This window comes from Brevibacillus sp. IT-7CA2 (assembly GCF_949767855.1).
Lineage (GTDB): Bacteria > Bacillota > Bacilli > Brevibacillales > Brevibacillaceae > Brevibacillus.
Genome location: NZ_CATKQT010000050.1, coordinates 1 through 57,671, shown reverse-complemented (window position 1 = coordinate 57,671; position 57,671 = coordinate 1). Strand labels below are relative to the sequence as shown.

At 40.8% G+C, this 57,671-nt stretch carries 56 protein-coding genes (1 of these 56 running past the window's edge); 49 read left to right on the top strand and 7 right to left on the bottom strand.

The annotated features are described in order from the left end of the window. From ACM6JA_RS23100 to ACM6JA_RS22980, 25 genes are all read left to right on the top strand, one after another. A protein-coding gene (locus ACM6JA_RS23100) for a transcription termination/antitermination NusG family protein (protein WP_414854236.1) crosses the window boundary here: on the top strand, nucleotides 1–449 show its 3' portion. It extends 385 nt beyond the left edge of the window; the window shows 449 of its 834 coding nt (coding positions 386–834); its start codon lies beyond the left edge, outside the window; its stop codon occupies nucleotides 447–449. A gap of 317 nt (nucleotides 450–766) precedes the next feature. After that, complete coding sequence (locus tag ACM6JA_RS23095; protein ID WP_414854235.1) at nucleotides 767–970, top strand: hypothetical protein; 204 nt, start codon at nucleotides 767–769, stop codon at nucleotides 968–970. Between the two features lie 926 nt (nucleotides 971–1,896). Then, nucleotides 1,897–2,670: a ParA family protein gene (locus tag ACM6JA_RS23090; RefSeq protein WP_414854234.1), complete on the top strand. Its 774-nt coding sequence runs from the start codon at nucleotides 1,897–1,899 to the stop codon at nucleotides 2,668–2,670. After that, the gene (locus ACM6JA_RS23085) at nucleotides 2,657–3,253 is read left to right on the top strand and encodes a hypothetical protein (protein ID WP_414854233.1); all 597 of its coding nucleotides are present in this window, start codon (nucleotides 2,657–2,659) and stop codon (nucleotides 3,251–3,253) included. The genes ACM6JA_RS23090 and ACM6JA_RS23085 overlap by 14 nt, the downstream gene beginning before the upstream one ends. Before the next feature lie 1,085 nt (nucleotides 3,254–4,338). Continuing rightward, complete coding sequence (locus tag ACM6JA_RS23080; protein WP_414854232.1) at nucleotides 4,339–5,670, top strand: hypothetical protein; 1,332 nt, start codon at nucleotides 4,339–4,341, stop codon at nucleotides 5,668–5,670. A gap of 469 nt (nucleotides 5,671–6,139) precedes the next feature. Then, nucleotides 6,140–7,348, top strand: a complete 1,209-nt coding sequence (locus ACM6JA_RS23075) for a replication initiator protein A (protein ID WP_414854231.1) — start codon at nucleotides 6,140–6,142, stop codon at nucleotides 7,346–7,348. A 213-nt stretch (nucleotides 7,349–7,561) separates the two neighbouring features. Further along, nucleotides 7,562–7,996: a hypothetical protein gene (locus ACM6JA_RS23070; protein ID WP_414854230.1), complete on the top strand. Its 435-nt coding sequence runs from the start codon at nucleotides 7,562–7,564 to the stop codon at nucleotides 7,994–7,996. A 102-nt stretch (nucleotides 7,997–8,098) separates the two neighbouring features. After that, nucleotides 8,099–8,383: a hypothetical protein gene (locus ACM6JA_RS23065; RefSeq protein WP_414854229.1), complete on the top strand. Its 285-nt coding sequence runs from the start codon at nucleotides 8,099–8,101 to the stop codon at nucleotides 8,381–8,383. A gap of 84 nt (nucleotides 8,384–8,467) precedes the next feature. Further along, the gene (locus ACM6JA_RS23060; RefSeq protein WP_414854228.1) at nucleotides 8,468–8,749 is read left to right on the top strand and encodes a hypothetical protein; all 282 of its coding nucleotides are present in this window, start codon (nucleotides 8,468–8,470) and stop codon (nucleotides 8,747–8,749) included. A gap of 73 nt (nucleotides 8,750–8,822) precedes the next feature. Further along, on the top strand, nucleotides 8,823–9,041 hold the full coding sequence (locus ACM6JA_RS23055) for a hypothetical protein (protein WP_414854227.1): 219 nt from the start codon (nucleotides 8,823–8,825) through the stop codon (nucleotides 9,039–9,041). 184 nt (nucleotides 9,042–9,225) lie between these two features. After that, the gene (locus tag ACM6JA_RS23050) at nucleotides 9,226–9,849 is read left to right on the top strand and encodes a metal-dependent hydrolase (protein ID WP_414854226.1); all 624 of its coding nucleotides are present in this window, start codon (nucleotides 9,226–9,228) and stop codon (nucleotides 9,847–9,849) included. Nucleotides 9,850–9,949: 100 nt separating this feature from the next. Then, nucleotides 9,950–10,321: a hypothetical protein gene (locus tag ACM6JA_RS23045; RefSeq protein WP_414854225.1), complete on the top strand. Its 372-nt coding sequence runs from the start codon at nucleotides 9,950–9,952 to the stop codon at nucleotides 10,319–10,321. 290 nt (nucleotides 10,322–10,611) lie between these two features. Then, entirely contained in the window at nucleotides 10,612–11,565 is a 954-nt protein-coding gene (locus ACM6JA_RS23040) for a hypothetical protein (RefSeq protein WP_414854224.1), read from the top strand. After that, nucleotides 11,528–13,396, top strand: coding sequence for a VirB4 family type IV secretion system protein (locus tag ACM6JA_RS23035; RefSeq protein WP_414854223.1), 1,869 nt, complete (start codon nucleotides 11,528–11,530; stop codon nucleotides 13,394–13,396). Before ACM6JA_RS23040 ends, ACM6JA_RS23035 begins: the two co-directional genes overlap by 38 nt. Next, a complete protein-coding gene (locus ACM6JA_RS23030; RefSeq protein ID WP_414854222.1) occupies nucleotides 13,393–15,498 on the top strand; it encodes a hypothetical protein in 2,106 nt (701 codons plus the stop codon). Before ACM6JA_RS23035 ends, ACM6JA_RS23030 begins: the two co-directional genes overlap by 4 nt. Before the next feature lie 15 nt (nucleotides 15,499–15,513). Further along, entirely contained in the window at nucleotides 15,514–16,776 is a 1,263-nt protein-coding gene (locus ACM6JA_RS23025; protein ID WP_414854221.1) for a M23 family metallopeptidase, read from the top strand. 15 nt (nucleotides 16,777–16,791) lie between these two features. Continuing rightward, complete coding sequence (locus tag ACM6JA_RS23020; RefSeq protein ID WP_414854220.1) at nucleotides 16,792–17,196, top strand: hypothetical protein; 405 nt, start codon at nucleotides 16,792–16,794, stop codon at nucleotides 17,194–17,196. Nucleotides 17,197–17,342: 146 nt separating this feature from the next. Next, a complete protein-coding gene (locus tag ACM6JA_RS23015) occupies nucleotides 17,343–18,533 on the top strand; it encodes a hypothetical protein (protein ID WP_414854219.1) in 1,191 nt (396 codons plus the stop codon). Next, nucleotides 18,530–19,177: a hypothetical protein gene (locus tag ACM6JA_RS23010; protein WP_414854218.1), complete on the top strand. Its 648-nt coding sequence runs from the start codon at nucleotides 18,530–18,532 to the stop codon at nucleotides 19,175–19,177. Before ACM6JA_RS23015 ends, ACM6JA_RS23010 begins: the two co-directional genes overlap by 4 nt. Beyond that, the gene (locus tag ACM6JA_RS23005; RefSeq protein WP_414854217.1) at nucleotides 19,171–20,502 is read left to right on the top strand and encodes an AAA family ATPase; all 1,332 of its coding nucleotides are present in this window, start codon (nucleotides 19,171–19,173) and stop codon (nucleotides 20,500–20,502) included. The genes ACM6JA_RS23010 and ACM6JA_RS23005 overlap by 7 nt, the downstream gene beginning before the upstream one ends. Nucleotides 20,503–20,564: 62 nt before the next feature. Further along, complete coding sequence (locus ACM6JA_RS23000) at nucleotides 20,565–21,455, top strand: S-layer homology domain-containing protein (RefSeq protein ID WP_414854216.1); 891 nt, start codon at nucleotides 20,565–20,567, stop codon at nucleotides 21,453–21,455. 2 nt (nucleotides 21,456–21,457) lie between these two features. Continuing rightward, nucleotides 21,458–26,845: a fibronectin type III domain-containing protein gene (locus ACM6JA_RS22995; protein WP_414854215.1), complete on the top strand. Its 5,388-nt coding sequence runs from the start codon at nucleotides 21,458–21,460 to the stop codon at nucleotides 26,843–26,845. 380 nt (nucleotides 26,846–27,225) lie between these two features. Beyond that, entirely contained in the window at nucleotides 27,226–27,978 is a 753-nt protein-coding gene (locus ACM6JA_RS22990) for a hypothetical protein (RefSeq protein ID WP_414854214.1), read from the top strand. A 38-nt stretch (nucleotides 27,979–28,016) separates the two neighbouring features. After that, nucleotides 28,017–29,222 carry a helix-turn-helix domain-containing protein gene (locus tag ACM6JA_RS22985; RefSeq protein ID WP_414854213.1) on the top strand — a complete coding sequence of 402 codons (1,206 nt, stop codon included), beginning with the start codon at nucleotides 28,017–28,019 and terminating at the stop codon, nucleotides 29,220–29,222. A 1,001-nt stretch (nucleotides 29,223–30,223) separates the two neighbouring features. Further along, nucleotides 30,224–30,403, top strand: a complete 180-nt coding sequence (locus ACM6JA_RS22980) for a hypothetical protein (RefSeq protein WP_087347720.1) — start codon at nucleotides 30,224–30,226, stop codon at nucleotides 30,401–30,403. An 18-nt stretch (nucleotides 30,404–30,421) separates the two neighbouring features. Here ACM6JA_RS22980 and ACM6JA_RS22975 read toward each other — a convergent pair whose 3' ends face one another. The 4 genes from ACM6JA_RS22975 to ACM6JA_RS22960 form a co-directional block, all read right to left on the bottom strand. Then, on the bottom strand, nucleotides 30,422–31,027 hold the full coding sequence (locus ACM6JA_RS22975) for a hypothetical protein (RefSeq protein WP_414854212.1): 606 nt from the start codon (nucleotides 31,025–31,027) through the stop codon (nucleotides 30,422–30,424). Between the two features lie 19 nt (nucleotides 31,028–31,046). Then, on the bottom strand, nucleotides 31,047–31,559 hold the full coding sequence (locus ACM6JA_RS22970; RefSeq protein WP_414854211.1) for a hypothetical protein: 513 nt from the start codon (nucleotides 31,557–31,559) through the stop codon (nucleotides 31,047–31,049). 460 nt (nucleotides 31,560–32,019) lie between these two features. Next, nucleotides 32,020–32,199, bottom strand: coding sequence for a hypothetical protein (locus ACM6JA_RS22965; protein ID WP_221869200.1), 180 nt, complete (start codon nucleotides 32,197–32,199; stop codon nucleotides 32,020–32,022). Nucleotides 32,200–32,215: 16 nt separating this feature from the next. Further along, complete coding sequence (locus ACM6JA_RS22960; RefSeq protein WP_414854210.1) at nucleotides 32,216–33,469, bottom strand: helix-turn-helix domain-containing protein; 1,254 nt, start codon at nucleotides 33,467–33,469, stop codon at nucleotides 32,216–32,218. Between the two features lie 721 nt (nucleotides 33,470–34,190). Between ACM6JA_RS22960 and ACM6JA_RS22955 the strand changes: the two genes are divergently transcribed. Further along, nucleotides 34,191–34,817: a hypothetical protein gene (locus ACM6JA_RS22955; protein ID WP_414854208.1), complete on the top strand. Its 627-nt coding sequence runs from the start codon at nucleotides 34,191–34,193 to the stop codon at nucleotides 34,815–34,817. A 490-nt stretch (nucleotides 34,818–35,307) separates the two neighbouring features. Here ACM6JA_RS22955 and ACM6JA_RS22950 read toward each other — a convergent pair whose 3' ends face one another. From ACM6JA_RS22950 to ACM6JA_RS22940, 3 genes are all read right to left on the bottom strand, one after another. Beyond that, nucleotides 35,308–35,580 carry an HU family DNA-binding protein gene (locus tag ACM6JA_RS22950; protein ID WP_414854207.1) on the bottom strand — a complete coding sequence of 91 codons (273 nt, stop codon included), beginning with the start codon at nucleotides 35,578–35,580 and terminating at the stop codon, nucleotides 35,308–35,310. A 116-nt stretch (nucleotides 35,581–35,696) separates the two neighbouring features. Beyond that, nucleotides 35,697–35,840 (bottom strand): hypothetical protein, encoded by a 144-nt coding sequence (locus tag ACM6JA_RS22945; RefSeq protein WP_414854206.1) that lies wholly within the window; start codon nucleotides 35,838–35,840, stop codon nucleotides 35,697–35,699. Nucleotides 35,841–35,910: 70 nt separating this feature from the next. After that, nucleotides 35,911–36,489 (bottom strand): hypothetical protein, encoded by a 579-nt coding sequence (locus ACM6JA_RS22940; RefSeq protein WP_414854205.1) that lies wholly within the window; start codon nucleotides 36,487–36,489, stop codon nucleotides 35,911–35,913. Between the two features lie 258 nt (nucleotides 36,490–36,747). Here ACM6JA_RS22940 and ACM6JA_RS22935 point away from each other — a divergent pair, with 258 nt between their 5' ends. The 23 genes from ACM6JA_RS22935 to ACM6JA_RS22825 form a co-directional block, all read left to right on the top strand. Then, complete coding sequence (locus ACM6JA_RS22935; protein WP_414854204.1) at nucleotides 36,748–37,728, top strand: copper amine oxidase N-terminal domain-containing protein; 981 nt, start codon at nucleotides 36,748–36,750, stop codon at nucleotides 37,726–37,728. Next, the gene (locus ACM6JA_RS22930) at nucleotides 37,725–39,149 is read left to right on the top strand and encodes a hypothetical protein (protein WP_414854203.1); all 1,425 of its coding nucleotides are present in this window, start codon (nucleotides 37,725–37,727) and stop codon (nucleotides 39,147–39,149) included. The genes ACM6JA_RS22935 and ACM6JA_RS22930 overlap by 4 nt, the downstream gene beginning before the upstream one ends. 61 nt (nucleotides 39,150–39,210) lie before the next feature. Continuing rightward, nucleotides 39,211–41,427: a hypothetical protein gene (locus ACM6JA_RS22925; RefSeq protein WP_414854202.1), complete on the top strand. Its 2,217-nt coding sequence runs from the start codon at nucleotides 39,211–39,213 to the stop codon at nucleotides 41,425–41,427. A 60-nt stretch (nucleotides 41,428–41,487) separates the two neighbouring features. Continuing rightward, nucleotides 41,488–41,916, top strand: a complete 429-nt coding sequence (locus tag ACM6JA_RS22920; RefSeq protein ID WP_414854201.1) for a hypothetical protein — start codon at nucleotides 41,488–41,490, stop codon at nucleotides 41,914–41,916. A gap of 19 nt (nucleotides 41,917–41,935) precedes the next feature. Next, a complete protein-coding gene (gene cpaB, locus ACM6JA_RS22915; RefSeq protein WP_414854200.1) occupies nucleotides 41,936–42,760 on the top strand; it encodes a Flp pilus assembly protein CpaB in 825 nt (274 codons plus the stop codon). A 14-nt stretch (nucleotides 42,761–42,774) separates the two neighbouring features. Next, nucleotides 42,775–43,950: a hypothetical protein gene (locus ACM6JA_RS22910; protein WP_414854199.1), complete on the top strand. Its 1,176-nt coding sequence runs from the start codon at nucleotides 42,775–42,777 to the stop codon at nucleotides 43,948–43,950. 12 nt (nucleotides 43,951–43,962) lie between these two features. Beyond that, nucleotides 43,963–45,366 carry an ATPase, T2SS/T4P/T4SS family gene (locus ACM6JA_RS22905; protein ID WP_414854198.1) on the top strand — a complete coding sequence of 468 codons (1,404 nt, stop codon included), beginning with the start codon at nucleotides 43,963–43,965 and terminating at the stop codon, nucleotides 45,364–45,366. 9 nt (nucleotides 45,367–45,375) lie between these two features. Then, nucleotides 45,376–46,236 (top strand): type II secretion system F family protein, encoded by an 861-nt coding sequence (locus ACM6JA_RS22900; protein ID WP_414854197.1) that lies wholly within the window; start codon nucleotides 45,376–45,378, stop codon nucleotides 46,234–46,236. A 1-nt stretch (nucleotide 46,237) separates the two neighbouring features. After that, a complete protein-coding gene (locus ACM6JA_RS22895; protein WP_414854196.1) occupies nucleotides 46,238–47,116 on the top strand; it encodes a hypothetical protein in 879 nt (292 codons plus the stop codon). Nucleotides 47,117–47,211: 95 nt separating this feature from the next. Then, the gene (locus ACM6JA_RS22890) at nucleotides 47,212–47,418 is read left to right on the top strand and encodes a hypothetical protein (protein ID WP_414854195.1); all 207 of its coding nucleotides are present in this window, start codon (nucleotides 47,212–47,214) and stop codon (nucleotides 47,416–47,418) included. A gap of 75 nt (nucleotides 47,419–47,493) precedes the next feature. After that, complete coding sequence (locus ACM6JA_RS22885; protein WP_414854194.1) at nucleotides 47,494–47,712, top strand: hypothetical protein; 219 nt, start codon at nucleotides 47,494–47,496, stop codon at nucleotides 47,710–47,712. Further along, complete coding sequence (locus ACM6JA_RS22880; protein WP_414854193.1) at nucleotides 47,709–48,113, top strand: hypothetical protein; 405 nt, start codon at nucleotides 47,709–47,711, stop codon at nucleotides 48,111–48,113. Before ACM6JA_RS22885 ends, ACM6JA_RS22880 begins: the two co-directional genes overlap by 4 nt. 10 nt (nucleotides 48,114–48,123) lie before the next feature. After that, a complete protein-coding gene (locus ACM6JA_RS22875) occupies nucleotides 48,124–48,516 on the top strand; it encodes a prepilin peptidase (protein WP_414854192.1) in 393 nt (130 codons plus the stop codon). A gap of 67 nt (nucleotides 48,517–48,583) precedes the next feature. Further along, the gene (locus ACM6JA_RS22870; RefSeq protein WP_414854191.1) at nucleotides 48,584–49,705 is read left to right on the top strand and encodes a hypothetical protein; all 1,122 of its coding nucleotides are present in this window, start codon (nucleotides 48,584–48,586) and stop codon (nucleotides 49,703–49,705) included. Between the two features lie 183 nt (nucleotides 49,706–49,888). Next, nucleotides 49,889–50,080 (top strand): hypothetical protein, encoded by a 192-nt coding sequence (locus ACM6JA_RS22865; protein WP_414854190.1) that lies wholly within the window; start codon nucleotides 49,889–49,891, stop codon nucleotides 50,078–50,080. A 366-nt stretch (nucleotides 50,081–50,446) separates the two neighbouring features. Beyond that, a complete protein-coding gene (locus tag ACM6JA_RS22860; protein ID WP_414854189.1) occupies nucleotides 50,447–51,046 on the top strand; it encodes a hypothetical protein in 600 nt (199 codons plus the stop codon). 355 nt (nucleotides 51,047–51,401) lie between these two features. Then, nucleotides 51,402–52,400, top strand: coding sequence for a replication-relaxation family protein (locus ACM6JA_RS22855; RefSeq protein WP_414854188.1), 999 nt, complete (start codon nucleotides 51,402–51,404; stop codon nucleotides 52,398–52,400). 197 nt (nucleotides 52,401–52,597) lie between these two features. After that, nucleotides 52,598–53,185: an EAL domain-containing protein gene (locus ACM6JA_RS22850; RefSeq protein ID WP_414854187.1), complete on the top strand. Its 588-nt coding sequence runs from the start codon at nucleotides 52,598–52,600 to the stop codon at nucleotides 53,183–53,185. 119 nt (nucleotides 53,186–53,304) lie between these two features. After that, complete coding sequence (locus ACM6JA_RS22845; RefSeq protein WP_414854186.1) at nucleotides 53,305–53,823, top strand: hypothetical protein; 519 nt, start codon at nucleotides 53,305–53,307, stop codon at nucleotides 53,821–53,823. A 212-nt stretch (nucleotides 53,824–54,035) separates the two neighbouring features. Then, nucleotides 54,036–56,132 carry a DNA topoisomerase 3 gene (locus ACM6JA_RS22840; protein WP_414854185.1) on the top strand — a complete coding sequence of 699 codons (2,097 nt, stop codon included), beginning with the start codon at nucleotides 54,036–54,038 and terminating at the stop codon, nucleotides 56,130–56,132. A 63-nt stretch (nucleotides 56,133–56,195) separates the two neighbouring features. Continuing rightward, entirely contained in the window at nucleotides 56,196–56,672 is a 477-nt protein-coding gene (locus ACM6JA_RS22835) for a macro domain-containing protein (protein ID WP_414854184.1), read from the top strand. Nucleotides 56,673–56,694: 22 nt separating this feature from the next. After that, nucleotides 56,695–57,132 carry a hypothetical protein gene (locus tag ACM6JA_RS22830; protein WP_414854183.1) on the top strand — a complete coding sequence of 146 codons (438 nt, stop codon included), beginning with the start codon at nucleotides 56,695–56,697 and terminating at the stop codon, nucleotides 57,130–57,132. After that, nucleotides 57,110–57,671, top strand: a 562-nt coding sequence (locus ACM6JA_RS22825; protein WP_414854182.1) for a type IV secretory system conjugative DNA transfer family protein, incomplete at its 3' end; no start/stop codon positions are given. The genes ACM6JA_RS22830 and ACM6JA_RS22825, both read left to right, overlap by 23 nt.

Genomic DNA, 57,671 nt, shown 5'->3' with positions numbered 1-57,671 from the left:
ATTCATTGGATCATGCTAACGCATTGCACTTGGCCAATACAAGTAATAATCCGAAAGATAAGCGCTATTGGTTGCAACAGTTAAGCCGTGTGGGTTTATTAGAACGTTTGAACCTATTGAAATCAAAGGCGAATTCCTTCCTGCAAGGTATTTCCTCTACAAATACACCCTTAGAGCATCCACAAAAACAGCTCTTGTCCTTTATAAAACATAGTGGGGGCTGGAGAAAGGGCAAGACCCCTACTTTCAGATTCTCGGGACAGTTGTTTGTTGAAACAAGGAAGGTAATTGATCCCAACACAACGTTATCAAATTCACTTTTGACAACCGGTGTATTTATTGTGCCTCACATTATATCGTACCTGGAAAAACATATGAATTTACTTCTCTCGCCACAGACTCAGTCTAATACTTTGTTTTCATCGTTCAATAGATGGCGGCATAATTAATACGACTAGGTTCCCCCGGGTTCCTAAGATATGCACCTGAAAAGGAGGCTCAACCTATCATCGGGTTGTGACTGGTACCCTACGGGCCGGGCGTCGAATGTACGAGTCGATGGTGTACTGGGAGACGGCGAGAACCAGCGATCAACCGGAGGTAGTGCGGAAATTCGCTCAGATATGGCGAGCGACTGAGAAGATCGTGGATTCCCGGACGCTTCAGGTAACCGGTCACACCCTGCCAAGCGCGGTTTTTGCAAAACTAAGCAGATTGGGCGTTAGACCTATGGTACACGGAATAATGATTTCTGGAGGTACTGAAAATGAATGAAACTCAAGGCATGAGAGTTCAAGTGCACGATTGTTTTTTGGATATAACAGGAACTAAACCGAACGAAGAACAAATCACAATTATTGTCGAAGAAGTTCCAACTGACATTAAAGGCTTAGCTCTTCAATGGGGATGGTTTGATACAGAAGTTAGAGAGAAAATATACCTGTGGTTGGAGTCTAAATATTCGAAGTAAAAATTAGACTGAGATAATAAAGACTGAACGTCAGCTCCGGCAGCTGTGGTCGGCGCAGCAGTCTAATACTATCAAAACCTGACGATTTTCCGTGACAAAAATCCGCGGCAATCTGCAACATTAGTCTAATATTATATTTTCTTCGTACACAGAGCACCAAGCGCTTCACTACAGGTATTTTCTCGACGTGAAGCCCCCTACTCTCATATATATGTCCGAACCGTTTTTAAAGCTTGCATCACGATCCATAAGAGCTGGGGTGGTCAAGCCCTATTGTGATTATCTCAATGTCCACTAGCCCTACGTGTTCAACAAACCGTGTTTCTCGTCCGTAATGACAAGGATATAAACATGGCATTTCGAAACAATCGGATCGCCGTTAGAAACAACCTCTATAAGCTCCAAAATTATTGATTCTTTGTACAAAAAAACCGGAAGTACAGGACTATTTATTCGCCATTGTAAATGACAAAAAACCGTTCCGTTTAGTTCGGTTTTTTTATTTTAATAATGATATTGTCATTAGATTTATTTACGATAAAGAAAAGGTTTATGTCTTTATTCTCAACAATATCATCTTAATTATAATCCTTAATATTTTCATGGACATTTACATAACTATAAACATTAATACTATCAATAAAAAGATTGATATTGTTATCAGATACGTTATTATATTTAATCATGATAACTTTTTCAAAAATATATTTGTAATCATTTTTAAAAAAGTTATCATATATATTCTCTTTATCATATATATACTTATTTACATAACCATTATTATTAATATTGTCGTTGTCGTAAATAAGATTATTAATATTCATGTAAGGTTTTTTTATTGTTATATTAGGGTTTCTCGTGTTTATAGGAGGAGTTCCCGATCTTTTGTAGAATAATAATTAGTGAAGAAAAAGGAGGTAGAATATATGGCAACTGTCATATGTTTTGGTATTCAAAAAGGTGGCTGTTCAAAAACAACAACAGCGGGAATCGTTTCCCACATGTTTTCTAGAGGCTATAAAGTACTCGCGGTAGATATGGACTGTCAAGGAAACTTGACTGAGCTACTTACTGATAAAACTGCAAATGAATTCAGTGATCAAACAATTCTTGAAGCTCTACGTGATACTAATGCAGAACCGTATATCTATAAAATCAATGAGAACCTTGATATCCTTCCAGCTAACAATTTACTCGCAATTTTGCCCAGAACATTATTTGAGATGTTTGGGTTAAAGAGCCAGGCTATTTACCTACAGCTGAAGGAGATTTTGCAACCCCTTCAGGATAAATATGATTACATAATAATTGATACTCCACCGTCTTTGTCTGAGCATACAATGAATGCTCTTGTAGCAAGTGACTACGTGGTAGTTATGTATGAATCCTCAGCTTGGTGCTACTCAGCTGTCCCGAATTTCTTGGATTCAGTGGAAGTAGCGAAACAATTAAACCCTAGGCTCAATATCGTTGGTATTCTGCGGACATTAAATGATGTTAGACGTTATGATTCAAAGGCTTTTAACGATCTTATTGCGGAAGAATATCCTGAACTAGTTTTCGAGACCATTTTAAAACGCAAAGCAGCGACTGGTAGACTTTCGTATTACGGTTTTAAAAATAATCCTACAGAGATCAATGAAGCTTTAGATCAATTTGAAGATTTCTTTAAGGAGATGAACGCTCGTGTCAGCAAGTAAAGCCGACCGGATGAAAAATCAAATAAAAAATAGAAGGACAGCTGCTGAAATTTTTGTGTTTGGAGATGAAAAAAATACTGAGGATTTGGTTGGGAACAACACAGCCAAACCCCTTGATAATGTTGATCAAAAACCTGACATCAATGTTAATAATGATGTTAGTAAAAATGTAAATAATGATGTTAATGATAATAATGATATCTCTGATAATGAGAAAAAAGACGATATCATTAATGATAATGAAACTGTTATTGTTAATACTAATACTAATGAAATTGATGATAATTTTAATGGCAACATTGATAGTGAAGTTAATAATGAAGCTGTTAATACTAATGATATTGATCGGAATACCCAGCCAGATGTTGTTGGTACAGGGAATACGCTTGATCTAATCGCTCAAATATATAATGATAAAAAAGGCAATAAGAAGACCCTGAAAGGATTTTATTTAGAACCTGACGTGATATCAGCACTGGACAAAGTAAAGAAGAAATTCGGTAAAGGATTTCAATCAGATTATGTTAATCAGGTATTACGACAGGAACTCCAGAAAGCTGGCTTCATAAAGAATAAAAAATAGCGTCTCCTTATGGGGACGCTTTTCTTATTATAGATACAAAACAAAAACCACTTCAAATGAAGTGGCTCTTGTAACGATCAGATATTATTAAATTTGAAATATTATACTAGAACGTGACTAAAATGAAAACTATTTTATGGTAAAAATAAAGCTTGGCAAATGTTTATTTATGGTGTTAATTTAGAAACAACGATCAGGGTCAAGGTAGGAAATTGCTTGCTCACTCTTGCGAAAGTAGGCTTTCTGCAAATCGGCGTCTTAGTTATACACCTGTTCGCTAAACAAGGTGTTTTTTATTTTTAGCATCGAATAGTAAAAATCATATAAAAAAATAAGCTACCACAAAGGGTAGCGATCGTTAACCAATGGCTTCAGCTCTGTTCAACCGATGGACCAACATCGTTTTGAACAAAACACTTCCAACAAGACAATATGCTGGCTATGCAACTCTACTTTCCAAAATAAGAAAGTCAGGAGTCGTCTTTCTTATGAACTGAAAGTCATATGGCTTTGCTAATTCCAGTATAAGGCATAGAAGGCCTCGATAACAAGAAAATCAGTTCATTTTCAGGTAAAAATGCTTCATACATGCCAGAATGTCCATAATTCATGCTCTATTGAACATTAGTTTACGAGAGATAGACTTAAGAGAACTAGAATGAGGATCAAAAAATTTTTTTCATAGATAAACGTATTCGCTAGTACGAGGGGTTGGTTTTATCTCTAAAAAAAAACGTATTCGTTAGTACGAGGGTAAAGTTCTTACCAAGATTTTCATTCGTATTCGTTAGTACGAGGGTAAATATTGACTTTATAATTTCCTGTTTTCCGTATTAAGCAGTAGACCTTGCCTTAATGCCATAAAACACTAAAATTCGTCAAAGATGAAAAACGTATTCGCTAGTACGAGGGGTTTGAAAAACGAAACCTTAAAAAACGTATTCGTTAGTACGAGGATCAATTATAAGTGAAAAACAGAAACATATTCGCTAGTACGAGGGTTTTGTATTCGTTAGTACGAATTGAGCACTTTTACCAAGAGTAGTATGGTAGAGGGAAAGTTCCGGGAAAGGAGTGAGAAGTAGTTGATTACACAGCAAATGATATCCAAACTTAGAGAAATGAATGCAACGCAAATCAATCTTAATCTCTATTTCTCGCTCCATATCGACTGGAACAGACAAGTTCGTGGGAGCATACAGGAGTGGGCAGCAGCCATTAAATCAGATGTTAGGTGGGTTCAGAAAGTCATCCGTAAAGGAATTGCCTCTGGCCACTTTTCTCGTCATGCCCAAGATCCTGATGCATTAATCTTTAATTTAACAACTTCCGCGGTAGAGTTTAATAAGTTTACTACGAAATATTGCAAACACTATAAATTCCTCTATTGCGATGCTTTCAGGAAGTTACCAGTGAACGCGATGCGTATTGTATTAATCGCAGCCTATGAAGCTTCCATTCAAAGCAATAACAAAAATAAACCTGCCAATACAGTTCGTATCCATAAAGATGAACTACTATCACTTCTTCCAGTCGATGAAGTGAAGTTTCGTCATGCCTTGACTGAACTGAGCAAGGCCGACGAGCTGCCGATACATTTCGAGGAGATTAAACAAAAAGATACCAAAGGAAAAGAGCACACCTTTATTGAGTTTACTTTTACTGAGGATCAGATCGCACAAGTATTAGAAAATCACACAGAAAAATCTCTACTACAGTGGTCTATCTTCGAGCATCAAATGGATCGCGCTATCACAGATAAACATTACGAGGCAATACTTAGCGTTGCAAAGTATCTCTTTAATGTACTAGGACCTTCCTATCGTGACCTTGCCCGGCAAATCTACCAGGAATCACTTGATGTATTGCTTACACAAGTAAGAACTATGGACAAAATGGAACCGGATCAGTTATCTGCATACTATCGAGGAATTGTTCTAAACTTCTTACAAGAGCCACTTCAGCATCTCATGGTTGAAACCGTAACTCGGTTAGCTGAAAGAGAATCTATTGCCAATACGTTGATCGCAACACACCAGCAATTATCCGAAAAACGTGTGAATGTAAACAGTTGGATTGGCTACGAACCCAATCTTTTTAACAAAACCGAGATCACACAATTACGGGAACAATATGCTTTCCTCCAGGAATGTACTAAAAAGTGGATGAAGGCAAAAATCCAAAGCGAAATAAATAAATCCTCAAGACAATCAGATGAACACAGTAGTGTTGCGACTGAAATTGCCAACGATTTAGTAAAATCACTGAAGGCCAAGACCGACAGTGTAATTGATACAAGAACGGTAGTGTCACCACGATTATTGGTAAGAAACATTGAACATACAATAATCAAATTACAAGAAAACTACGTCGTGCTGCTGGATCAAGTAATTCGTGATCTGTCACCAGCGGCGTAACCCCTATTTTCGCATTGGCCAAAAGGTCAGTGCTATTTGTGTTGGTTCCTTTAGATTTTCCCAAAAGTATAGCGGAAATTTCCCGGTAATTACTCAAAACTATATGGAAAAATGCACCTTTTCCTCCACATAGATGCCACTCTGGCTTCCTTTTTTTTACTCTTTGATGTTGTGAATAGATATTTTGTAATAGTGAATAGATATTTAGTAACTGTTAATTGAATAATATGGATTGTTACTAGATACATTTCAAATGTGAATAACGCCAATCAGTTGTGAAATGCTGATTGGCGTTACAAAAGTTTTTTTGGAAATCGGCAAACCCTTGATACATCTAAGCTCTCAAGCTACTGCGTTATATGGTATTATTATTATTGTCTTATTTAAAAGGATTTAGATTATAGACTTAGTTAAAAGGATTTAGGAAAGAAATAGAAGATCCTTACTAAGGATTCGGAGGTGACACCTAATGTCTTCTTCTACATCAACCAAAAAAGGGAAACTACAGAATAAGCTGAATGAGTTCTCCAAAGAACTAATCACTCTTGATAAAACATTACCCAACAATGTAGCTGAAATGCGTCAGTTAGTATTTGAAAGAGCTTCAGAAGCTTTACAAGCTCATAAACTATATGAGCTCATTAAATATGAAGCTGATCTGGGGAAAAAGAAAGATAATCCTAATATTGACCTGGAATCCTTAACCATAATAGATTACTCCATCAAAATTCTACGTCTCGCTCAAGAGAAAAGAACGGAGAGTTACAAGACACATGATGTACAAGTAAGTAAAAATGTGATCGACCATGGTGCTGTTTTATTCGTAAGTGGAAGTAGCAGCAGAACAAAAAAATCATCAACAAATAAGAACCAGGGGATTGTTCTTGAAAAGTCAGATAACGGTAAGAAAATCCTCACTTACGAAAATTCATCTGGTAGATTGGTCACCCTATTTGATACAAGGGTTTTTTTAGGACTTCATAAGATTTGGGAGCTGCGTGGAAAGCAAAAGAAAGTAACGTTTACTCTTCATGAGTTGTGTGAGACTGTAAATATCGGAACTACAGGGAAAGATTATGCTAATGTGAAGGAATCTCTATCTGTCTTGTATGACACGTCAGTTGTCATGAGGAACTACTACATTAAAAATAAGAACCAGCGAATTGAGACGACCAAGTTTCATTTAATCCAAGGTGAAAATAAAGTAGAATTAAAGAGTGGCGAGAATGTATATGCTGTAGAACAGACAATAGTCTTTTCTGATTATTTACAGCTCTCCTTAATGGAGGGATACGTTAGTTTTATTAGTCTTGCACTATTAGAAGATCTACAGAGTGCTACAGCACAAGCGATATACTTAAAATTATGTGGTGAGAGTCTAAATGATGCAGGAAGGTATGAGTTTAACGTTGATCAGTTAGCTGAGATCATTGGGCTTTCCTCCAATAATACTAAAAGCAGAAATAGACAATTGATCAAGCAAGCTTTAGCTGAGTTGGAAACAATAAAAATTCTAAAGTCATTTTACTTTCCACCACGTACTGATAAGTTTATTATGTACCCGAGTGATTGGTTTGCTACGATTGCCAGGAAAGAGGAAGCCAATACGCTCACCGATGTTGATGAAATTCCGCGTTTGATAGAAGGTATCCTGTCACGATCCATCATTCAAAATTAGCTTACGTAACCTAATGCCCTGCCAGTCCTTCTAGGCTATAGGGCATTTTTCTTTGATTAACCCCACACTGATAATAACCACAAGAAGAATTTGCTTGAATATGGCAAAAGAACTTGCGAGAATAGAAGTGGTAATAGTATAGCTACAACAGCAAAACGAGGTCTTGTTTACCAGTTAGGTAGGCAAGGCCTTATTTGAATGGAGGGGAAACATATGTTTCAAGGGATTACTGATTATGTTTGGTTGAGTCAGAAGCGGTTTGTAGTGTCCTGGTTGAAGAGTCCAGATGGAGAGACAGTATGGGAAGCGATTGCACCTTCTTGTCAGGAGGATAAACGTGTAGATTTATACGATTCCATCGTGAATTTGCTAGAAGAAGTGAAGAAACGAAATATTAAGGAACTGACTCTGATTATAGATGACCATATCGTATTTAATCATCTAACAAAGACTTGGGTTCCTCGAAAGGTTTCATATCAACGTCGGTATGATCAGGTTCAAAATTTGCTTGCTTCTACTTTCTATGTGGCCTTTGATCGAATTACTGTAAAAGAGCAGAAACAAGCCAATATGCTTTTGCATGAATGGGTATCAGATGATGATGAAGATTATAATAACCCCGATCTTGTCATGATTAGTTTCTTGTGATATATTGACAAATATGAAGTGCAAGAAGTGTGCATACTTCATTTTTTTACGCCTGAAAGTACATGAATCATAGTTTTCCTTATGAAAGGAGCGTGATTATGGATGAAATTACGTCCATACCAATTCATGGTAACCAACCCCAAGCAGGTAAATGAATGGAGGGGAAGGTATAAAGGAGCAAAGGTCACGATATTCAAAAAACTAGATCAAAAGCGTAAAGCCTTTTACATATTCACTATAGAACATCAGCGTGGTATATACGATTCTAATGCAGAGGATGGGAAATCTTCTGAAACACTTGAGGAAGCACGCACTGATGCAATGAAATGGATTGACTTATATAGTTTTCTCAATAGTCCTCTCATGGCATTGAGTCATTATAAATAACGGGTATTCTAATTTTTTGGCGTAATATTAGGGACAAGAAAAGAAAAAATTGTATAAACTGGCTGACTAGAGGTGGAACATTCATTGACCAAACAAAAAAGAATCTTCTATCACTTTTTGACCCCGATTTTGGTCGGACTTGGAGCATATACTTTTTATTGGTTGGGGCATGTTAGTTCAGATTCGATAAGCATTCCTCCTGGAATGCAGCAAGATCAGCTGAAACCATTGGAAATGGGCCAGATGATTCAATACTGGAAAGAAAAAGCGCTTCTGGTTGGATGGTGGTCCTTCGGCATTTCTGCGGTTGTGTCGACCTTGATATATCTGTATACGTGGAAAGCAAGCAAAAAACCAAATGTTTAAATTCAAAACTACGGATAGCCTTCTGAATGAGCATGAGGGCTATTTTTTATTTGCCGAAAAAGGAGAGATTATGATGACACAGACCAATCGTTATAGTGACCTAGTGGAAAAGCAACGGCAATTGTATCTAGATCAAAAGGTTCCCGTTAACATTTCACTCATCGAGCAAGACGGTGAGTGGTGTTGGGTGGCTAGTGTTATAGAAAACCCTGAGTTTCAGTTATTTGTCAATGAAACACAGCAAGAAGTGATTGAGCTGTGTGAGGAATACGAATTGCCTTTTGAAATATAAAACAAAGGGGGGTTTATAGAGTGATTCTTTATCAAAGTGTGCTCCACGTTCAAAAATTGCTTTCTAAGAGACACAATTTGATTCGACAGCTACGGAGCTGCTCAAGCGGAGAAATAGAAAAGCTGCGTAAAGAAATTGCACTGGTTGACAAAGAACTGAAAGGGATAGGAGCCCAAGTACGAATATGATGGGACGTACACATGTTACTGTCGCTACGGCCATTTACTGCACCTATACTCTTCCCAAAACATTGGAGGATCTACCGATGTGGGGAATGGGGTTAGGTGCAGTTTTGTTATCATCTCTACTTCCTGATTTAGATGAACCCAGGAGTCGAATCGGTGGCTTACTCTTGCCGATCATCCCATCTTATTTACGCCCACTGGCATTTACTCTAATCGGAGCATACCTAGCCTATACAGGAGCCTCCAATGGAATATGGTGGCTTCTTTTGGTCGGTTTGACTCTTTTGTTTCTAGTAATGATTCGGCATAGAGAAAGTCCTACTCACGCACTTGTAGGTTTGGGGTTAGTTTTATCTCTCACATACTCTTGGAAGCCTGAGTTAATCGTACCAGTACTTATTGGATACGGTTCACATCTAGTTTTAGACATAATCACCGAAGGGATTTCATTACTATGGCCAATACCAATGAGAATAAGAATTCCAATAATGTCTACAAATTCTTTATTGGAACGATGGGTGGTCTATCGAGGTTCTCAGGTTTGGATATTAGTCATGATTATACAAGTAGTCAATAAAGAAGTTCTCCAACCGATTCAGAATTTTGTTCATCGGTTTTGGTAGAGCTTCTTTTATTACTTTGGAAAGGGGGGATAGAAGTGTAGGTAACAGATCAGAAGTGGACAAGAAGCGCTGATTCTAACGTGAATTTGGAGGGTTATAAATGAATATTGCAAGTAAGAGAATGTGGTTTGTGCCAATGCTAATTTTGATTACGCTTGTCATGTCTCTGGTTTTAATGGCACCGATAGAGGCATTTGCTGAGGGGAAGCTGCAAATTAATCCAGATACCAAAGTATTAATTGAAACAGGTGAATCGGTTACAGAAAAAGTGGTTTCGGCATTTCAACAATTAGCTGGGTATGCTTGCGTCATTCTTTTCATTATTTCTGTGGTTGTCCGATGGACCGCTGGTGGCAACCAAAATAAAATCCAAACTGCAAATAGCTTTGCTTTTTGGGGCGTAATAGCTTTAGCGATTGCCTTTACAGTTGATCGTCTTGTGTCCTTCTTTATGGGGCTATTTGCAACGTAGGAGGTTTTTATGTACGGAGAACAGCATCTATTAACTTATAAATCCGGTAAAGAATCAACATTTGTTAACATCGGTCCAATTCAATTATCATTTCGACAATTGCTATGGTGGTTAGGCGGTGGGTTTGTCAGCTTTTTGCTGACAAGCCATATTCCACCTCTTCCTTTTGTTGGTTATTGGGGATACTTACCACACTTAATCCCATTTAAGATCGCGTTAGCATTCTCATTTCTTAAACATCCATCAACTGATCTACCTCTGGGTAAGTACGTTAGTATGTGGTTTCAGTTTTGGCGAAGAAAGAAGGTGTACTTTTGATTCGACATAAATATCTATGGTTTCTCTGGCTTGCCTTGTTTCACGTTTCAGGTACAGCTTATGCCGCGGAAGGGAGCTTGAAATCGTCCGGTGGCTTCGACTGGCTGCTACTTAGGGATATTGGTGTTGTAATAATTGCCGGTATCTTAATGTATTACTTGAAAAGAGGGAAGAAAGAAAAACCGAAAGAAAAAGCCGTTGATTGGTTTAAACCAAAGGAAATTGATGAGGATGGGTTTATTGTGACCGACGATGATCGTTACATGATGATGCTTCGTGTCCAGCCCATCTCTTTTATTTTGAAATCGCCACAGGAACAACGTGCAATATGGTTGACCTTTCGTGAATGGCTGTCGATGCTATCTCATCCGGTACGGTTTCGCATAGAATCACATCCATATGACTTACAAGAGTACTTCCATGATTTAAGAAGCAAGGCAATTGAAATGGGGGATGTACTCAATATTCAGTACGTAAAGGAACAAGAAGATGTCTTTAATCAGGTCATTCAAGATCAAAAGATTCAAGATCAACAATGCTTCCTTGTGCTTGAAACAGATTATCGTTTTATGGACGAGTTGGCTGGTGCGGTCACAAACCCATTAATTAGTGATGTACTTCAAAAATTTAGAAAGGGACAACAATCAGATTATCGCGAAATCGCGAAACAGGAGCTGTTAAATAGTTTGAGAGTGACGCAAAGCACTTTTTCAAACATTAAGTTGTATACGGCACCAATGAATCGTAAAGACGTAAAGAACTACCTAAATGGTTCCATTAATCGTGAAGTATCTGGACTTGTCTCGCTCGATGAATTTGTACAACGGGTTGGGGGAGTCGGGGAAGATACCGTGTCCCTTATGAATATGCAGGTAAGGAGTGGCCAACATGTTTTGGAGAAAGGGAAAGCCGGAGTTACCGCCTGAAGAAAAAACTCAAAGTGTTTTAAGTGAGAAAGAATCAACGGTTATGTCACCAAGTGTATTAATCGACCGTCAATCTGATGCTTACAGCGATTACCGAGTAGAGATTGGAAACAACACAACAGGTGCCAAATTTGTTCGGACATGGTTTGCCAAAATGACAGGTAGGACAACATGGGTTGGTATGCTAGATCGTTTACTCCTTCAAAGCGGAGAAGCTGAAATAGATTTAACTGTGGCCATTGAGCCTATTGATGGTAGCACAGAAATGAACCGCATGGCGGATCGGATCGCGCTTCTACAAGCGGATATGCAAAATACTCACCATCGTGCGAAATTAGGAAGTATGTATCAAGAACTAAGCGATTTAGAACAACAAATGGCTCGGCTACGGACCAACGAAGAAAAGTTATTCAATACCTCCTTTATTGTAAGTATTGGCTCAAATAAACCAGAGATATTGCAAAAAATGAGTCGATTGATGGTAAAAGCTATGGGGAGTATAGGGATGTTGTTTAAGGCTGCGGATACGAGACAACTTCAAGCGCTCCGTCATGCTATTGGCATCGGCAAGAGATCCGATTTTGATGATACTTACATGCAAATGGAGTCTAGCAATGTTGCGGACTCCTTTCCTTTTGGTTATGGGGGGTTGTCTCATCGTACTGGCATTGTTCTCGGGTTAGACCATTATAATCGACCTGTCTATTATGATAACTGGCATCCTCCATTAGCCAATCAAAATGGGCTCATTTTTGGACGATCTGGTGCAGGTAAGTCATTTGCTTTTAAGATTATTACAAGACGTACTTGGTCCCTCGGTGTACCAACGGGTATTGTAGATTTACATAGAGAATATAAAGATTTAGTAGACTCCATGGATGGTGTTTATATCGAGTTGTCTCCAACGGAAGCTAACCATCACCGGATTAATTTGTACGAGGTGCGTGAAGAGACGGACAAAGCAGGGAGAACCTTCGTCAATTTGGAGGAATCACACAAGGCTATTTTGCCATTCCTATTTAAGATCGTTCGGCTTCTCGACAAGAATGAACTTACTGGGCAAGTGAAAGTGGCGCTGTATGATACGTTACAAGCCTTGTATGAAGATTGGAAGATCACAACAGATCCGCAAAGTCTGTTTGTGACAAAAGATGGAGAACAATATCGTAAAAGTATGCCGACGCTATACGATCATTATCAGTTAATGAAAGATCACAAAGATTTGCAACGGGTTCTGCCATTTTTCCGGATGTTTACGAGGGAAGGTGGAGACCCAAGCAAATCAATATTTGATGGTGAAAGTACATTTGACGTAACAGAGTTTAAACCGATAGGTATTTGTTTAGAGGGGCTGGATAAAGAATGGATGCAGCCTCTTGGTATGTTTGTCTCCATGAAGTGGCTCTATGAAAACTTTGTGAAGAAAAATCGTCGACGAAAACGCTTGTTCATCGATGAAGCTCAGAAGGTTTTGGAGAATGAGGAGGATGCCATTGCACTCGAAAATCAATATCGTGAGATTCGGAAGCTAAATGGAGGCATCTGGATAGCCACACAGGGCTTTGAAGTGCTATTGCGGGTACCACAAGGCATGGGGATATTGAAAAACGCTCCTACGAAGCTCCTAATGCGTCAGGAGGCGATCGATATCGATGCTGTACAAGGGAAGTTTGATTTGTCCGAAGGAGAAGCTATGCGCTTATTAAATGCTCCGAAAGGGGTGGGTATTCTCAAAGTGGATGAAGAAAGTACGATTGTACGTATTCTGTCTACGCCTGAAGAATATTGGCGTTACACAACCGATATGAACGACCTGGAGGGGGTTTCATGAAACGACATAGATTCCTCCTTTTTATCATTTGCCTATTGATTTTAACAGGGTGTGCCACAAACAATTCAGCTTTAGATAATCCAGTTACCCCAAGCCCTTCTCAAAATGATTCCCTTCCCGAATATGAGGAACCAGGGACTTTTGAGAAGATGATTGCTGACTTTGTGGTGGCTATTCCAAACTTTATTGTTAGATTCTTAGGCCTTAAAGACATCAATGAGCTAGTTTTTGGATTGAAGCAAGAATCAAACCTTGTTTATGGCTTAATTCCTTCAGCCATGTGGGAGGGGATTTCGAATATCTTCTCCATTCAAGGTGAATTGATCGGTTATTTACTAGTTTTGGCTTTGTCAGCATGGGTATTCCTAATAGTTTTCCAAGCAGGTAGCCCTGCATCCCAAATGACAGCTAGGGATATGACAACAGGATTTCTCATCTTTATGGGGTCAATGTATTTCGGAAGCTATATATTTCAAATGATTTTTGGTTTGAATACGTTTCTAATTCGATTTGGATATACAATTGTGTCTGCATTTTTCCAAGAGATGAGCATCGGTCAAGTAACCGATGTGGGATTTTTCAATGCACTTGCGTATAGTCTTGGAATTGTGGATATGAGTGGTGTAGCTGCGATGTCGGGTACTGCTGGGGGGGTTGCAGGAGCGTATTTTGCTATGACGACAGGTGCTGCTGTTTTACCATATGCAGCGGCAGGTGTCGGAATTGGAATGGCTCTGGTACTTGTGGTAGCTGTATGTTTTGTTGCAGTCTTTAACTTTCAGTATGTTAATCGAATGGTTGGGATTGCATCACATATTGCGTTTTTTCCGGCAGTAGCCTACTCTTCTATATTTCCTGCTAGTCGGAATGCATTTAGTATATGGTTGAACTCTATATTATCGCTGACTCTGTCCCAAGGCTTTCAAGCAATGTTCTTAGCCTTTCTTTATCCAGCGATTTTTAATAACGGTTCATTTGTTTCAAAGGTGATACTACTTTTTGTATTAATTGCCGGCTTAATTGGTATCCCTGCACTCGTTACCATGGTATTAGGTTCACCAGGTGGTGCAGTAAGTTCTGCATTTGGACTGAATGCTTACGTAGGACTTGGACAAATAACCAAAGTTATGAGGGGTGGGAATGGAGGGGGAAACAACTCCAAACCTCCTGTAATGGACTCAAATTTGGCTACGTCTTCGAACAAGTCATCTACACCACCCCCGAGTGTAGGACAAGCTGGTGGTGCAAAAGGATTCTTACCGAATATGGAGTCTCTTATGAACGTTTCAAAAGGGGTCAAAGCCGCTGGACAGAATGCAGTACATGCGGCACCAAAGGCGTTAGCTTATTCAGGAGCTGGGTTGGTAGCAGGGGTTGGAATTGCAACCGTTGCAGGAGCTGCTTCAATGCTTACGGGCAATATGGGGGCTGGTATAGGGGTTGCTAATGCTGCGATGGGTGCATCTCGTCATGCAGCTCGTGGCAAGGGAAGGGTATCAAGCAATACGCCATCCACACCGTCCCAAACAGTTCCTGTCCCATCTTCATCAGAATCGTATTCAAGTTCAGGTCAAAACGTGACAAATGGGCAAAGGGCAGCAGCACCTATTGATGCTTCTTATAACCAGCAGCCGTTGAAGCCCAATGTTCCGCTGGATCAAACCCAGAATACCCGGCAAGGCAATATCCCTTTATCTAATACGCAGACAGCTCAATCTAATCGTGTGCCAACTCATACACCATCACATACGGTACCCCCTGACTTATCTGCGCCACCTATTAAACCAACCCTATCAGGTCCTGCTTCAACGGATACGGTTAGAAATAATAATGATGCAGTATTGGGTAAATACGACACAAGCAGTACTGGTCAAGAAATTAACACAAGCCCAGCAATTTCTAATACAACTTTGCAAATACAACCATCAGTTTCAGCTCAACGAAACAATTCTGTTCCATCGACAGACGTTCAACCCAAAACGAACAATGTATCACAGCCTTCGCCAGTCCAAAATGATCTTAAGCCATTGAAGCCTGATCAGCCATATAAGACCAATCAATCAATGAATCTGAACACCATTCAACCTCCCGAAAACCGATGATGTAGGAGGGATATAGTGAGATATTTTAAAGGTTTGTTTGGATCATTTCTTAAGTTTTTACTTGTGATTGGTTCGATATTTGGCTTACTGTTCTTTCTCGGGTTCAGCGGAATAGCCTGGTTGTTTATCATGCCAATGACCTACCTTGATACTGAGGGGGTCATTGGTTTTTTTACGACAGGGACAGATGAATGGAATACCAAAAAAGATAAGGAATTAGGTGATAAATACCAAGAGTTAATGCTCAAGGACTTAGGTTCTAAAGAGCAACAAATGTACACGCCAAGTCAATATGATCAAGGATACGGGTTTCGGTTGCCCTGGACCCTTTTGGCAGCTGTGGATCGGGTGTTAGGAGATCCCACGAATAACGACAAGACGAACCGAAATCCGCAGCCTGAAAAGCATTATGCAGCATTAAAGCCAGAGTTTACTTGGAAGCAAGCAACTGTAATTGTAAAAAAGAAAGAGGTAACTGAAGATGGGAAAACAAGGTGGGTTACCTATACGTATCCTGTTTCCTTGTTAGATCGTGTTGATGCGTATAATGCTACTCATCAGATGGTGTACCGCAAAGTCGTTACAAATGACGAAAGTATCATTGTTGAAAAATACGAGTTAGAGAGTGTGGAAACGGAGTTCTTACCAGAGGATGAAAATCGCCTATTAACGCTACTAAAGTCGTATAAATTACCGAAGAAAGATCAGCAGTTAGTGATAGATTTGGCCCTCAATTATAGCGGGGACAAGTGGGAAGAAACGCAGTATCTGCTTTCCCAAATTGGAGACAAGGCACCTTCTACAAAGCCAGGTGTTCCGGAAAATCCCAATATCCCTCCACCAATTGTAGATGGAGGATGGACAGGTATCCTTCCCCTTGCAGGCAAAGAAGGAAAAGACTACTGGATGTCATCTTCCTTTGGGTATCGGCGCGATCCATATACCGGCGTGACGTCCTACCATGATGGTTTAGATTTAGCCGCTCCTCCTGGTACTCCTGTTTATGCACCTTTGGACGGTGTAGTAGTGCACGCCAAAAACATGAATGGGTTTGGAAAGACGATCATGATACAACACGGTGGTTATATAACTCTCTATGGTCATTTATCGGCAATTCAGGTGAAAAAGGGCGAGCAGGTGACAAAAGGAAAATTGATTGGGAATGTGGGGTCAACAGGAAGAAGTACTGGGCCTCACTTGCATTGGTCGGTATACAAAAATGCCTTTGGAAAGAAGAATGCGATTGATCCCCTCCAATTTATAAAGACCAAACAATAAGGGAGGACTGGAAAGATGAGAAATATCGGATTAATGATAGCGTTGCTTTTTATCTGCTTATGGAGCGTGCCGCAGGCGTTTGCAGAAGAAGGGCAAGCTAATAAACAAAACTCATCGGATACACAAGTAGATTTGAATCTCAAACCTATGACTCAAGAAGAAGTTAAACAAGGCTTTTCAAAAATGCAACGGGATATATCAAATAAGGGTAAAAGCTCATCTGTTCCTATTGCAATGGCAGGTCTGGTCATAGGTGTTTTCATCATCATTATCGGAGCCATATTTAGTAAGAGACTGGTTCTTACCGGAATAGGAGTGATTGGAGCTGCCTTTATGGCATTGTTTGTTCTTGGAGATTTGCAAGGGGCACTTTCCATTCTTGAAGAGTGTGCTGAGTTACTCCGGTCATGGATGGAATAAAGCTTGCATAGAACGGAAATGAATGGTAATGTGTGATTATTGACAATTAGCAATTGCCAGAATTACACACTTTGATAGATAGACCTCCTTCTCGTTTGAGCAAGGAGGTTTGTTTTGTGTGTAAACAGGAAAGGAGTGAATAGAATTTGAGGATAGCAATGATCTGTACCCCTATTGTCTACGATAAGATCAAAACTCTGTTTTACCGCTTTGATATTAAAGACTTGGAATTGTCAGAGCCTCTGCCTGACTTTGATCAAGCGGTTGAATATCTACGTAAAGGTGTGACAGGGATCATCTTGCAGGAGAGTACTTCAGCGAGTGACATTATCAAAACGATCGGCATACCTTACTTAATCTATGAGGGGCAGAAAGAGTTTGGGAGTGAATTAGAGCGTTGGTTACAATCGTTATCTATATCGTTCACTCCAGCGAAAGGCTCGAACGAGTCCCACAAGAGGGATTTAGACCATAAAACATACCAAGAGGAACTAGGGGAAGAACAGAAGCAAGAGAATGAGTCAGTTTTACCAGCCCATTCACCGCTATCACTAGAAGCAGAAAGCAAAGAGCCCCCAGCATCCAATGAGAATTATTCGAACAAAGCGAAAGAAAAAGTTGCTGATGTGATTGCATCAGCAAAAGAACTAGGTAAAAATTCAATGGAACAGTTGATTGGTTCTGTTCATAAAAAATTTTCAAGTAAGGAAACTCCCAGTCATATTCCTTCACAACAAGGAGACGAACCGGCTCCGGTGTACAAAAGCCAACTAGAGCAAGAGTGTTTAGTTCTTTATTCGCCAGAGTCAACCGGAAAAACATTTATTGGTGTTAACTTGTCTATTGCTCTTGGGTTACTGGGTAAGAAAGTCCAATACATGGATGACACGGGGCGTGTCAAGCATTGGTTCAACGCACCCGTTTTCCCCTTCCAACTTGAAGGAATAGATTTGACTGTAAGTGGCCTAGAAAGGACTTCACAAGCGGAAATTCTCGTTGTTGAGACGAGACGTGTTGAAGTTCTTTCTTTTTTGCAACCACATAAATTGTTCCTGGTTTTGGATTCTGATCTTGCACACCAAATTGAAGTAGCGAAAGCCATTCGTGATTTGCAGCCAATCGGTATGATCTGGAACCAAGAGAGTCAGTTTGGTGACCCGTCTAAACTTATCCATCTCCCTGTGGTTGTGACTTTACCCCGTTACTCAGATACTTACGAACGTATTGAAAAAGGGGTGCCAAGGGCGTTATCTGATGAAGTGTTACGCCAGGAGCTACTTAAAATCTGGCAGTTTGATTCTACTGGATACTTCATGAATGGTGGGATTGTGTCATGAACATGCACAAACTGAGAATGTGGCAAAAGAAAAGCCTTTTTTTAGGTTGGGGGATGATAGTTGTCGTAATCATCCTAGTATTATTACATGTTATGGGTATCTTAGAGGATTATGTAATTTATATTGCCTCTGTACTTTACGTGCTTACTTTATACGTGATTTTTTGGGGGCTTTGGAAAAGAAAGAACATTCAGCGGAAATGGCGCAACGATTCTAAGAGAATGGGCTTAAAACGAATTATGGTTATTCCAATTCAACAAGAAGATAAGTCAGAAAAACATTTTGAATTACACATCATGCACCATCCGAAAGAAAAAATAACTAAGGTTCAATTGCTTCGTGAGTTTATCAGGGACATTGAAACGCTTTATGAGTATGCCAGCCAACAAAGATTTGATCTTGTTTTTATTGGTACTACTCATGAAATATTCCGAAAAGCAGCACGAAAAACAGTAACCAAATTGGGGCTGGAATGGCAGGAAACAGACGAGCTGCACGATCCCTCTGCTCCTCAAATGTCAGTACGTGATTGGAAAAACGCAATCAAAAAGTTATATGGAAGACAACTTGATGTTGCTCATCCCATTAAAGAGGAATGGAAAACATTTATTGTTCGATATAAAGGAGGAATACAAGTATGTTAGCTGCTCAAATCAATCAAGTAGTGTTGTCCCTTGTACCTATTAAGCAAGAAGGGGTGCAGGTTGTATCAGTCAGCGATCTGCCGTCGTTAGTACGAGATAACCCACATGCTATTGTGTATCTATTGTGGCCAGAGCATAGAGAATTGATTTCTTCCCTAACACCCGCAAAGGTGTATGTAATAGGGGATCATCCAAATGACATGAATCAATTACGAGAAGCTATTAAAGCCGGTGCAGAGGATTACTTGGATAAAAGAAAGTTCATTGAAGAACAGCAAGAGGTTGTTATCAATGAGGGAATAGGCAATCAAAATGAAGAACAGATGATCCGTCTTTCCCCTAAAAAACCGATACAGCCAATTATACAGCGTCAATCAGTAGCTCAGTCTCAAATTGTGGTGAGCCCAGTGTTTCAGGCACAAGAAGTATTAGAATCGGAAGAGCCTGTGTTGCCTGTTACCCAGAAAGAAGAAGTGCCCCTGAATTATGCTCGTTTAGACGAGTTGCATTTACGAGGGATTGGCGGAAGACAAACCCTAGTGGTCACTTCAACAAAAGGTGGAATAGGTAAAACGACTGTTGTAATGAATGCGGCTCGACTCTTACACGAATCGAAGCGTGGTAGAGTTGTGCTGGTAGATTTTATGCTCCCTCATGGGAACATATCCACCCGATTGAAAATGAAGTTCTCAATTAATGTGAAAACATGGGAGAGCTATATGGAGCGTGGAGTTAATCTTACCGATCAACAGATTCTCACTAATTTGGTTGTGAAGCTACCAGATGGCATGTATGTTCTTCCAAGCGTCAATGTAGGAGAGAATTGCTCTCCAGAGCTGCTGGATTACATTCTTAGTCATTTGAATAAGGTTTTTGATTTTGTCGTGATTGATATGGGACCAGAGCGTCAAGATTTGTTACAACGTGCGATGACAACGGCTACTAAAACGATCTTAGTAGTGGATTATGATTTAGCTACCATCAAAGATACTCAAGACTATGCTGTCATCTGGAGAAATCGACAACTATCTTCAGAAAAAATAAATGTCGTAGTGAACTTTGAACCATTGAAAAAAGATCGTAATACCTTGACACGAGACAAATGCAAAGAATTTTTACGAGTAGTTGATCTGAATGTCATCGGCTTCTTACCTGAAGTACAAGGAATGCGAGGTATTCATAATGAAGGGAAGGTGATGGTCCAGCAGGACATGAAGAATCCATTTTCTCAAGCAATGGAGGAAATCATTCAAAAGATCGTAATCGATTATCAGTCCCCGAAGAAGAAAAAGGGATTTTTGAGTAGCTTGTTCAGTCGTTCATGAATAATGAGAAGAGGTAGTCCCTAATGCAGGGGCTACCTTCTTTTATGTTAATGGAGGGAACAATGAAAAAGTTAATTTTGTCTTTCATTACTTTTGCAATGATGATTTTACCCGGTCAAGCATTTGCGGATCAGAAAGAGGTAGTAAAGGTACCCAAAAGCACAACCCAATACAAGATTAAGGATAAGGACGGGAACTATGTAGTTTTGGATTTCGATTTTCAACCGGAAGAAGTAACGGTTGTGGTTACTGTCCCCAATACTCCTGATAACAAGATCATCAAAATTCCAACTAAAAAAAATAGTGGGGGCAGTAAAGGAAATGGAGGCGGTGGAGGAGTAAGCGGAGGAAGTGCTCAAAAACCAGGTAGTACGAATGATTCCATAGTAGCTTTTCCTGATACCACTAATCATTGGGCCAAAACAGATATTCAAATGATGGTCATGCTCGGTCTATTTAAGGGGTATCCGGATGGCACTTTTAAACCGGATAAGGAGATCACTAAAGCAGAATTTGCAGCAGTACTGGTGAGAGCAATACAAATGTTTGATAAGGAGTTTGATGTTGGGAATCATGGTTCCAAACTGCAAGATGTGAAACCAAATGAGTGGTTTTACTCATATGTGAGATTCTTAGAGGCACGTCAAAACATCGATGAGTCAATCTATCCCAAATATTTAATGTATCCTAATAAGCCAATCTATCGAGAAGAGGTCGCGTACTGGCTGTCAAAAGAGGTACGGAAGAAGGATGTAAAAGAAACCAAGGTCATATTCAAAGACCAGGATAAGCTTCTTTACAAAGACGAAGTGATGAAAGTAACTGGAGCAGAACTGCTGAAAGGGTTTCCTGATGGCTCGTTTGGTCCATTCAAAAGCACCACGAGAGGACAAGCTGCATCGATCATTCTTCGACTTTTAAAGTTAAAAGGTGTCATTGAGGGAGGGGAGTAAGAGTGAAAAAAGCTTTAAAACGTATTCTTACATCGTTGACAACGGGAGCAATTTTCTTAACGCAAATTGGCATAATTGCTCCAGTCCCAGCTAAAGCAGCTTCAAATTTTGTGATTAGAAGTGGAACTTTAAGCGTACCTTCTACTGGTATTTATCAGGCTCAAACCAAAACAGCCACACTTCCAGTAAATGAGGTTACTAAAGCAACTGTTTCATCAGACAACGGAACAGCTAGCCTTACACGAGATAACAACAAATTGACCATTACAATGAAAGATGGTAAACCTACTTCATTCAAAAATGAATCCACTAGTCTTGAGGATAAAGGCAATACAACTGCTGCTGGATCTGCAAGTAAAGTCTTTCCTGGACTCTATGATGTTGTATCGAAAACTACAACAAACGGCACGGTGGAAACGTCTGTGAATGGCGATACATTGGGAGTTAGCTGGACAGGCGGTACCTCTTATCAAGTTCGCGTCCCTCCATACACGGAAACGAAGACAGAAGTTACGTATCAAAATTTTAGTAACTACGCATGGAGTATCACATGGTCAACTTCAGGTTACGAAAAAGATGAACATGGGACTGAACGGTGGTATACCTCTGCCACTGAATACGATCATTCCTACGACAGCAATTGCAACCTACAATCAACTTCCACCAGCTACGGGGGCTGGTTTACCTGGAATCAAGGCAGTGGTTCAAGAGGTAACGGTAATATTACTTGCAGCAGACCGACCTACACCTATAAGGAAGTCCCTGTTTACAATTATGAAACCAGATGGGATTACTCTGCTACAGTTAATTACCGAACTGCGACTTATGCGTATAACTCAATTATTAATTATGACTATAAGGATTACCAACCTGTTGCTCCAACGCTGGTAGCCCCACAAGACCTGTCAGATGGTGGGACTATCTCTTTTAGCAAGCCTACAGATGATTACACGCCTGAAAATGGCTTGTTGATGAGTCTGGAATGGCAGCAAGAAGGAAGTAACGATTGGAACCCAATATTCATGGATAAAAAGGTAGCGGATTCCTTATTCTCGGTCCAAGGAAGCAATATTCAGTTTAGGTGGGATGCGGCCGGTGTAGATGGAATGATTAAATTACGGTTATCCACTAAAGATGGCTACAACGAGCCTGTATACTCTTACATGAATAATGATCCGGATTTCCTTTTCCGAATGAGTCATAAGCCTGTCATCACACCAATTGGGCCGAGCGGTGGAGAGCAAACGCACACTGTCTCCCCTACTTATAAGTGGAACTATTCACAGGACGAAGGGGAGGGCCAAAAAGGATTCTACCTACAAGTCCGGAAGGTTGGAGCTTCAACACTGCTGTATGATTCGGCCTTGATCGAGCAGACAACCAGTCAATTCGTTCAACCGTCTAGTAATCCGTTGGATTGGGGAAGCGTTCATGAATGGCGAATCCGACCAATCTCAAACACTGGTGTTCTTGGCGACTGGAGCAATTGGTATGCATTTGGTGCCAACGAAATCCCACAATTGGATAGTGTGGAAGCCACTTCTCCGACATCTATTCATGTCAAAACAAAACCAACATCCGACACCACCGGTTACAAGTTCTACCGTGGGGGACAAGAATTTAGCGACATCCCTGGTCTGGAAGTAGAGGATACGAACCTCCCAACTAATACGGAGCAGACATACAATGTGCGTTCTTACAATGCGATAGCTGAGTCGCCGTTGTCCCCTTCGAAAACAGCGTATTCATTAGCGGCATCTCCGGAGATTGAATCTATTGAGACGACTACAACGAGCATCATTCTCAAAGTGAAGCCGGTAAACCCTAATTATACAAATCATGAGATTGAATACAGAAAAAAGGGAGATGTTGCTTGGCTGCCATTTGCTAATTCAGCCAGCTCGAACTATCTGTATATCATGAATGGTTTGGACAAGGATACCCATTTTGAGATGCGCATTCGTGCATTCAATGGACGACCTAGTCAAAATGGGATCGCAACAGACTACGTGACAGCGGAGGCTATAACGAAAGTCGATGTCCCTACTAATGGAGTGTTCTCGAACGTCACGGAGAATAGCTTCACAGTAACGGTCGATCCCAATAATAATGCAGCCAGTACCAAATATCGATTCTGGGTGGATGGGGTAACGGATAAGACGGTGTATTCAACAGACCTGTCTTTCACCTTTAAGGATCTCCCTCAAGGGAATCGGACCTATTCGGTTGTTGCTCAGGCACAAGGGCAAAATAGTGAATCTGACCCGATACCTGTAGGTACTGTCACAACGAAAGCATATCCTCTCAAAGCGGAAGATGTCACCTTGGTTGCCATAGATGGAAAAATCAAAGCTTCTTTCAATGGTGAGAAGAACGCACCTGGAACACAATACGAGATTTCGGACAGTGCAACGGGAACGGTGATTTCATACAGCGATGCGGAAGTCAACTTTACCTTTGTGCTGCCAGCCCCACTTGCCAATGAGAAACATACGATTACCATTGTGGCGCGGGATAAGCTCAATAACGTGACAGAGCCGGTATCCAAAGATGTTTACTCCTTGTCAAAGCCGATAACTGATGTGAACTTGAATGTGGTTAGTCCCAATGAAGCTATTCTCTCGTTTGACATGAATGGTAATCCAATGGCTACAGAAATTTCAGTGAAGAGTGTTCAAGGAGATAGCTACGATTCGGGATGGATAACAGGAAATACTATTCAGATTCTCAATCTGACTGCCAATACCAAGCAGCAATTTGAGATTAAGACACGGAATAAGGATGGCATTGAGTCCGTTTCTGTTGCTAGCCCAGCAAAGTACACACTGGCCAATCCTATCACAACCGGGCAGTATGAAGAGGGCTATACCAACATTAAGATTAATCTTCTCGCTAATAATCCTGAAGGAACCTTGTACAAAATAATTAACAAAACTACAGGAGAAGCTCGTGACTGGTCATCTGATGTAATGTGGGATAACAAGCCTCTTGAAAATGAAGCTGAATACCAGTATGAAGCGCTCGCTAAGAACGGCGACGGAATCGAAACAGTCGTTACTTCTCTTGGAAGCACGAAAACGAAGAAAGCTCATGGTGACTATATCGAAAATCCAAAAGATCCTGTGTCTGATGATGAATTTGATCCAGAAAATCGGGACGGGAAAACGATTAAAGTCGATGGCGAAGACGTTCTTTTGGTGAAAGCGAAAGAACTGCCGTTGAAATTGAACGATTTGAAAAACATTGTGGACTGGAGATATAACATCAACGACGGTGAATGGTCCGAATGGAATGTGGTGAAAGAGAATCATCTCCAGCATCAGTTCCAGGTAGACGAGCCAGGGTTGTACAAGGTGCAGATTAATTTTAGGAACCAGTACGGCAAGGACGCGGGTACGCTTACTCGCTGGTATCTAGCCGATTGGATCGCACCTACACTGTCTACTACCTTCGATAAGATCACGAAGAGCGACCAATCAAAGTTTGGAATGACGTATGCTGACTCTATGAGTAGTTACGGTATCTGGTATCAGATAGATGATCAGGCGTGGAAACCGTTGGTAGGGAATGAAGTTGCCGGAACATTACCACGAGACAACAAATTCAAAAGTGGATTTGTTCGAATCTCTGACATCGTTGGAAATGTCAAAGAAGTCCCATATGAAATCCTTTCACTGCTTGATCGGTACTACACACTCGAAATGAGAGAGGGAGGGTATAAGGTAACGTTTAATACGGAGCAAAAGACGGGACAAAGATACCATGTGAAGACTACAAATCTAGTAGATGATGATTCCCAAATCAATGAGAGCAGCACCACAAACATTATTGATGTTCCTGGATTGTCTGGAACAAAATTTGAGGCTATGCTGGGAATCCGATTGCCGGGAGAATCGACATTCTGGTTCGATCCAGTGAAAGTTCCTGTTACCTTGGCATTGGAAATGCCTACACTTGGCTCACAAGAATCGTCTCCAAGCTCAGTTGCTCTAAACATTAATACAGTCGAAGGTGCAGCTTCTTACAAAATCAGGAGGACAGACAAGCAAGACGTCCAATCCTTTACTGGTACAACGTTCTCTGATCATGACGTACAGCCAGCGAGGAAATACACTTACGAGTTTTGGGCAGAAGGTGGGCAGCTGAAGAGTGCCAAGAATACAATCACCATTTGGACGAAGCCAGCGAATCCATCATTGACTGTACAAAAGGTGACCAATACCGGATTTGCTTTGAGTGTTATGTTAAATGGAAATCCGGGGGATGTTTTGGTTGAAGTCAAACGAGAAGGTGGTAGCCCGTCAGTTAAAGGGCTTTCCATTGAAGAGTCAGGATTGACGGAAGATACGGATTACACTTATGAGATTCGAGTAAAGTCAGCCAACAATGAGTATTCGGGTTGGGTCACGCAAACATTCCGAACAGGTGACGGTAATCAAGAGTTCTACGATAACGTCCAAACCATTGTCTCTACGGTGGTTTACAAGGTTGATGGCGACAAGAAGGCAAAGAAAGCATGGGTAGAAGTATCTGTAAGTGATACAAAAGGGCTCCAAGTGGAAGGGGAAGTAAACGGGGAGTGGAAGCAACTCGGAAGTAGCCCTGTGCGCTTTGAGAACCTTGAATTGGATACGGAGTATCCCCTCACGGTGGTAGTCAAGGACGCTAAGCGGACGACACAGCAAAAAGTTACGTTTAGAACGCCTAGCTTTCCTGAGCCATCAATTCCTACCACGCCACCTACGTCAAATCCGGATGAAGAGTTTAACAAAAAAGTGGAGAAGCTCTTGGAAACGGTAAAATACGAAGTTGGAAAGTCTGAAAAAGAGGCATGGGTGGATGTGACTGTCATTCATGCAGATGGGCTTGAAGTGACCGGATCGATCAACGGAGATACGAAAGAGCTTGGCTCTGCTCCTGTTCGATTTGACGGTCTTGAAGTAGAGAAGGAATATGTACTGACCGTTGTTGTCACGGACGGAGACCGCTCAAAGGAAAAGCAGTTTAAGATTGTCATACCAGTTAGCGAGGAAGAAGCATTTAAGCAGAAAGCCAGCCAGTTTGTGAGGGATATTACCCTCACATCCGATGGTGAAGTCAACTCGGGTAAAGTTTGGATCTTGGTGACCGCTCCTGATAGCCTCTATAAGGTAACGGCTACTGTGGCGAAAGGATCGAAAGAGCTGGCAAATGGTAAAGCGCGATTCGATGACATGGGTGATAATACAACCTATAAGGTTTCCTTCAAGGTCACAGATGGTTCTTACACTTACCAGGGGCAACGTGACATTACTACTCCAAACCGAACAGCTCCCAAGGTTGAAAATGTCTCGATATCAGGCAATGAAATGGTCATTGAAGTAATCAGCAAGAGTGAAATACAGAATTAAGATGAAATCCCCTATCTATCCTGGATAGGGGATTTTTTTTTCTGTTGTTCGTAGACAATAAGGTCTTAGACTTACGATTGGTTATTATGATAAACCAGCTAATTGGATGTCAACATCTTTCAATACTTTGTTTTCATCGCACTCAAAAACGATTAACCCATACTTTTTGGAAAAAGTGACCCTCCTGTCCCACAGAAGAATAAGATACGAAAAAAACGATAATAATTTTAGTGAACTATGGAGTGAAATTTCAAATGACTATAAAGATCAGATGAAATATGTTACTAAACTTTAGAAAAAAGAAAAAAAATCATATCCATAAACCCCAATTTCGATTAAAATATAAGTTGCTTTCATATTTATGAATCGGAGTGGTGGATATGGAACAATACAAATTTAAGTCTGAGCACAACAAAATGATTGTTGACGCTATTGTGGACGGCTATCGCGAATATATTGAGCATCGTAAAGATCGAAAAGCAAAAATGAAGATCAGTTCAGCCTTTGCTTGGACGAAGGGGAATTTTATTGAAAGCAAGGTCGCAGAAGAGTGTATTGATCACGGATTTACATATAAGAAATCTAAAGCTGGACTAACATGGGACTATCTCCAATTTATCCATGGCGACTCCAAGATTCTTTTTCTAATTAAGAACGCTGCTTATTTTAATGAAAAATGCTTTTCACAAGCGAAACTACCTACTGATAGTGGAAGGAAAGGTCCGCGTCGTACATATCTACATGAACTTTCAAAAATCAATAATGATTTGGTGTTCTCCTCTACCCAGCAATCATCGGCAAAGGAGAAAGCATACGAAAGTCATGAACAACTCTCTTTTTTGGTTTTAGCGAGTCAGGTGAAAGACGAGCTAGAAAACTTCAAATCGTCCTACAATGAGTTTCATATCCTAACATATGCACTCGATGAGGCATATCAGATATCAGAAATAATGCATTACTTGCCTAATCCGAATGATAACATCGCTTATCTGGTCGAAGATCTCTCAGACTTTATCTCTGGAGCAGATTTAACGGAAGAGGATCGCGAAGTAGTAGCGCCAGAAATCGATGATATTAGGGATCCAGCAGCATTCGACATCGGGATCTTGGACGAGGAACAACAGAACGAATAATCAATCAAGATTTTGTTAGTCATAAGGAGGGAGCGAGCATGTTCGTTGGTGAAAATCTGACCAATCTACGGATCATGCATGGGTATTCAAGAAAACAGCTCTCCGAAATGTTAGGTGTCACAGAACAGGCAGTCTGGCAATACGAGAACGCTTATACATCCCCTAAAATGCAAATCGTGAACGAGTTAAAACGGATTTTCAATGTGAAAAGCAAATATTTCTATACGAAAGACATGCTTGCACGACACATGACATCTGCCGACGTCGACGTAATGAACATCGCTTATCGTTCAAAAGTCTTGAATGTCATCTCAAAGACGCAGGCTGAAGCGAAGCATGTCGAATATTTAGATACCTTTGTCAACTATATCACGGCCAAAGTTAGCCTCCCTACTCTAAAAATCATTAGATTAAGGGACGAAGTTATCGAATATTTAAACCAGACAGAGGACGATAGATCGACTCAAATCAATAAAGTAGCCCAGTTGGCACGAAAGAGATTAGATTTGGCACAGGATACAAATGAGGATCTCATGTTCCTGGTCGAGAAGAGCGGAGTGTTCGTGTTTGAGAAGGCGATTGGTGAGGAGATTGATGCCTACAGCCTATGGACCCGAACCGATCGACCTTATATCATTTTGGGGAATATAAAACGATCCGCTGTACGGAGGAACTTCGATATCGCACATGAATTGGGGCATTTGCTGCTTCATTACCGCCTTGAGTTCGCTAATTTAGATCGGAAAGAGCACAAAATTATTGAGAATGAGGCGGATTTATTTGCTGGAGCATTCTTGTTACCGGAAGACGAGTTCGCACTTGATATGAAAGATGTTGCCCATATCACAAATCCCGACGCTTACCTTGATCTAAAGAAGAAATGGAAGGTTTCGCTACAAGTGCTAGGATATAGGGCAGCTCATCTTGGGATAATTGAACCAAAAGATCATCGGAACTTCTACGCGGCAATGCATCGAAAAGATTATTTAAAACTTGAACCGCTCGATAAAATAATTCCTCTTCAGAAACCAACGAAGATCAAAACCATTATCGACCTCGTTTCCAAAAAGGGTCTCGTTGACATTCGTCAAATGATCGAAAACGATTGGAAAGTCGAATTATCCTTCTTTCATCGTATGACAGGAATTGATCCGAACTTTTTCAATAATTACTTGACGAAAACCTTAGATTTCGGTGTGACAGATATATCTATGCGTATCTCCAGCGAAGACAAGAGAATGTAACTGCGCCCTCCTTTTCAATATAGAAGCAGATGGTTACTATGTCTTCGTTTACGCAGACTATTAAAAGTATAATCATAGCGTGTTAGATCGATTCTACGGTGGTTTTTAGATGGTTTCTGTATTATCTCGACGGATTATAAGACTAGACAAAGAAAAACAAAGGAAACCGCTTACAATGAGTTTTTTGTACTGGTAGTGTTGAAATAGGATTGTTTCACAAGTGCTAGATAATAGCATAGCTCATTATTAATAATAAGAGGCAGCCAAGGAACTTTTCCAGTTCAAGGGTGTCTTTTTTCTTTACTATCATAGGTTTAAACCTTACATCAATATTAATAATAAAATTAATAAATTTGAAAATAATAAAGTGAATGTTAATGATAATATTAAAGGTTAACCGTATTTATTCTGCAAGGGTAAGCAAACATGCCTAACAATTTTAGGCTTGGTAGGATCAAATTGAACAAACCGAAAGAATAAGGGGATTGGGCCTAGTGAAGATTACAGTGGAGATGAGTAAAGGGGTTCTGTGAAAATATAGTTATAGACTAGAAAATAAAGTCTTAGACTGAAAAATAATGTAATAAACTGATTAAGACTGATTAGCTAACTATACTGATCAAGGTAGTCATCTGGGGGGCTGCTCTGGTTGTCATTCCGGATCGATGCGCCGCCGGCGCGCGGAGCTCGACGGGACCCTCTGCAACCATGATCTTGGAGATCTCCGCCAAGTGAGTGCAAAAAAGCTCAGTGAAACTTGGCGCACGCGGTATATAAGAACATTTCTTATAGAAATGTTTAACTTGCTGCACCACCCTATGTACCCAGTGTCATACAATACACCAGAAATTGCATAATGTTTTGACAGACAGAGATGGGGGGTTGCCACTCACTGGCTGGCTGCGTTACTGTATACAAAAAGCCGATTGCATAAGCAATCGGCTGAGAGAAACTTTGTGCGTGTCGTGAAGACTAAAAACTCATAGGTGGTGGATTTTACCATGACACAAGTGATTGTAGTGCTGATTATATTTACTTTTGTTGCCCTGATTGCCCGAATTGTTTTCCGATCAATCAAGGAGAAAAGACTTCCAAAGCCGCCTAACTATACCCCTTACGATGATGTAATGTCTGGAAAAGTACGCTCGGATGAAACCCGTGAATCCAATAAGGAAAACTAGACGGGTTTCCACTTTCATTTATTCAATCGATTTTAGATCGATTGAAGATGACTTTGTTAATGTTTTTACGAATTCTTCCCAAGTTTCGTTTCTCGTAGCCTGATCCTCAATACCTTCTAAAACCTCACTACGGAGCTTACTGATCGTGTTTTGCTTCATGTATCCTTTAACAACATAGTCAGTCCAATACTCCTCTTCAGAGATACCCAGACCTTGAATCAGACCATCAATTGCCTTTTGGATTTCTTCGGCATTTGAGCTTTTGCCTAATTCCTCTCGTTGCTTTTTAGCAAATTCCCTAGCTTCATCCTCTGAGACAGTCAAATTTCGTTTCTCTGCTTCCTGTAATAAAACGGTATCCTCTACAACCTGCTTAATGGCTTCTTTTCTGGCAGCTTGACTATTTTTGTTCTCGATGTGCTCATAAAACATCTGTAAAGCATGAACCTCTTTCGCATCAATGACTTCATCATTTGCTAAACCGGGTGACTTTTGCACTTTTTTATCAAAGTCCGAGATGCTTTGACCAAATTTGTAAAAGGAATTGTCTTCACTGGCGAATCCTACTAATGCACTAGACAAAATTACAATGGTCATTAACCCCAAGCCAACTAACTTCTTCATAGTCTAAGCCTCCTTTGTATTAATCCAGTCTCTCTTTGGCCTTTAGAGTCAATGAATTTGGGTAGCAATTTTTCAACAAGAATGTGGCTATATGTTCAACCTTTTTATTATCATATGACAGATTCAAATACTTAGTTGAATCATTTTTAAGGGCTTTGTACGTAACTCCGCCAGGAATCATGATATCACCCCTATCGCGATCCCAATCGCGATTTTCTACTTCTCCACGTTGCTTACCGTCACCATAGTATACTGTCGTGTTGAAGGTCTTAAATTCTCCAAAAGGGAGATCCTCGCCATCTTCCATGTGCATATAGATCTTTCGGTTATCGAATCTTAATTTTGAGCCAGTGTCTTCGTAATCTTCTGAATATCGAATATAAGTCTCCGTTTGGTATGGGTACTGGCCAGAGTATAAAACAGACTGACGGTTTGTATCTGTGTCCTTTAGTGTGTCTGCAAAAACAACTGTCGCTCCAGACATTCCAATTAATGAGCAGATACTCAATCCCAAGATTGCTTTCTTTAGCATTAAAAAAATCCTCCTATCTTTTTCGTAATTTTACAAAACCTAGTCCACATCACTTCTCGTAAGGGAAGTTGACACAAGCCTCCATTCTTTTCGAAATTTTAAAACATCAGAAACCATAACAGTTCTGACTAAACCTAATTATAACAACATTTCCAAAAAATGGCTTATTTCCTTTTTTTCGAAAAATATCATCAATCAAGAAAAAGAGATGAATAATCAAGACCACTAAATCAGCATGCTATCATATCCATAAAAAGGGGATAAGAGGAGTGTGTGGTTTCGTGGTAGAAACAAAATCATTTGGAAGTGAGTTAACAAAATATAGAGAACGAGCTGATCTAACGTTAGCGGAGTTATCACGAATGACGAATATGTACGTAACGATATTAGCGGACCACAATAAAAAGCGGTGAGGCTAGCGTACCTCACCGGACCAACAAGTATAGATAGGCCGCACACTTTAATAACCAGGGTCTGGAACTCTTTGGGGAGAGTTAGACTTTTCCTTGCTAATTCCATAAGGAACATCAACTGCTAAAAGTGAATCATTATTGCTGTTTTTATACGGAACATCAATTGCTAGAAGAGAACCAAGCGTCATTGATAATGCTACAAGCAGGAAAGATGCCTTCTTTTTCATGTAATCACCAGACCTTTCATTTTTTTCTAATAATTACATTATATAGGCTGTCAAGCTCCTGTAACACCTCTAAATTCAACATTTTTCCGTGAACTACATGAGAACGAATAATTAGTGATGTATTTTCGATAATCTCGCTATAAGCACCGATTTCACCGTAATATTGAATACTCATCTGTAAACACTCTATTCCCGCATCAAACATGCCTTGCTCGATCAAGAATTTCCCTTTTAAGCTGTAGTAAAGTCCTACTTGATCGAACATATATGGTGTTTCGATCTTAGCGGGTAAAATAGCGACCTCTTGATGAAAAATATTTCGTGCCGCGTTAGCATCCTCCATTTTAAGAAAAATGTTCAGTAAGTCGTTTGCAATGGGGATTCGTGCATTTGTTTTTGACCGTTCCAAGCACTTCTCAAATAATGGAATTGCCTTTCTATAGTCTTCGGTTTTGGAATAAATAATGGCCCGTAGATACTCGGCATTTTCTTGCACATATGTATAATTGAATTTTTCATATTCCTTTAGATAAACGCTAGCAAGTATGTAATCTTCTAAAAATAAATAGGAATTGCAAGTTGCCAAAGTTGCTGACGCTTGTAACTCACTCACTTCCTGGTTTTTGGACAATCCCTTTCGACAAAATTCAATACATTCACTGTAAAGTTTCAAACTAAACGCTTGTAATCCCAGCCGGTAGAGAGCAATTACCTGATCATTTTCATGGAGGTAAAGCAAGTAGTGCAATAGCTCTTTTCCTTCGTTGTAGGACTGTTCCCGTCGAGCTAAGTCTTTACGCTTAATCAAATATTTTTGGAAAAGCGCGCGGGCAAGATAAACAGGAGTTCCATGCTCACGAGCGTATTTCAAAATCGCATCGTAAAGCAACACTTGAATTTTTACATCTTTCACTAGACCCGCATATTGGTAAAGGCCGTCTAACGTCTGAAATGTATCCATTCTGGTGCACTCTAATATTTTTTCGGATATTTTCTGAATTAATCTATGATGCTTATGAGTGATAGCCTTGTCCAGCAAGAAGTTCAGCATTTCAGGGTTTCTTACATAGTTAATACAACCGCCTATTATTTGATCGAAGGGTATCCCCAGAACCTCAGCTAGTGTAAGGAGATGGCGTGGATTTGGCCTCTGAACGCAGTTATTTTCGATCTTACTGATGGTAGCATGAGAGAGATTAGTCTTCTCCGATAATTCGGTTAAAGTCAAATTTGCACGACCCCTGTATTCCTTTACAAGATCACCAATCAACCGGAACACCTTCCTACTTTTATCCATTTATGGTGGATTATAACTCCATTTTACATTTTTACACTAAATTTTATAAAAAGGAAAAATTTTTTCGAGAAATATCGATATATAAAAATGCGAAAAATAGCTTTATTTGGAATGCATCATTATGGATTTGAAATTTGTAAGGGTATCACCGGCTATTTTCTACCCCTTGATGGTGAAAAATTGAAAATTAACCCCATGGAGACGTTCTAGTCCTCCTTGGGGGCTTTTTTTGCGTTAGTTCAGGTGCGTCCACTCGCACGACCACGCATAACGAGGGACGGGAGAAAAAATAGCGGGTAAACCAAACACGAATAGCCCGATCAACGTCTCGATCAGGTTAAATCCCTTTGCTATCGGTTATGTACAAACCAAGGAACAACGCCGCGCGGTATTTTCGTGTTAGGCGTATTAAAGAAAGATGGCCAGAGATTTCACGCTTGGTTATTAGCATGGACCAATTCGAAATTTTTAAAACACCGGACCAAACGAGCTACAAAGCCCTTTTACGCGGTTTTATTTTTGGATGTAAGAAAGCATTGGTCATCCATTAAAAATTGATAATTACCTACCTAGAGCTGTTCAGATGCTCCATCCATGGTTGTCGCTCTATTATTTTTGGGAATATCTCTCTGGACGTTTTTGATCAGTAAGGTTATTGTTCTATTGGGATATATTGTAAAGTGAGGTGGAGAGATTGTTCGAATATGCACGTTCACGGCACGCTGCTGTAACGCGTTTGGGTCAATTCGTTGCTCATGGCATAGTTAAGCCGATAAAGGGATTCGCTGAAGAACGATGGTATGAAGGAGAAAGAGAAAAATTAAGATCTGTAGAGGAATTAAATGGATTGGATCGCTTTGAAATAGCTAGGGGTTATTTGAATACTAAGCAAGGAATGAGGTTCTTAGAGGAAATAGAATCGGTATCTCAACGTCAAGGTTTGTCTTCCATACTTGTCCGAGATATGGCCATGTTCTTTGACATAAGAATACCCGATGCCTACTTTAAATGGCACGACAAGTTCCCACAGGTTCCACAAGTAGCAACAGTGGAAGAAACAGGTTTAATTTATCATTTCCCTGAAAGCCCTAAATTAGCAGAAGAACAAAAAGCATACATTGAAGAAATATCATCACCAGATAGACCGGCAACTGAGAAGCAGTTGAAATATCTTGGAAACTTGATGGAGAACGCCGGTTATGTTTTGAAGGGTGGAAAAAAGGATTTAACCATCACCGAAGCTAGCCAATTGATATCCTTTTTTGTTGATGACCAGGAGTTACCTGATGAGCTTTCTAGCCTCTTAGAGTATGATATCTGACTAACGCTTTTTTTGTCCCAACTTGTGTTGATATGCTGGAGAAAAAGGAGCTGGTCATCACATGCAAAGAACATTTCAATTCGTGATCACGTGGGCAGAAGCATCTAAGAAGGTAAGAGAAATACGAGAGTTGGGTATACCCTATGAAATAGATTCTACCTCAAATGGGATGGTTGTGATCTACATGCCTGACCTATTACATAGGGTGTACAACAGTGTCCGCGCCATATTTAATGACCATGGATTACGTGGTCTCTAAGTCTGAGTTTATTAGGCCTATTCAAACCCACACAAAAACCCCAGTATGAGAGAACCTGGGGTTTTTGTGACATCATCCTTTTTTGATTTCTTCAGTATATTCTATGATGTCTGGCCTATAATATTCCGGTTGAATGAGAATCCCATGGCAGTAAAACTAGTGACGTGGTGAAGGCCCTAACAATGAATCAGTTAGGGCCTTCACTTTAAAGCTATATATATATTTCAAAGTTTACTTTACACTGTCTTTCAGTTCTTTGCCTGCTTTAAATGCTGGCATTTTGGAAGCAGCGATTTCAATCTCTTCACCCGTTTGAGGATTACGTCCCTTACGAGCTGCCCGCTCTCTTACTTCGAAGTTACCAAAACCAACGAGAGATACTTTATCACCTGCTTTAAGAGCATCGGCAATTGCTTCCAGCATAGCGTCAACAGCTTTAGTGGAATCCTTTTTTGTAAGTTCTGTGGTTTCTGCAACTTTTGCGATCAATTCAGTTTTATTCATCGTAACACCCTTTCCTCGATATCCCCTTATTTTACTTGGAAGGGCAAGGAAAGGGAAGAGTTTTAGGAACGTTTGTTTCCCTGTATCCGTAATTCCCCATCCTGTAGGCTCTATATCTATGCAAAATCCAGAAAGGCGTTTCTGGATTTACTTACAACATACATGGCGCGGTGAGCATACAGATTCCGCGCCATTTTTAATGACAATGGGCTGAAATCAATTAAGGTCAGGTAAAACATACACAAAAACCCCGCTTCCATAGGTTGGGGTTTTTGTGACATCATCCTTCTTTATTCATTGTATTGAGAAAAGGGTACAAGGAAGTAGGAATTAGTCTAATTGATTGTAGATTCTGATTTGCAGATTCCGGATCTCATCGAGTTGTGCAATGGTTTGGTGATGGCGTTGTTCAATTTCATAGAGATTTAAACACTCTTTCAAATTATCAGCTCTTTTATTGATGAGGTATTGTTCCAATACTATTAGAGCTGCTGAACTCCAGTATGCTTCGGGGATAACGGAATTGGTTTGTAAATCATCTAGAATCTTTGGAAAATACTCCTGAATCTCTTTTATGCGATCTTTGTTTTGTGAATATTTATATTTAATATGCCATTTGTTGATGAAAAAAATGAGGGAGCAGCACAAGACAAACGCTATTACACTAGTCCCAATAGCGAAGATAAAAGGAAAAAACTCTTTGACCCTAAAAAGGTGTCTGTCGATTTGGTAAATGGATAACCACATAAAAAATGGAAAGGAAAGAACATACCAAGCTGGTTGAATACTGATTAAGCGTTTATTGTACATATTCACATCATTGTACATGTGCTCCACAGCGATAATAGCTCGTTTAGTAAAATCAAGATTTTTAAGGAGCTCCTCTTTTTCGGATGTTGATTGATTCATATGGGCACTTCCTTTACCTATCAGATATAGAAAAATATTACCATGAAACAAACTACTAAAATAAAATGTACACAAAATATAAATACGCTTGATTGAGTACATGAATTATGGTATTGTAATAATTGACAATAGTGATGTGCCAAATCTACACCCATTTAGAGATTTTACCCGTTTTTACATACTTCTAAAAATAAAAGAGAAGGGGAAACCCTGAAAAATCTCTTTTATTCCAATTTCATTTTTGAGGAGGGGATTGGTATGATCCGCAATTATAAATCTGATGTAATCAAAGGAGTAGTGGCTCTGACTATGTTGGCGTCAATCGCTACTCCAATTGCTGTACTGGCTAAAGACGGCAATGTGAATGTGAAGGTCAACGGTACTCTGGTCAACTTTCCAGACGCCAAGCCTTACATTGATGACAGCAACGATCGCACGATGGTTCCAGCACGATTTGTTTCTGAAGCCCTTGGATACCAAGTATTCTGGAATGAAGCACAACGCAAAGTGATCATCCAAAAGACGGTGAATGGTAAAGGCTTCATTGTAACTCTCAAAGAAGGAGAGAACAAAGCCGAGGTCGATGGGAAGCAAGTCACTTTTGATGCCAAGGCAGTTATTAAAGATGATAGGACCTTTGTGCCACTCCGTTTCGTATCTGAGTCATTTGGGGCTGACGTAGATTGGGTGGAGAAAGAGAGTTTGGTAGTCATCACAACAAGTGAGGGAGCTGGGGCTGGAACGGGGAAAGTTCCGGGCAATGGCGCAGGAACTACGACTCCTCCAACAGGTGGAACTGGTACTGGTACAACACCTGGCAGCACTCCATCCAATGGAACCGGCACTAGTCCATCTGCTGGGGTAGGTGAAAAAGTAGGAGCAGACAAACAATTTACTGTTGTAGCTCCTTCTTATCCGGATATGTTAATGCCGAAAGACCCAGTTACTGAACCAGCAGTTGAAGCTTTCCTAGGCAGTCTAAAGTATGAAAATGGTACTTTGACAGGAAAAATACCTAATCTGCCAAAAGGACACTTAATGACTCTGACCTACACCGATGGCAAAGATAAAAGTTTGAATCAAAACTTTACTAAAACAAAAGAGGGCCAATCGTTCTCTATCAAAATTAGTAATAATGGCGGTAAGGTTACCTTTGCTATTTACGAAGGCAACCTTGGAAAGAATGATGTTTACATTACTATCCCCGAAATGAAAGTTGAATGGGGAAGCAAGAGATGAAACTAGAGAGAAAAGTTTGGGGACTAACTCTTGCTCTAACGCTTAGTTTAACCGCGATTTGTTCGGCTGCCGTAACATATCCTTACGGCAGTCAAGAATACGGTGAGAAAGATATCGTTTTAAAAGGTGATCTCACGTATTCCGGTTTATCTGGAATTCAATACCGACCATCAATTGCTAATCGCCATGATGTTAACACGAAAAATGCTATTTCTGGCGTACAAAACCCATCTAGTGGCTATTGGCAAACAGTCCAATTCGATATCCAGCCCCTTCCTGGTGTTGAGCCCGATGATAAGTTTAAGGACAAATCGGGTTATCACTTAGTACCGATTCAAGAAGATCTGGTCAAAGATTTAGCAACTAAGGCTAACGGTAACGCACAATTCGTTTGGTCAAAAGTGAATACCCTCTCCCACCCCATTGTCAAGCAATACTTGGTCAATGGGGTTCCTTATGTCAATATGGGTTCCATCTTTTATCTTTCAGGCGGTGGCGATCCGGATATGAGGAAAGCAGGGGGCAATGGTGTCATCTCACCTCTTTTCCGAACTACGTATAGGACAACACCTTGGCCATCCATCCCGATCTTGGCGCAAAGTGGCAATGCCAGCTTACAAATCAAGGCTCTTGCACATTCAATCTACGATACTGCAATTACTGGCACGATTAGCGTAAATGGTTCAACGCCCAAGCAGTTGTTTACGAGCAAAAGTCCGATTAAAAACTACACTGTGACCTACGAAAAGAGCGTCCCTCTTTCGTCCTTGCAGGGCCTAAAGGAAGGGACAAATACTATCACATTAACAGTTACAGACGCGTTTGGTAGAACAGCTCAAAAATCCATTACAATCAATCAAAATCAGGGGGCTACTGCTTGTCAGAAGCCCGTATTGGTGTATAACAAAAAGGCTCATCCAAAGACCGAACTCCGATTTACGAAAGAGATAACTAGTTGGGGAAATACCATACAATGGGCATTGGAGTTTAATCCAAATAGTTGTGTCATTCTTGACTCGATAAGTGGCCACGGTAAGTATTACACCCCAAACAAGGCATCCAAGGTAGGCGACAACTACTACTATACGATGGCATTGTGGAAGTACTGGATCAAGAAAACAGACACTGGTATTGAAATAGAAAATCAATCTACTGACTCCAGAGCTCTAGTGCTTGATCTAATTGATGGGAACACCAATCAGAAGGTAAAGCGAATATCCATTGCAAAAGGAAGCAGATCCACTGTATCGCTATCGTCAGACGATTTCTCGGGTAGGTACTATCTTTCCCATCCAGCCCCTACAGAACTTAACGGGGCATGGGATAACCATGACACAACATTTGTCGGATTGCCAGCAAGGACCACCTATCCCAGTGAGCTAGTGACACCGATCCAAAGGTTAATTGGTGCAAGACAATAATAAATAGGACCAGACCTTATGGTTTGGTCTTTTTTTGTTAGATTTGAAGGGAGGTTACGTGTTGAATATAAGGTTTAAGCGTTATTTGTCCATACTTATAACGCTTGTATTAGCCCTGGGCAGCTTGCCATTCATTAGGGTATCAGCAAATCAGCCACCAGTCATCCAGACGTTAATGATTAATGAACAGTCAACGACAGTGGTTAATGTACCAGTAGGAACTGTTAATTACACCATTCTTGGCCAGAGTTATTCTGCGAATAGGAAAGCAAATGTCGCTTTTTCAATCAAAAACATGGATACCAATGAAACGACTCAAGTCTATACTCAGTGGTTAGCCAACACTCCGAATTCCGGTACCTTTACATTGTCAAAAGGAACTTATGAGGCAACTGCAATAGCTACCGACGAAGATGGACTGAATTCAGAACCATATGTGGTCACAATCATCGTTGGAGGTGGCCGGGATTTTGCGGCGATCCGATCGGATCAGAGCCCAATTTTGATTGAAGAAGACGGGGGAACCAAGTCCGTTAATGTGACTTTCAAAAACAAGAGCTCGAGCACGGAAACAGCCGAGGTCGGCTGGAAATGGAAGGACGATACAACATGGAAAGGTGTGCAATCAATTAACTTTCCTGGTAGTAACAATGGGTTGGGGGAGAGTACGGTTGCTTTCACAATTCCAATCGATATGAAGGGTCTTCCAAAACGTGAGATTGAATTCATGGTTGATCCGAATGCGTCGATCACTGAAGCCAATGAAAATGATAATAAACTCACCGTCTCTGTGGAATACAATTTACCTGACTTCTATTTAAACAGGTTATCTGTAGTAGATAAGACAGATAGCACCCTTTCGTTTGAGATCGTTGCAGGTCAAAGAGAACTGGCAGGTAGAAAGCAAACCTATACACCGTTAGTTACATATGGGTTCTCTGAGCAGGTTGATGGACAAACGTCCGTTAGTTTGGGTGCTGGTGAAGAGAAGACCTTACCTACGATCCAAATGGCGAAACCAGGGGTAGACAAGATCACCTTTACTTCTCGAATCAATGACCCCAGCAGTATCAAAGAATACTTCATGATAGACAACTCTATGACCATTCATTTGGATCTAAAAGAGGATTTGAACTTAAGAGCTCTCTCTATATCTTCAGGGATTGCCTACGAAAATGAACAAGTGACTTCGGTGGTTCAAGTTGATAATGCAGTAGGAGTTATGAAGGAACCGGTGGACGTGGTGTTAAGGCTCGATGGGAAAGAAATTGGTCGGGAATCTGTTCATATCCCCCCAGGGGGAGACAAATTCGTGACCTTTACTTGGACTGCTCCTTTTACTAAAAACGGAAAGCCAATTGTTCACAAATTGGAAGCAGAAATTAACCCTAAGCCACGAGCATTAACGGAGATTACCTATGATGACAATATTGCGAGGGCGAACATTACCATCCTACCGAACTTTCAAGGAAAAGCTTGTGAGTCAGGTGTAACCAATACATCTGCAACCTCTGGTTACTACGAGTATTATTGCAATTGCACACCTTCAGGCTGCCAAATCTGTGTCGGAAAGTACAGTGAGTCAATTACTGTTAATTCAGTTGGCCCAACCCCATCAACAGTAAAAGCAGGAATGGGATTTGAATATCAATATAAAGCAAAGTATTACAATGACAATCCACATAATGGAACACAAAACGGATTTCAGGAAGTAGAAGCAGAGTTTGATGAAGGCGGGAAATTGCCTACGGTAACCCTTGTTCCTACCAGCCCTGAACGGAAACGTAACGAAACATGGGTTATGCCGAGGGCGAAAATCCAGCGTGGGCAAGGAGACACGGAGATGATTGAGTACCTCCCCACTTTGGAGGAGCTATCTGTAAATCCTGAGGAACATGTTGATGGTGAAAACAAGTATTATACGAGCTTTTATCAAAGGGATGGTCAGTATGGGTTTACCGTAACTGGGCGAAGGGCAGGAGTTAATACGATCACATATACAGATATTGATGGTGATACAACAATTATGAAAAATGTAAGTCCACGTTTAACTGTGTGTACACCAGAGTCTTACAGGATTAGTGGTAGTCCCCATGACGATTACATTATTAGGCGTGTGAATCCAAATCGCCCGTTTCCCCAAAATGGTTTGCATGGATGGGACTGGGATGGATACGAGGATGTTTTTGATAGCCTAGCTCCATGGTGGAATACTCATGGCCAGAAAAGTACAAATGGCAAGGAAGATAAGGAATGGGTTATGGAGTTAGATCATTAAGGCTCAGGGAATATACCTGAGTCTTTTCTAATGGGGAAAAAGAGAGGAGGAAAAGGATAAATGACGGGTATCCCCAAGATGATTGCTTTCTTTATTGCTATCGCGTTTGTCATCGCGTTTTTCAAGGATATGACCACTGTCGCATTTGTTAAAGAAGACTTCCGCGGAGCTGTTCAGTCGGCAGCACAGACTGTGGCTATCAAACACATGGATTGGGCAGCCTTGCGCGTGGGAGATCCACCGTATCTCATTCAGGATGGTATAGAAGAAACGGTTAAAAACGTAGTAAGTAAGAATCTAAATATGAAAACCGAAAGTATGAATGTTCAAATGGTCAGCGAAAGCACTCCAGCATATATCGCGCTGACTGTGAAAAGTAATTACGACAGTACCTTACTCGCATTACTAAATCAAACTTCAACGCTAGTGGAAGTACCTGCAAGGGTAGTAGAGATTATTGAATCCAAATACACAGAGTACAACTATTGATCGAGAAAGGATGGAACGAATGAATACGTTTGGGAAATTTATAGGGGGCTTGGTTTTAGCCGGAGTTGTTGGTGGGGGGACCTACTTTGGATACAACATTTATCAAAAAGAAATAAACCGTACTGTCGAAGTTTTAACGGTGTCTAAAGAAATACCACCACGAACTATGATCACTCAGCAAATGTTTGATGATGGATTGATTAAGGTAAGCAAACACCCAACATCTGTTGTGCCGCCAAATGTCTTCCGGTCACCAGATGAAGTGATTGGGAAGTTTACGGCAACCAATTACACTGCCCCTCAAAATAGTTATCTCTACAATGGCAAAGTGCTTGCACCAGAGGAAATGAAAGATGGGGCCGAGATGATGCTGAAGCCAGGAGAACGAATGATCTCCATCAATGTCAACTTGAAGTCATCCCTTGCTGCTCAAATTACAGCGGGTTCCTATATCGATTTGTGGTTTAGTGGGAAGACAAAAGAAGATCAAAAGCCTGTAGTCGGTCCGTTTCTTGGGAAAGTGAAAGTCATCGGAACTTATGCGGTTAGTAACCAGAAATCGAGGCCGACAAGTAGCGAGATCCCAAATAACAGTGAAGATCAACCGATCGTATATGGAATCAACCTAGTTCCGCAAACCATACTTCTTGCCGTAAACAATGAACAGGCTGGTTATATTCAATTGGCTGAGCAGCTTGGTCAAATTAGCCTAACTGGTGTTGGATACGACGAAATGCATGGTTCTTCTCAAAATAACGTTAATGGAGCCGGGCAATGGTCGATTGAACACATGCAAGCATGGTTAAAATCACGCTTGAGTGAAACATTCCAAGCCCAAAATTAAGGAGGAAAAGGGATATGTTTATTAATGCAAGCCAGATTGAGGCAATTACGGCTTATGCCAATAAGGACGGAATTGCATGCGAAGAACGCGTAGATTTGGGAGGAATCAAACAGCCAGTTATTCTTTCAGATACAACCGATCCACTTGGTGAAGTGGCAAATACCCTTTCATCAAATGGTGTTCCTGTTCTCTATATTGCTTATCAGGCTCCATTGAACCTTTCCTCGTCAGTTTCAGTGTTAAGCGGCGAGCAGGTTTCGTGGGACGACATTAAACGATGGATTATTGAATCAAAGGAAAGCGTAGAAAAACAAATTCAGATAGCCAATTTGAACGTAAAACGTACGATTGGCTTATTTGGGATACAGCCTGGAGTTGGAGCTGGGACTATCGCAAGGGGAATGTCGCTGTATTCAGCCCAACAAGGCAAAAAAACCCTCTACATTGACTTAAATTATCGCTTTCCCAAAGCTCCGTATCTTATTGGATACAAAGGAAATTCCTTAGAGGAGCTAATTGATACTCTGGTAATGAAAGAGAAACCCAACATGGAAAACTTCTTCTTACACAAGAGCAAAATGAAGCAAATGTCCAAACAGCAGCAGGAACACTTCAAGAACTTGCCTGATGACTTCTATGTGCTATCTCCGTCCGGAGAATTGGGATTAGAGTACTTCCCGAACGTTGGCAATGATCTTGACCAGGTAACTGATTTGGTTAAGAAAATCATTGATGGTGCCAAACCTTATTTTGAAAATATTCTAATCTCCATGAGTTCCGATCCAGATGAGATTTTGAACCTAGCCACACTACGTGTGTGTGACCAACGTTTGCTGGTAACTGATGCGAATCCTTCTTCCGTCTATCTTTTCAATCAGCGTGTGAAGCTACTATTGGACAGTGGGGTTCCTTTGGACGGAACACAAACTGTCCTGACGAAAGCACCGTTGAACCTGGACGTAGAGCCAATCGAGAAGATTATCGATTCTACTATCCATCATAAGATCCAATACGATCCTTCCCTTTTGAAATCAATTAATAACTTAGACCTGTTGGGTGAGGATGGTTTTAAAGGCGACATTGAAAAAATGGCGGAAAAATTACTGGGTATTAAATTTGAGAAAAAACAAACGGGTATTCGAAGTTGGTTTACCTCTTCAAGCAAAAGTACGAAAGTGAGCACAATCTAAGGAGTGACAGGTATGTCTGACAAGATATTTCTACCGAAAAATAGAATTGATCTTCAGCAGTTGCAGTCTAGTTTGCCCAAGGTGCTAGAAGAACAACAGGAAGATCCATCAGATTTAAATAGGGCTGCTTCTAGTCATTATGAAAAAGTAAGAAATGAAATCAGAGAGTTTCTTCTGAAAGATCATGCGAAATTATTACAGGAAGCGTTGGTCAATCCAAAGAAAAAGCCAGAGTTTGATCGGATCGTTCGTACTTTTGTCCAATTGGAACGGAAAATTGTTCCTGGATTAACTGTTGATGAAATAGTTCAAAGAGCTTGGAAAGATCTATGCTCTCTCGGGCCACTTGACGATGTATTCAAGAGTCATGACTATACAGAGATTATGTTGAATGGATTCGACCAGCCCTGGGTACAATCGGGCGGAATTGATGTCCCTGCCAGTGATTTAATTTCCTTTGACAGCGCTGATCACTTAATGAACACCGTTATCACTAAAATTCTGAATTCTTGCGGGAAGTCTATATCTGAAGCTAGACCTGTTGTGGATGCAAGGATTGGAGATGCACGCGTTAACATCGTAGGTTTCCCAATCTCACAAATGAAAGGTCCAAATGTTTCGATTCGTAAATTTCCACCAATGAATTTAACCCCAGAAGGGTTCTTAGGATATGGAACTGCTTCAGAAGAAATGCTGCTATTTATTCAGTTACTAGTAGAAGGGGATTGCACTATTGTCATGGGGGGAGCCACCGGTTCAGGAAAAACTACCAGTTATAAACTGATGGCTGGATATATTCCTAAAGGCCAAAGAACACTGGTAATCGAAGACCCTACAGAGATGAACCTGCATATTCTATATCCTTATTCGGAAGGCTATCATTTTGTAACTGAGGAAGTTCGATTAATGGGTGATCCTGATCTGGACATTACTATTGAAAAATTAGTAGCAGAAGCTGGAATGCGTCAAAAGCCATACCGTTTTATCATCAGTGAGATCCGAAGAGGAAACGATCTATTAGCCGCTATAGATGCAGCAGAGAGTGGACATCCTACTTGGTGGACGATGCATGGTAGATCGGCTAGACATCTTTTTAATCGAATCGTTGCAAAGATGACAAGAGCAGATTCATCACTTACGAGAAAAGATGCGGTAGAACAACTTGCAGACTCTTTGGATATTGTTATTATGCAAAAGCTATACAAGGAAGATAAAAAGCGCCGTGTGTTTGAAATTGTTGAGGTTGCTGGAATAGATGAAGATGGAAAGGCAAAGCTGAATCCAATCTTTGAATATGATTGGGAAGAGAAGGTATTTTATCGTCGGAATCCGATCTCGGATAAGTTGGTTGAAATCTTCCGGAATGCCGAAATTCCACGTCACCGCTATGAAGCATTCATGCAACCGGTAGAGTAGGAGGAAAATATGCTAGGGATAATTCTATCGTTAGCCGTTGCTCTTTTTATATTGGCATTATGGTTATGGGGAGGGAGCGGGAAGAAAGAACAACTAAAATGGGTTCAAATTGAGAAAAACAAAGGAAAAGCAGGCATCAAGTTTTTGGAAGAAGCTGACCGTCATGGTGTGCACATGACAGTCAATCAGTATCTTGCTTGGTGGGGAGTAGCAACAGGGCTTGGGGTTGCTTTAGCAATATTATTGTCAAATCCCTTTATGGTATTGGTCACTTTGGGGGCTAATTACTTTGTCCTCAAAATTTACGTCAGTCAATATGAGATAAAAACAAGGGGAAAAGCTCGTGAACAATTGGGCCCAGCATTTTTAAATCTAGCATCTGCCTTTCGTCTTCAAAAGAATTGGCTTAAAGCGCTAGAGACTATCATGCCTATGTTGCAGGAACCATTAAAAAGTGAGTTTCAATATGTCTATGATGCTCACAAAAGTGGGTTACCCATTGGGGATGCATTTCAGGATATGATGATCCGACTAAAGGTCCCAGAAATGCAATTGTTCGTAACGATGGCGGAAATTTCTGAGCAGATAGGTGATGCAGCATCCGAAGGAGTACTGGTTGCCGGAACTTACTTTCAAAACAAGCGTCTCGCAGTAGCGGATCTTGCGAATGTGATGATAAGTGCGGTCAAAGAAAATCGTGGACTTACCTTTATGTTTATTGGGGTAGTTCTCTATTTTAGAATATTTCAACCAGATATATTTCAAGTCTATATGAACACCTTGCTAGGTAAGACGTTGCTCACGATTTATCTTAGTATCGCAGTGGCTGTCCCCATCTTTAGTTACATGATTTTGCGAAAGGAGATTTAGGATGGTTTATTTGGCTGTAGGAGGAGGGTTAATTGCCACCCTTATAATCTATCTAGCATATCTCTTATTTAAGCCTAAACAGGCGTACAAGGCTTCTATGCTGCTCGAAATAGTTGGGCCAGAACAAACATGGCATCGTTCTTTCAAGTTCCTTCCTGATCGTGTAGCGAAAGGAGCCTTTTCAAAAGCACATCAAAAGATATGGTCCGAAATTGAAGATGCCAAATCAAATAAAACTCCCGAACAGGTCTTTATTGAGCAAATTGTCTACTCAATAGGGATCTTTTTATTATTTCTGATTTTGTACTTGCTCTTCGAGTCCATGTTTTGTCTCATGCTAGCGTTTGGTGGGGGCTTCTATTTCTTTTTTGAACCGAGAAGAGAGCTAGTTAATAAGGCAAAGAAAATGCGTGAAGAAATTCGCAAAGAAACACCAAACTTTGCCTTAACGGTTCGCTTATTGATCAAAGGTCAAAAGTCACCAGTTGACGCCCTTAAAATTGCTTGTGTTCATGGCGTAGGGAAAGGCATGAAGCCTTTTGCGGATGTATTGAAATCTGACCTGGACTATCTTCATCCTGCTGATGCCCTTTACAAATTTGGTGATGGGACAAAAGTGCCTGAGTTGAGAGAGTTTTGTACGGCAATTGCACAATATATGACCGTTGGCGGGGGAGCTGACGGCGAGAAGATCCTCGCGGATATGGAACACACATTCCGAGAGCTGGATAAGAAAATGCTCGAACGTGAAAAGGAGATACGTCCAGCCAAACTCAAAGCGATGAGTGGGATCATCATGATAGATGGTCTTTTATTTTTGTCGACTGCCATGGTTTTGTATCTTGCTCATACATTATCTAATTCTAATATCGGGTTCTAGCCTGTTCGAAAGGATGTTTTTGTGTGAGAGACCCACCAACACTTGAGTTTTAACAAACAACCAACACAAACTATTAAAATTCGGAGGAAAAAACAATGAAAAAAGCAATCTCTTTTGTAAAAAATGCAGTAAAGAACAATCGCGGTACAGTTTTGATGGAGAAAAAGGTTCTCCTTGTTGTAATCGTCGTCGGAATCTTTGGTTTCAGTGCTCTTGGTTATACGTTCCTCAAGGACTACTGGAATCAAACGTCTGATTCGATTAAATCCAAAAGCCAAATTAATGAATCTATTGATTGGTAATTCTAAAGAAGCCGTGTGTGAAATATTGCACTCGGCTTTTCCTATTTATGAAGGGAATTTTTTAGGGGGGTTAACATGAAGGGTAAATGGAAGCGAATATGGCTCTATGTGATGCAAGATTCGTCTGGGACTGTCCTGATGGAAAAAAAAGCAATTCTAATAGTGGCTGTGATAGGCGTGTTTGGATTATCTGCTTTAATGTTACCTTGGCTACAAGGCTACTGGAATGATACGGGAGATTCGATTAAAAACGCTGGGAAGCCAAACAGCTTTAGGAGTGTGACATATAAATGAGGAAGTTTGTCACCAATGACAAAGGATTTGGCTTTATTGAGTATATGGTCATATTTGTTGTGGTTTTTCCCATCATTATGCTGATGCCAGATATGGTGGTATGGGGAGGGACATGGGTAAAGGCCAATGGAGTGATCAATGAAACGGCACAGTTCATTGGTGAACATGGTGGAGCTGATAGTACCACGATTGCCTACCTACAACAACGATTTAGTGAATCTGGGCTTGACCCTGCCAGATGGGATTTAACCATATCTTCAGGCCAAGTCATGAAGGGTGATCCACTGAGTATTGCGGTGGAATCGAGTTACTCATTCAATTCACTCAAAATGTTGGGAGTGGAATTCCAGATGCCTTTGAGGGCTTCCGCTACTGTTCCTTCCCAAGTCTGGATAAGGTGATCATATGTGGATGATGATAATAGCATTTGTCGTGTTGCTGATTGCATCCTACACAGATTGGAAGTGGAGAAAAATCCCTGATGTCCTCACGTATTCCTCCATCGTTATTGCTTTGATGTATCAGTTGTTTTGGGGAAACATTTGGCTGTCTCTAATAGCAGGCATCGTTGTATTTGGTGTCATGGTCGGGTTGGCTTATGTCCTCAATGGTGGCATCGGTGGTGGCGACATTAAGTTATGTACCTTCCTCGCTCTAGCTCTCAGTTACCCATTGATTAATCCCTTGCTGCTGGTTTCATTCATACTCGCGATCATATACGCCAAGATCATGAACCGTAAGGAAGTCCCGTTAGCACCAGCCATTCTATTGGGGTTCATCATTGTAGTCCCTATAAATATGTAACTAGTAGCTGTAAATGAACGATCTAGTGATTGGTCATTTTTTAATTCAAAGCAAAGGAGTAGATAGGATGAAAATAATCTTTGCAGGTGGAGATATTGGAAATGACGGAATGAAGTTGGTACTTGGAATCGGAAATCGGTTATTTATCCCTAACGCGGTTAAAGAAGTTGCTCATGGGACTGAACGAAAGTCAATTGGTGAAGACGAAAAGGTATTGGATACCCTTGATGTTATTATTCGTTGTACTCACTTGCCTGAATTGGATGGGAGGCGGTTTTGGGTAGGGAACCTGGCTGTGGGGAAAGGGGAGTATCAAGTTAGTCCTGACACAAAGAAAAGAGACAATCCACTTATACTTGTCCCTTTGTTCACTGGATTGGCTCTTCAAGCGGACAAAAAAGAAGATGATCTTCATACCCAAGTGACAATGGGATTGCCGATGGAAGAATTTTTGGAAAAGAACGAAAGAAAGTCCTTTGAAACCAGAATAAAGGGTGATTTTGAAGTTGAATTTGTCTCCACACACCGTATGGAAGGTTGGAAGGTCAAGATTCGTTTTGATCCAACGTTAGCACCAGAGGGGCTTGGGATTATTCTCCATCAAATGACTAATCAATTTGGACAAAATATAAAGCCAGAATGGAAGGGTCAAGCGATGGGGTGCATTGACATTGGCGGATTCTCAACGGATATTTCCGCAATTGGTTCCGACCATCGACCAGATGCAGATTTATGTGATGGGTTTCAGCTGGGAACGATCTCTGCGTTAGATGGCGTTGGTGAGGAAATCAACCGCCTATATAAGATCAAGTTTCCTCGTCACATGCTTGAGGAAACCATCACGAAAAAGAATTGTCAACTGCAATTGGGAGCGAAGCAAATCGACATAACCGATATTGTGGATTCAAATTTTCGGTCTGTTGCTCATCAAATAGCTCAGCGAGTCCTTGAGATTACAAGAAAACCTAAAGCTGCAATGATCCATCGATATTTCGTAGTAGGTGGTGGGGCACTTAAATACGAACAGTTTTTAGAAAACGAGCTTCAAGAGAAGATGTACAGCGAATTAATTTGGTTGACCACTGATCCCGAAGAGACCGTGTTCCTCAATGCTGAATCCTTTTATCGATTGGCCATTCTGAAAGCATACAAAGCAAATTTACTTCTGCCTAAAATAAAAGAAGCGTGATGAATGATGAGAAGGAAAACGAAGAACTACCAGGTTGGCGATAACATTGGATTTAGGATTCGAAATGACGACACCGAAATATTGTCATGGGCGAATCAGCAAGATAATGTTTCTGAATCCCTTCGAAAATTGATTGAATCTCCAGAAAGAAGTGATTCAGTCGAGCTACTTCTGAAGGAGGTTTTGACTCGGTTAGATCGACTGGAGGAACGGTTTCAGACTGCTGCTGTGACGGTCCCTTCACCAGCCCAACCACAAGTTAATGAGACCAACGAACCTACCAAACGCGAGCAAATTAGCGATAGAAGCAACGAACCAGTAAAGATTAGCGATGAGGATTTAGATACTGCAATGAGTATGTTTGAAATTGATTGACATTAAATACGACAAAGCCACTTATATCAAGGGTTTATGGCATTTAATGTGGTGAAACGTTAACTTTTACAGCATAGTGTAATTAGTCTATTTAACATTAAACATTGTATGTTGAATAATCCGGGTGATAGCAAGGCTTGAAGCCATTTAATGTTTTGCGTACAGAACATTAATGCGTATCCTAAAAAATGCTTTGTAACCCTTACCAGTACTAGGGATTTCGCATTCAATACGAAAGGTAACAGTTAAGGGTTTTATAATAATGGTTGCTAAATCACATGTAACAAAGACCAATGTAATCTAGTGAAACCCCTTGTCTACCAAGGGGTTTATTCATTTAACATTTTTAGTAGGTGGGGACACATAGTGAAAGACGAAACTAAAATGGTAGTTTTCCTCGAACAAGACTTAGAGAAGCGTGAGGAACGACTGGTTGAGGCGATCAAACTTGCGGATATGACGAGGATTCTTTTGTCCGAGCAGCTCCTAGAGACAAGGGCATGGAAGACAGAAATGGCGATCCCAACAGTGGAAAGTACAGTGATTGAAGCGTTTGAAGAAACAGATTACTATGTCCGATTCGTGATCGACGGGCTTCTCCCTATGATTTATGACAGAGTAGATGCGAAATATCACAGAAAGATAAGCGATCATTATGTAGGTCAGATCGTTAAGTTTGTATCCAAGAATCAAATCAAACGAAAGTTCTCTCCAGCCTTTGTTTTTATTGCTCAATATTTTCCGGACAGGAAAATCAGAGACTTGGATAATCGAGCGAAATCCTTTATTTTCAACGGTTTGCGGTACAGTCTTTTAACCGGTGATGACAACTGGCAGGAGCTCTCCTATATGGAAAAAGGATTCTTCGATCCAGGGGGAACAAGGACAGAAGTGTGGGTTTGTAATGAGCAAGATATGGGCCGTTTAATTCAAGAAATAAAGGTAAAAACAGAGTGGCGAAAATAGTGAAAACATAGGTAAAAACTATGTAAAAAAATAAGGGGCGCCCATTTTACCTATGCGATTTCCTTTTGTTTTTACCTATGTTTGATGCCGATATCCCTTAGTGTAGCTTGATACATTTCAACCCTGTGATAAGGAAAAATGAAATTGAATTGTTTTTACCTATATAAAACCGATTGAATGTGGGTATATCAAGCATTTAATTGTTTCCAAGAGGCGATTGGCGAAAAAGCGGAAAGGATTGGAGAGTCAACTGCGTTGACGATCAATCCAGCCTTTCGCCAAATTGCAACTTGTTGCAAGGCGAAGAAAGGCGTCAGCCCCCCAAAAAATTATGGGATTGCAAGGGGTGAGTGGAGTGCGTGGAATACCGGTGATACCAATAGAGAATGGGAGTGCTACCAAAAATCTGACGGAACGAGACATTCAGGTGCTGCATGATCTGTATCAGTATCAGATGTTGAATATCAAGCAGATTCGTGAGCTGCACTTTCCTGGTAGTGAGAAATATGTGTACAAGCGATTATTCCAGTTGAAGCGGGAAGGGTATGTAAAATCAAGGCCATTGGTGGAGAAAGGCAAGAAGGTGGGGGCTGGCTACTTTATTACGGAAAAAGGACTCAGGATATTGGAGGTGCAGGGGCTTTCAAACAAAGAGAGGCGTGCAAGAGACAATAAGCCATCTGGTATCAGGTTGTCATCTGTCATTGAGAGGAATGAATTATACACGCAGCTCCTGCCCTACAAATGGTCATTTGTAAATGGACGTGATTTCAAGAAGACCAATGGTATCAACAGAGGGGCGTTACTGAGCGGGCTGTTTATTCGGCAAGATGGTAAGCAGTTTGTTCTATATATCCTGGAGAACAACACAAGAGATCAGACTTTCTTAAAGCTACAGAGGGAAATCAAGCTGTTGAGTGATCGCAACATTCTCATTCTGTGCAAGGGGCCTGTGATATATGAAAAGCTATGGGAAGCAGAGGACATGCACGCCAAAGAGCTTAGTATTATCCCCTTCCCAAGTGCCATTCCCATCATGCGGTGGTATTGTACGAATGATATTTTGTATCAAGAGTTACAACGGTTTGGAGTCGTGTCAACAGAACAGAATCGGTTCCATTTTGGAGATATGGTCGTCCAAGGTGAAGCGACTAAGTATTATGTGGCCAACTGTCTGATGGGGGACAAAATGACCCTGCATTACCTCAAACGATATTCCTATGATGTTTACCAACGAACTGGAATCAAGGTGCTGTTGTTGCACTGGGCAGTTGGTGAATTCCAATTTCCTTTTGACCGATATCCACACGTGCAATCTGTGCCATTCTACTTGGAAGAATTGCCAACCCGTTAGAGAATAGAGCCATCTATTGAGTTTGTGAAAAAAATCACATTTGCACTCACACAAAGGCTCATTTGAATCAGAAAGGATGTGATGAACATGACAAGTGCCACATCCAGAGCAACAATGACAACTATGAACTTTTTTGAAGTGTTCAGAGTGGATAGTAAAGTAGCAAAAGAGAATGAACTATGACATCATCAGTTAGCATGATTGCTCAACCCATCGTCGATCTGGTCAAGCAAGAAGTGGTTATGGAAGAATGGTTGTGTAGACCACAGGGAATGCTCGTTGAATCCTTTTTTTCTGTGGAGAATCAAGCGGAATTATGGAAACGCGAAGCCATGTGCCTAAGAGAAGCAATGAAAATGAAATCCAAAAATCCGAAGTCTATAAACCTGTCCTTGTCATCAATGCCTTACTTCCTTGAAACGAGCTGGTCATGGGATGGGATCATTGAAATTGTAGAATGGGCAGTCATCAACCGGGAAAGATTCCAGGAGTATACGGGGAAACTTAAGGAACGGGGTCTACAAGTTTGGTTGGACGATTTGACCCGTGAAACATGGGATGACTGGAAAACAGAGGACGTTGATGGCTATAAAATATCATTCGAAGAAGCAATTCGTTGTGCTGACTGGCTGAATCTTGTCAAACAGAAAGGGAAGCCCATTATCGTCGAACGAATTGAAACAAGAGAGATGGAGAAAGCAGCTATAGATTTAGGCTTATCACTGGGGCAGGGATATCTATACTCGAAACAAATTCATAGCAAAAGTATTGTCAAAAGTTCATGAAACGTGTATATTCATATTGACAATCATGAATTGCAGATATTATGTGCTCCTTTGGAACTCGATTCCCAAAGGGGCTATTTTATTAGGATAAACATACCGAAAAATCACAGGGGGTTCTTATGACAAAGCAAAATGTGATCGAATTTCAGCTTAAAGATCCGAAGGCTCGTGCAAAATGTCATCTATCTCTTAACAACGAAAAAGTATTGGAACAAATTACTGTCATGCACCTATGTCAGAAAGACTTAACCAATTGGAAGGGTTTCGCAATGGAGATATCCGTTACGTTAAAGCAGGCTTATGACCAAATGAAAGATGATATGGAGCTAGAGCAACGCAACTTCTTCGGTCTTGCACTTGTGGTGTTTTCAACACTGACCCAGTACCTGAATGACTGGGAAAAAACAGATCCAGAAGTGGATATGGTCTACCCTTTGAACTATTTGGATTTCTTTTACATCACAAGCTACTTGAATGCAGGTAGCGAAGCGTACCCGCATTATCACAATTTTGCCCATAAGTATCTGGATCAGGTCCTTCCAACAATGGCCCATGATTTTGAGTATACAGTGGAGCTGGCTATGGAATACAGTCGCAATCTGCCACTTTATACCGTTCTAAGAGAAGCTACTATTTGAAATATGAGAGAGAGGGTAAACGGAATGATCTTAGCAAAGAAGAACCAGGTTACCAAAATGGTACAAGCAAATGAAACGGTACCAAAAGCAAATCAGAATAACGTGGTTATAGGAAAGGTAGGTGGAGGCATGAGCTTTTGTTTGAAACCTTAATGGATTCCTACTGAACTCGTTCCTTGCAAATACCAGTTAAGAAGGAGGAAATAGTCAGCATGAGTATCCTCATCTTAGCAGAAAAGCCTTCGGCTGCCAGAGCGATTGCAGATGCGATCCTGGGGCAGTATAAAAGGCACGATGGCTACTTTCAAAACGAAAAATATACGGTGACCTGGGCGGTTGGACATTTGATCGGTCTGGCCAATCCGGAAGAATACGATCCAAAGTATACAAAGTGGGATTTGAATAGTTTGCCGATCGTTCCTAATCCCATTAAGTTAAGTCCGAATCCGCAAACAAAGAAACAACTTCAGGTAATTAAGAAACTCGCCTCTTCCTGCGTCGGTATTGTAAATGCAACCGACTGTGCCAGGGAAGGCGAGTTAATTTTTGGCTATATCATGGAGTACCTTGGAATCAACAAGCCGGTTAAACGATTATGGACGAGCTCTCTCACTCCGGACGCCATACAAAAATCCTTTGGTAACATGAAAAACGGTAGTGATTACTTCCACCTGTTGCAAGCAGCTAAGTCAAGATCATTAGCTGATTGGCTCATTGGTATTAATGCGACAAGAGCATTTACTGCCAAGCATAACGAGCTATTAACAGTGGGAAGAGTGCAGACGCCGGTGCTTGCCATGATCTATGATCGCCAGAAAGTGATTGAGGCGTTCCAAAAGAGTACGTACTACGTTGTGGAAGCAACGTTCCAGCAGGGATTGCAAAGCTACACAGGGATGTGGCAAGGGCAACCGATGAACGATCTGGCAGTTGCAGGTCAGCTTGCCGCCAAAGTTAAAGGGAAGCCAGCGAGAATATTGGATTTTCAGACGAATGACAGAAAGGAGAATCCGCCCAAGCTGTATGATCTGACCTTGTTACAACAGGAAGCAAACGCTAAGCATTCCCTTTCTGCTCAGAAAACATTAGACATTGCACAGTCGTTGTATGAAAAACAGGCTATTACGTATCCGCGGACCAGCAGCAACTATGTGGACGAATCTAACGTTGAGTTTATGCAAAAGGTATTTGATTTGATCATTCAAATGCCATTTGGTAAATCATTGGCAGCAGGAGCAGATCGGCGTTTGGTCAATGTGCAAAATAAAAACCTATGCCTGCCTGATAAAATTGAAGACCATCACGCTATTTTGCCTACTGAAAAACTACCGCAGGACATGTCAGAAGAGGAAGAACACCTCTACGAAATGATCTTGAGACGTTATCTGGCACATTTTTTCCCACCTGCAGAATATAGGCACTATGCCATCATCACTGAAGTGGAAGCAGAGTGTTTTAAAACCAATATCAAGGAATTAAAGGTCCTTGGTTGGAAAGTGGTTAATCAGCAAGAAGATAACCCGGATGAGCAGTCGCAAGAGCAGCTGCAAGTCAACTTCAATATTGATCCAGGGCAGTCGTTACAATGCATCGATTCAGCTTCCAAAGAGAAAGAAACCAAGCCACCTAATTACTACACTGAGGGTACATTAGTCGCGGCCATGAAAACAGCTGGCAAGGACATTCAAGATCCAGATCTTCGAGAGGCTATGAAAGATAGTGGACTTGGAACACCCGCAACCAGAGCAAATATCATCGAGCGCTTGAAGCATGTTGGCTATATTGAAACCAAAGGGAAACGTTTGATGGTAACAGCAAAGGGAAGGGCTACCATCGAGTTGATTAGGCAATCCGGTATCCAAGTACTTACCTCTCCTGAAATGACAGGAGAGTGGGAAAGTAAGCTCAATCAGATAGCGAAAAACCAGTTTCCCGCTCAGCAGTATATGGATACTGTGGTTAAGCTCACACACCACATTATCCAAACGGTAAATGGTCAACAGACGTTGGCTCCCACTGTTACCAAGCAAGCGTTGGGAAAGTGTCCGAAATGCAAGCACGAGGTCGTTGAAAATCAGAGGGCATTTGCTTGTAGCCAACAGCAATCAGGTTGTGACTTTGTAGTCTGGAAAGAAATAGGCAAACGCAAGGTTTCGGCTAAGATGGTCTCGGATCTCTTGAGCAAAGGGAAAACAGCCTACCTCACATTCGTAAGTAAAAAGGGAGACAATTACGAAGCGCGATTGGTGCTACAAAGTGATGGAACGATTAAATTCGAGTATCCGAATAAATCGAAATCCAAGCCATAAGCTTTAATTGGCTGAAACAAAATGGGGATAACATGCGATATTCTGGGGCAAAGGAGGGGGCCGATGATCTCTATACACATCGGTGATATTACACATTTTGAAGTTGACGCAATCGTAAATGCTTCCAATGGACAAGGCTTCATGGGTGGTCTGCTTGGTCGATTGTTTCACTTTCATGGAGTGGCTGAAAGCCTTCATTTTGCTACTAAAGGAGTTGTTGAAAAAGAAGCGAGGGCCATTTGCCAAGTCCAGAAGATCGAGCCTGGTTCCGTATTTGTTACCTCCGCGTATTCCTTGCAGGCAAGGTATGTTTTTCATGCGGTCACAATGAGAAAACCTGGGCAAAAATCTACAATGGAGACTGTAAAAATCTGTTTGCAAAACATCGTGAAAGAAGCGCAAGAATTTCAGGTATCCTCAGTGGCGGTTCCCTTGCTAGGAACGGGAACTGGTAGACTTGATAAACAACAGGTTCATGAGCTCACATGCAGCGAATTAGAGAAATCTCCGGGAATAAACTGGATCATCGTTTCAAAATAAACGAGGAAAGGAGTACTGGTATTTGAAAAAGCAGATATTCATTTCTCTTTGGGTCCTTCTCAATCTGATAGGGGCTTATTTTAGTTTAGAAATAGATTTGCCATCTATCCTACCTCTCATTGCAATAGGTGGTAGTGTACTCCTTTTACTGGCATCTTACCTTTTGGGGTGGATGGGTACTGGAATAGTGGCTAGTTTGTTTTACTCCGTTACGATGTGGATGGGAGAACAAGCATTTGAACAATGGGGCTACACGAAATGGGCGTCTTACCCGATGTATGTGTTACTTATCCTCGTGACAATAGTCTTTGTCATATTCAGAAGACGATTTGTAAGGCATGAACCTGTAATGTGGGTAGAAAAGTTACTGAAAAGAATCAAGAAACGTCCTGATATCAATGCGCTTCACTTTTCATTGGGAGAGGAGGATATAGACTGTGAGTACCCTAACAGCAAATAATCTTCCGTATCGAAATCCCCTTCAATGGGGTGGGGATGATGCTTTTACCCACTCTTTATGGGTCGGCCCGACTCGCTGCGGTAAAACGGCTACACTGATTAAGCCATTTATCTATCAGACGCTTCTTGCAAAGAGACGTGGGAAACCGGTTGGCTTGACGTTAATAGAGCCGAAAGGCGACGTTGTGGCCATGGTGAAGGAAATGAGTGAAGCAATGGAAATTGAATGTAACATACTTGATCCTAAGAATCCTGGTACCTCTGGACGCTTTAACGTAATGGCAGGGAATATTGAAACGATTTCGGAAGCTACCGTTTCTGTTTTAAAGAGCATGTTTGGTAAACAGGAAGCCTTTTTCTCAATCGTGCAAGAGCTTTCCTCTCGCAATGTTACCAAACTCCTGAAAGAGCTCTATCAGGACGATATGGACATTATGGACGTGCTAAAGAACCTGCGTGACGAAGAATTGCTTAAAAGAAATGTTGAGATGATGGAAAACAAGTTTGGAGAGACGGAGCTAGTTCAGTTTTTCAAGAATG

Excerpts from the sequence above, each read along its gene's own strand:
- ACM6JA_RS23035 (WP_414854223.1), top strand. The coding sequence starts at position 11,528 with ATGTTTTGGAGAAAGGGAAAGCCGGAGTTACCGCCTGAAGAAAAAACT.
- ACM6JA_RS23045 (WP_414854225.1), top strand. The coding sequence starts at position 9,950 with ATGAATATTGCAAGTAAGAGAATGTGGTTTGTGCCAATGCTAATTTTG.
- ACM6JA_RS22990 (WP_414854214.1), top strand. The coding sequence starts at position 27,226 with ATGGAACAATACAAATTTAAGTCTGAGCACAACAAAATGATTGTTGAC.
- ACM6JA_RS23095 (WP_414854235.1), top strand. The coding sequence starts at position 767 with ATGAATGAAACTCAAGGCATGAGAGTTCAAGTGCACGATTGTTTTTTG.
- ACM6JA_RS22880 (WP_414854193.1), top strand. The coding sequence starts at position 47,709 with ATGAGGAAGTTTGTCACCAATGACAAAGGATTTGGCTTTATTGAGTAT.
- ACM6JA_RS22950 (WP_414854207.1), bottom strand. The coding sequence starts at position 35,580 with ATGAATAAAACTGAATTGATCGCAAAAGTTGCAGAAACCACAGAACTT.
- ACM6JA_RS23065 (WP_414854229.1), top strand. The coding sequence starts at position 8,099 with ATGAAATTACGTCCATACCAATTCATGGTAACCAACCCCAAGCAGGTA.
- ACM6JA_RS22910 (WP_414854199.1), top strand. The coding sequence starts at position 42,775 with ATGTTTATTAATGCAAGCCAGATTGAGGCAATTACGGCTTATGCCAAT.
- ACM6JA_RS22895 (WP_414854196.1), top strand. The coding sequence starts at position 46,238 with ATGGTTTATTTGGCTGTAGGAGGAGGGTTAATTGCCACCCTTATAATC.
- ACM6JA_RS22875 (WP_414854192.1), top strand. The coding sequence starts at position 48,124 with ATGATGATAATAGCATTTGTCGTGTTGCTGATTGCATCCTACACAGAT.
- ACM6JA_RS22845 (WP_414854186.1), top strand. The coding sequence starts at position 53,305 with ATGACAAAGCAAAATGTGATCGAATTTCAGCTTAAAGATCCGAAGGCT.
- ACM6JA_RS22920 (WP_414854201.1), top strand. The coding sequence starts at position 41,488 with ATGACGGGTATCCCCAAGATGATTGCTTTCTTTATTGCTATCGCGTTT.
- ACM6JA_RS23055 (WP_414854227.1), top strand. The coding sequence starts at position 8,823 with ATGACACAGACCAATCGTTATAGTGACCTAGTGGAAAAGCAACGGCAA.
- ACM6JA_RS23070 (WP_414854230.1), top strand. The coding sequence starts at position 7,562 with ATGTTTCAAGGGATTACTGATTATGTTTGGTTGAGTCAGAAGCGGTTT.
- ACM6JA_RS22870 (WP_414854191.1), top strand. The coding sequence starts at position 48,584 with ATGAAAATAATCTTTGCAGGTGGAGATATTGGAAATGACGGAATGAAG.
- ACM6JA_RS22975 (WP_414854212.1), bottom strand. The coding sequence starts at position 31,027 with ATGAAGAAGTTAGTTGGCTTGGGGTTAATGACCATTGTAATTTTGTCT.
- ACM6JA_RS22940 (WP_414854205.1), bottom strand. The coding sequence starts at position 36,489 with ATGAATCAATCAACATCCGAAAAAGAGGAGCTCCTTAAAAATCTTGAT.
- ACM6JA_RS23075 (WP_414854231.1), top strand. The coding sequence starts at position 6,140 with ATGTCTTCTTCTACATCAACCAAAAAAGGGAAACTACAGAATAAGCTG.
- ACM6JA_RS23010 (WP_414854218.1), top strand. The coding sequence starts at position 18,530 with ATGAACATGCACAAACTGAGAATGTGGCAAAAGAAAAGCCTTTTTTTA.
- ACM6JA_RS22905 (WP_414854198.1), top strand. The coding sequence starts at position 43,963 with ATGTCTGACAAGATATTTCTACCGAAAAATAGAATTGATCTTCAGCAG.
- ACM6JA_RS23000 (WP_414854216.1), top strand. The coding sequence starts at position 20,565 with ATGAAAAAGTTAATTTTGTCTTTCATTACTTTTGCAATGATGATTTTA.
- ACM6JA_RS22885 (WP_414854194.1), top strand. The coding sequence starts at position 47,494 with ATGAAGGGTAAATGGAAGCGAATATGGCTCTATGTGATGCAAGATTCG.
- ACM6JA_RS22850 (WP_414854187.1), top strand. The coding sequence starts at position 52,598 with ATGATTGCTCAACCCATCGTCGATCTGGTCAAGCAAGAAGTGGTTATG.
- ACM6JA_RS22965 (WP_221869200.1), bottom strand. The coding sequence starts at position 32,199 with ATGAAAAAGAAGGCATCTTTCCTGCTTGTAGCATTATCAATGACGCTT.
- ACM6JA_RS23030 (WP_414854222.1), top strand. The coding sequence starts at position 13,393 with ATGAAACGACATAGATTCCTCCTTTTTATCATTTGCCTATTGATTTTA.
- ACM6JA_RS23090 (WP_414854234.1), top strand. The coding sequence starts at position 1,897 with ATGGCAACTGTCATATGTTTTGGTATTCAAAAAGGTGGCTGTTCAAAA.
- ACM6JA_RS22900 (WP_414854197.1), top strand. The coding sequence starts at position 45,376 with ATGCTAGGGATAATTCTATCGTTAGCCGTTGCTCTTTTTATATTGGCA.
- ACM6JA_RS23005 (WP_414854217.1), top strand. The coding sequence starts at position 19,171 with ATGTTAGCTGCTCAAATCAATCAAGTAGTGTTGTCCCTTGTACCTATT.
- ACM6JA_RS22945 (WP_414854206.1), bottom strand. The coding sequence starts at position 35,840 with ATGGAAGCGGGGTTTTTGTGTATGTTTTACCTGACCTTAATTGATTTC.
- ACM6JA_RS22970 (WP_414854211.1), bottom strand. The coding sequence starts at position 31,559 with ATGCTAAAGAAAGCAATCTTGGGATTGAGTATCTGCTCATTAATTGGA.
- cpaB (WP_414854200.1), top strand. The coding sequence starts at position 41,936 with ATGAATACGTTTGGGAAATTTATAGGGGGCTTGGTTTTAGCCGGAGTT.
- ACM6JA_RS22985 (WP_414854213.1), top strand. The coding sequence starts at position 28,017 with ATGTTCGTTGGTGAAAATCTGACCAATCTACGGATCATGCATGGGTAT.
- ACM6JA_RS23020 (WP_414854220.1), top strand. The coding sequence starts at position 16,792 with ATGAGAAATATCGGATTAATGATAGCGTTGCTTTTTATCTGCTTATGG.
- ACM6JA_RS22930 (WP_414854203.1), top strand. The coding sequence starts at position 37,725 with ATGAAACTAGAGAGAAAAGTTTGGGGACTAACTCTTGCTCTAACGCTT.
- ACM6JA_RS22890 (WP_414854195.1), top strand. The coding sequence starts at position 47,212 with ATGAAAAAAGCAATCTCTTTTGTAAAAAATGCAGTAAAGAACAATCGC.
- ACM6JA_RS22835 (WP_414854184.1), top strand. The coding sequence starts at position 56,196 with ATGATCTCTATACACATCGGTGATATTACACATTTTGAAGTTGACGCA.
- ACM6JA_RS22935 (WP_414854204.1), top strand. The coding sequence starts at position 36,748 with ATGATCCGCAATTATAAATCTGATGTAATCAAAGGAGTAGTGGCTCTG.
- ACM6JA_RS22840 (WP_414854185.1), top strand. The coding sequence starts at position 54,036 with ATGAGTATCCTCATCTTAGCAGAAAAGCCTTCGGCTGCCAGAGCGATT.
- ACM6JA_RS22980 (WP_087347720.1), top strand. The coding sequence starts at position 30,224 with ATGACACAAGTGATTGTAGTGCTGATTATATTTACTTTTGTTGCCCTG.
- ACM6JA_RS23050 (WP_414854226.1), top strand. The coding sequence starts at position 9,226 with ATGATGGGACGTACACATGTTACTGTCGCTACGGCCATTTACTGCACC.